The 57,671-nt window shown below is 45.1% G+C and carries 33 protein-coding genes; 22 read left to right on the plus strand and 11 right to left on the minus strand.

Going from position 1 to position 57,671, the window contains the following annotated elements; all coding sequences use genetic code 11:
• Positions 1 to 1,504 (plus strand): MBG domain-containing protein (locus ED312_RS09330; RefSeq protein ID WP_148044264.1); only part of this gene is annotated, 1,504 nt, incomplete at its 5' end.
• A 104-nt stretch (positions 1,505 to 1,608) separates the two neighbouring features.
• Positions 1,609 to 2,475 (plus strand): outer membrane beta-barrel protein, encoded by an 867-nt coding sequence (locus tag ED312_RS09335; RefSeq protein ID WP_123215741.1) that lies wholly within the window; start codon positions 1,609 to 1,611, stop codon positions 2,473 to 2,475.
• A 133-nt stretch (positions 2,476 to 2,608) separates the two neighbouring features.
• On the opposite strand, the gene porY is transcribed toward ED312_RS09335, so the two are convergent.
• The 7 genes from porY to ED312_RS09370 all read right to left on the minus strand — a co-directional run bounded on the left by porY (position 2,609) and on the right by ED312_RS09370 (position 11,947).
• Positions 2,609 to 3,880, minus strand: coding sequence for a PorY family sensor histidine kinase (gene porY / locus ED312_RS09340; RefSeq protein ID WP_123215742.1), 1,272 nt, complete (start codon positions 3,878 to 3,880; stop codon positions 2,609 to 2,611).
• Between the two features lie 3 nt (positions 3,881 to 3,883).
• Complete coding sequence (locus ED312_RS09345) at positions 3,884 to 4,555, minus strand: response regulator transcription factor (RefSeq protein WP_123215743.1); 672 nt, start codon at positions 4,553 to 4,555, stop codon at positions 3,884 to 3,886.
• A gap of 249 nt (positions 4,556 to 4,804) precedes the next feature.
• Positions 4,805 to 6,253 carry a TolC family protein gene (locus ED312_RS09350; RefSeq protein ID WP_123215744.1) on the minus strand — a complete coding sequence of 483 codons (1,449 nt, stop codon included), beginning with the start codon at positions 6,251 to 6,253 and terminating at the stop codon, positions 4,805 to 4,807.
• Positions 6,243 to 9,485 (minus strand): efflux RND transporter permease subunit, encoded by a 3,243-nt coding sequence (locus ED312_RS09355; RefSeq protein ID WP_123215745.1) that lies wholly within the window; start codon positions 9,483 to 9,485, stop codon positions 6,243 to 6,245. Before ED312_RS09355 ends, ED312_RS09350 begins: the two co-directional genes overlap by 11 nt.
• Before the next feature lie 24 nt (positions 9,486 to 9,509).
• On the minus strand, positions 9,510 to 10,592 hold the full coding sequence (locus ED312_RS09360) for an efflux RND transporter periplasmic adaptor subunit (protein WP_123215815.1): 1,083 nt from the start codon (positions 10,590 to 10,592) through the stop codon (positions 9,510 to 9,512).
• A gap of 182 nt (positions 10,593 to 10,774) precedes the next feature.
• Positions 10,775 to 11,206, minus strand: a complete 432-nt coding sequence (locus tag ED312_RS09365) for a hypothetical protein (RefSeq protein ID WP_148044265.1) — start codon at positions 11,204 to 11,206, stop codon at positions 10,775 to 10,777.
• Between the two features lie 387 nt (positions 11,207 to 11,593).
• Positions 11,594 to 11,947: a hypothetical protein gene (locus tag ED312_RS09370; RefSeq protein ID WP_240643072.1), complete on the minus strand. Its 354-nt coding sequence runs from the start codon at positions 11,945 to 11,947 to the stop codon at positions 11,594 to 11,596.
• A 309-nt stretch (positions 11,948 to 12,256) separates the two neighbouring features.
• Here ED312_RS09370 and ED312_RS09375 point away from each other — a divergent pair, with 309 nt between their 5' ends.
• From ED312_RS09375 to ED312_RS09385, 3 genes are all read left to right on the plus strand, one after another.
• Positions 12,257 to 13,915 carry a YeiH family protein gene (locus ED312_RS09375; protein WP_123215747.1) on the plus strand — a complete coding sequence of 553 codons (1,659 nt, stop codon included), beginning with the start codon at positions 12,257 to 12,259 and terminating at the stop codon, positions 13,913 to 13,915.
• Positions 13,915 to 14,148: a hypothetical protein gene (locus ED312_RS09380; protein WP_123215748.1), complete on the plus strand. Its 234-nt coding sequence runs from the start codon at positions 13,915 to 13,917 to the stop codon at positions 14,146 to 14,148. The genes ED312_RS09375 and ED312_RS09380 overlap by 1 nt, the downstream gene beginning before the upstream one ends.
• 279 nt (positions 14,149 to 14,427) lie before the next feature.
• Positions 14,428 to 15,855: a phytoene desaturase family protein gene (locus ED312_RS09385; RefSeq protein WP_123215749.1), complete on the plus strand. Its 1,428-nt coding sequence runs from the start codon at positions 14,428 to 14,430 to the stop codon at positions 15,853 to 15,855.
• Positions 15,856 to 15,939: 84 nt separating this feature from the next.
• Here the strand turns inward: ED312_RS09385 and ED312_RS09390 are convergent, their stop codons facing one another.
• On the minus strand, positions 15,940 to 20,046 hold the full coding sequence (locus ED312_RS09390; protein ID WP_123215817.1) for a hybrid sensor histidine kinase/response regulator transcription factor: 4,107 nt from the start codon (positions 20,044 to 20,046) through the stop codon (positions 15,940 to 15,942).
• A 756-nt stretch (positions 20,047 to 20,802) separates the two neighbouring features.
• Here ED312_RS09390 and ED312_RS09395 point away from each other — a divergent pair.
• The 5 genes from ED312_RS09395 to ED312_RS09415 all read left to right on the plus strand — a co-directional run bounded on the left by ED312_RS09395 (position 20,803) and on the right by ED312_RS09415 (position 30,792).
• Positions 20,803 to 22,428 (plus strand): glycoside hydrolase family 43 protein, encoded by a 1,626-nt coding sequence (locus ED312_RS09395; RefSeq protein ID WP_206363238.1) that lies wholly within the window; start codon positions 20,803 to 20,805, stop codon positions 22,426 to 22,428.
• A gap of 222 nt (positions 22,429 to 22,650) precedes the next feature.
• The gene (locus tag ED312_RS09400) at positions 22,651 to 25,746 is read left to right on the plus strand and encodes a SusC/RagA family TonB-linked outer membrane protein (RefSeq protein ID WP_123215751.1); all 3,096 of its coding nucleotides are present in this window, start codon (positions 22,651 to 22,653) and stop codon (positions 25,744 to 25,746) included.
• Positions 25,747 to 25,766: 20 nt separating this feature from the next.
• The gene (locus ED312_RS09405; RefSeq protein WP_123215752.1) at positions 25,767 to 27,701 is read left to right on the plus strand and encodes a RagB/SusD family nutrient uptake outer membrane protein; all 1,935 of its coding nucleotides are present in this window, start codon (positions 25,767 to 25,769) and stop codon (positions 27,699 to 27,701) included.
• A gap of 253 nt (positions 27,702 to 27,954) precedes the next feature.
• On the plus strand, positions 27,955 to 29,097 hold the full coding sequence (locus ED312_RS09410; RefSeq protein WP_123215753.1) for an endo-1,4-beta-xylanase: 1,143 nt from the start codon (positions 27,955 to 27,957) through the stop codon (positions 29,095 to 29,097).
• A gap of 123 nt (positions 29,098 to 29,220) precedes the next feature.
• Entirely contained in the window at positions 29,221 to 30,792 is a 1,572-nt protein-coding gene (locus ED312_RS09415) for a glycoside hydrolase family 43 protein (RefSeq protein WP_123215754.1), read from the plus strand.
• 109 nt (positions 30,793 to 30,901) lie between these two features.
• Here the strand turns inward: ED312_RS09415 and ED312_RS09420 are convergent, their stop codons facing one another.
• The gene (locus tag ED312_RS09420; protein ID WP_123215755.1) at positions 30,902 to 33,067 is read right to left on the minus strand and encodes an alpha-glucuronidase family glycosyl hydrolase; all 2,166 of its coding nucleotides are present in this window, start codon (positions 33,065 to 33,067) and stop codon (positions 30,902 to 30,904) included.
• A 573-nt stretch (positions 33,068 to 33,640) separates the two neighbouring features.
• Between ED312_RS09420 and cls the strand changes: the two genes are divergently transcribed.
• Together cls and ED312_RS09430 are read left to right on the plus strand one after the other, a co-directional pair.
• A complete protein-coding gene (gene cls / locus ED312_RS09425) occupies positions 33,641 to 35,059 on the plus strand; it encodes a cardiolipin synthase (protein ID WP_123215756.1) in 1,419 nt (472 codons plus the stop codon).
• Positions 35,060 to 35,341: 282 nt separating this feature from the next.
• Complete coding sequence (locus ED312_RS09430; RefSeq protein WP_123215757.1) at positions 35,342 to 36,214, plus strand: sugar phosphate isomerase/epimerase family protein; 873 nt, start codon at positions 35,342 to 35,344, stop codon at positions 36,212 to 36,214.
• A 93-nt stretch (positions 36,215 to 36,307) separates the two neighbouring features.
• On the opposite strand, the gene ED312_RS09435 is transcribed toward ED312_RS09430, so the two are convergent.
• The gene (locus tag ED312_RS09435) at positions 36,308 to 40,408 is read right to left on the minus strand and encodes a hybrid sensor histidine kinase/response regulator transcription factor (RefSeq protein ID WP_123215758.1); all 4,101 of its coding nucleotides are present in this window, start codon (positions 40,406 to 40,408) and stop codon (positions 36,308 to 36,310) included.
• Positions 40,409 to 40,628: 220 nt separating this feature from the next.
• Between ED312_RS09435 and ED312_RS09440 the strand changes: the two genes are divergently transcribed.
• From ED312_RS09440 to ED312_RS09465, 6 genes are all read left to right on the plus strand, one after another.
• Positions 40,629 to 43,787 (plus strand): SusC/RagA family TonB-linked outer membrane protein, encoded by a 3,159-nt coding sequence (locus tag ED312_RS09440; protein ID WP_123215759.1) that lies wholly within the window; start codon positions 40,629 to 40,631, stop codon positions 43,785 to 43,787.
• A gap of 10 nt (positions 43,788 to 43,797) precedes the next feature.
• A complete protein-coding gene (locus tag ED312_RS09445; protein ID WP_123215760.1) occupies positions 43,798 to 45,633 on the plus strand; it encodes a RagB/SusD family nutrient uptake outer membrane protein in 1,836 nt (611 codons plus the stop codon).
• A gap of 107 nt (positions 45,634 to 45,740) precedes the next feature.
• Complete coding sequence (locus ED312_RS09450) at positions 45,741 to 46,427, plus strand: DUF3823 domain-containing protein (RefSeq protein ID WP_123215761.1); 687 nt, start codon at positions 45,741 to 45,743, stop codon at positions 46,425 to 46,427.
• A 125-nt stretch (positions 46,428 to 46,552) separates the two neighbouring features.
• Positions 46,553 to 48,130 carry a glycoside hydrolase gene (locus tag ED312_RS09455; protein ID WP_123215762.1) on the plus strand — a complete coding sequence of 526 codons (1,578 nt, stop codon included), beginning with the start codon at positions 46,553 to 46,555 and terminating at the stop codon, positions 48,128 to 48,130.
• A 58-nt stretch (positions 48,131 to 48,188) separates the two neighbouring features.
• Positions 48,189 to 51,380, plus strand: a complete 3,192-nt coding sequence (locus ED312_RS09460) for a glycoside hydrolase family 2 TIM barrel-domain containing protein (protein WP_123215763.1) — start codon at positions 48,189 to 48,191, stop codon at positions 51,378 to 51,380.
• Positions 51,381 to 51,482: 102 nt separating this feature from the next.
• A complete protein-coding gene (locus ED312_RS09465; RefSeq protein ID WP_123215764.1) occupies positions 51,483 to 53,645 on the plus strand; it encodes a family 43 glycosylhydrolase in 2,163 nt (720 codons plus the stop codon).
• Positions 53,646 to 53,871: 226 nt separating this feature from the next.
• Here the strand turns inward: ED312_RS09465 and ED312_RS09470 are convergent, their stop codons facing one another.
• On the minus strand, positions 53,872 to 55,002 hold the full coding sequence (locus tag ED312_RS09470) for a LytTR family transcriptional regulator (RefSeq protein WP_123215765.1): 1,131 nt from the start codon (positions 55,000 to 55,002) through the stop codon (positions 53,872 to 53,874).
• A gap of 204 nt (positions 55,003 to 55,206) precedes the next feature.
• On the opposite strand from ED312_RS09470, the gene ED312_RS09475 reads away from it, so the two are divergent.
• The 4 genes from ED312_RS09475 (at position 55,207) to ED312_RS09490 (ending at position 57,631) form a co-directional block, all read left to right on the plus strand.
• On the plus strand, positions 55,207 to 56,076 hold the full coding sequence (locus ED312_RS09475) for a hypothetical protein (protein ID WP_123215766.1): 870 nt from the start codon (positions 55,207 to 55,209) through the stop codon (positions 56,074 to 56,076).
• Between the two features lie 194 nt (positions 56,077 to 56,270).
• On the plus strand, positions 56,271 to 56,621 hold the full coding sequence (locus ED312_RS09480) for a hypothetical protein (protein WP_123215767.1): 351 nt from the start codon (positions 56,271 to 56,273) through the stop codon (positions 56,619 to 56,621).
• A 12-nt stretch (positions 56,622 to 56,633) separates the two neighbouring features.
• The gene (locus ED312_RS09485) at positions 56,634 to 57,065 is read left to right on the plus strand and encodes an OB-fold protein (protein WP_123215768.1); all 432 of its coding nucleotides are present in this window, start codon (positions 56,634 to 56,636) and stop codon (positions 57,063 to 57,065) included.
• Between the two features lie 17 nt (positions 57,066 to 57,082).
• Positions 57,083 to 57,631 (plus strand): YceI family protein, encoded by a 549-nt coding sequence (locus ED312_RS09490; RefSeq protein WP_123215769.1) that lies wholly within the window; start codon positions 57,083 to 57,085, stop codon positions 57,629 to 57,631.
• Positions 57,632 to 57,671: the final 40 nt, after the last annotated feature.

Consider the following 57,671-nt stretch of genomic DNA (forward strand, 5'->3'; position numbering starts at 1 on the left):
ACTGACTGCCGATCTGGAAATAACACCTCTTGCCATTACGGTAACAGCTGACGATAAAGAAAAAGTTTACGGGGCAACCGACCCGGAACTGACATATACTTATACGCCGGAACTGGTAACCGGTGACAGCTTCAGCGGAACATTGGTACGCGAGGCGGGAGAAGAAGCAGGAACGTATACCATAAACCTGGGGACGTTGGCCCTGAATGCCAATTATATGCTGACTTTTGTAAGTGCAACACTGAAGATCAGCAAGGCTCCTGTAAACAATATTACCTTCCACGATGCGGTTTTTGTATACGATGGTACCCTGCACCAACTGGCCATTACAGGCACCTTGCCCGAAGGCGCGTCCGTCAGCTATGAAAATAACGGCCGTACCGATGCGGGAATGCAGGAAGTTACGGCTACCGTTACCGGAGCGAACTACGAGACCCTGGTACTGACCGCCGTACTTACTGTAGAAAAAGCCTCCCAGGTAATCGACTTTGCCCCGATTGCGGACAAGGACCTGGAGAACGACCCGGATTTTCAACTGGAGGCTACGGCAAGTTCCGGCCTGCCGGTGAGTTATACCTATACTTACCTGTCTGCCGACCCTCCTGCCGTGATAAGTCCGGACGGAATGGTAAGCCTGTTGAGTTCCGGGGAAGTGGAGATTACCGCACATCAGGAAGGCAATACTAATTATTTGCCGGCAGATGCCGTGACCAGGATATTACACATTAACAGTTCCAACGCATTCGTAAGCACGCTGGAAATTAACGGTACGGTTTATGACAACCCCGGCCAGGAGACATATTACATTATGGATTGTGATAATTTTGCTCCACAGGCCGAAGTACAAATACATACGGCCGATCCTAATGCAACCGTAGACCCCGGCCCGACCTTTGTAATAGATACTCCCGAAGCGGGCCTTTATCGCCGGGAAGTAACCGTGACTTCGCAAAACGGGGAACAGACCCGGACATACCTGGTTACGGTAGAGCGCAGGTTTAACTTTGATGATATCGTAGAACAGAAGTTCAACAATGTCCTTTTGGTCAATAACAACCCGGCAACTAACGGGGGCTATAAATTTGTGAAATTTGAGTGGTTTAAAAACGGGAAATCCATAGGTACCGGGCAATACTATTCTGCCGGGAACAATAAAGAGGACCTGCTGGACCCGACAGCCCGCTATAGCGTGCGTATGACTACGGATACAGGCGATGTATTGACCACATGCGGAGGAGAGATTATGCTGGAAGCCTCCCTGGATATGAAGGCTTATCCCAACCCGGTCCTTTCCGGTGAACTTTTGCATATTCTGGCAGATTTACCGGAAGAAGAGCTTTCCCACCTTACTATCAACGTATATAACCAGAACGGAAGGGAAGTACTGCGCACAACGGGGAGGGAGAAAGAAACGGCCGTTTCCCTTCCCCGTATACCGGGAGTTTATCTGGTAAGCTGCCGGACAAACCAAAGAAAAAAGACCTTTAAGATTATCGTAAAATAGTATGACCTCGTGGAGACGCCCGGAAAAAGATATTTAAGAAATATCAGGTGTTAACCGGCACGCAATTCCGGGGCGTCTCTTTATAAACAATAACAAACGTTGCAATGAAAAATACTACAGTTTTTATACATTCGGCAATTGTGGTTCTGACCATGGCTTTTGCCATTATGCCATGTACGGCTCAAAATAATAATGAACTATCTGTTTATATCTCCGGTCCGTTCCAGTCCCTGAGATCCGATGCCGGGGAAGGAGGAGAATACCAATCCCGTAACGGGGGAAGTTTTGGTATAGGCTATGGCTATGCATTTAATGAGAACTGGAGCCTGTTGGTAAATGCGGAACTACAACTATATCGTTCGGCATGGCGTTATGAGCGTTTTGGAGACGCCTATGAAACCACGGACATGGAAGGAGACGATTTTGAATTCCGGTATACGTTTTCCGGATATAAAGAAAAACAAAAGGCTTATTTTGTGGAAGTCCCGCTGATGCTGCAATATACCAGCCGGGGAATGTACACGCAGTTTTATGCCGCTGCAGGAGTTGGTGTGGGTTTTGTTGTTGATGCAAGCTATTCTTCGGACTACGGGCATTTGAGCACCAGCGGCTATTATCCGCAGTGGGATGCAGAATTGCATGCCCCGGAATTTATGGGGTTTGGTGATTACGGCAGCGGGCACATAGCTTCCCGCGACCTGGAACTTAAAAACTCCTATACGTTAAAGCTGGAAACGGGGATCAGGCAAATACTCAATGACAGCAATGCCATGTACCTGGGTATATACCTGAATTACGGGCTTAATGACCTGGCCGAAGGAGAAACGGCCCCATCCGTACTGACCTATCAACCGGACAACCCGTCGGATTTTGATATCAGCTCGCTCACTACTTCTTCCAATACATCGTCCGGGGATAAACTACGGGCCATAGGTTTCGGGCTAAAGCTTCGGTATGCGTTTTCCTGGTAAGACAAATGAGCAGTCTTTCATATGAAGAAACCGGGGCATATTTTCACCGGCTATGCAAAAAACTGCACAGCACACCCGGGAATACGCCGTAAAGCCTGCTGGCAAAACGGGGAGTGAAACTTGCTTCATTGGATCATTGTTTCCGAAGCACAAAACAATGCCTTTCCTCAAAACGATAGTCAATGGAAAGGGCAGGGTAGAGGCGGATAATGGATTTGACGATGGCCAGGCCCAATCCTGTAGAATTCTCGCTTTGCTCGTCTTTATAAAAACGCTCAAAGATCTGTTCCGGGTTCAGGGAGGTCTTTCCGGAATTGGAAATGACAATCTCTCTTTCCGAAATGTGAATGTCCAGTATACCGCCCGCAGCGTTGTGTACGATGGCATTCTTCAGCAGGTTGTTGATGAGAACAGTGGCCAGGTCCCGGTTCATCTCCGCAATAAAATCCCCTTTTTCATCTATGGTAATCACCGTCTTTTTGTACTTGCTCAAAACTTCCAGGTCCGTCAGCGATTGATGTACGAGTTCGTTGAGAATAATACTTTCGGAGGGCCGGAACTGCCTGTTTTCTATCCTCGATAGCATGAGCAAAGAACGGTTTAACCTTTTAAGACGCTGTAGGGTGCGGTTTACTTCGTCTATCTGCACCAGGTTCTGCTCCGAAAGGCCGTCCCTGCCCATTAACAGTTCCAGTTTGTTGATGGCAATGGCCAGGGGAGTCTGCAATTCGTGGGAAGCATTTTCTATAAACTGCTTCTGCTGGGTGTAAACAGCTTCATTCCTCGCGACCATCGCAGATATTTCGCCGTACAATTCATCGAACTCCCTTACATTGGCTGCTACGGGTTCCAGGCTTGTGCGCCCGCCTATTTTATAATTTCTCAATTGTTCCATAAGGCGGTAAAAAGGCATCCAGGCCTTTCTGAGGATAAAGTGATTGATGAGGATAATACTTACCACCAGGGCTATATACAGTACTACCAGGGCCGTGAGAAGGTCTTCCAGAAGTTCATCCTCTTCTACCGTGGAAGTATAGATTTCCAGTTGATATTCCTGCCCTCCGGAGGAAAAAATGGTTTGTAATACCCTTACCGGTTCGTCATCGTCATCGTAGGGCATATACATTTTGGAATTGTAAATATGCGACTTCCGGGAGTAATCGCCGGGGGGGAGCGGGGTTATTTTAAAGCGGGCAATGTCGTATTCGCGGGTCCGGAGTATTTCAGGATTTCCCTCGGCTTCGCGCATAATGCGCAGCCTGCTGTCTTTCAGCCCGTCATCTATATTATCATATACTTCCTCAATGATATACATATAGAACAACGCGGCCCAGAGCGCAATAATGCCCAGGATGGCAATGACCAGGTAGCGCAGCGTATAATTCTTAAGGGAGCGTTTCTGCATGGTTTATATAATTTTATACCCGACGCCGTATACTGCCTGTATATCGGCATCGGCACCGGCATTGTTCAGCTTTTTCCGGAGGTTTTTTATTTGGGAATACACAAAATCCAGGCTGTCTGCCTGGTCCGTATGATCTCCCCAGACATACTCGGCAATAGAAGTTTTGGTAATAAGCCGCTGCGGATTGGTAACGAAATAATAGAGCAGGTCGAACTCCTTCCGGTTGAGTACCAGCTCGTATTTATCTACCTGTACCGTCCTGTTTTCCGGGTCTATGGTAATATTGCGCCAGCCGATGTGTTGTTCCCCGTTCTGGTTTCTCCTCCGGATGGCCGATTTTACCCGGGCATTTAACTCGGCCAGGTGAAAAGGTTTGGCCAGGTAATCATCGGCCCCCAGTTCCAGTCCCAGGACCTTATCGTCTACGGCATCTTTTGCCGAGATAATGATAACGGCTTCCTGTTTTTTCAGTTTTTTGATCTCCGAGAGCAATTCCAGCCCGCTTCCGCCGGGGAGCATAATATCAAGTAATATACAGTCATAGGCAAAAGAAATGATCTTGTCAAGCGCACTACGGAAGTCGGTCGCGGTCTCTACAAGGTAGGTCTCCTTTTCGAGGGATTCTTTCATGACCTTTATGAGGTCGTGCTCGTCTTCTACAATGAGGATCTTCATAATGCTAAATTACTTAAATTATATGGGTAAAAGTATAGTGTAAATTAGGAATGATTTGGGAATAGCACCTGTTTATCAACTACCCTTTATAAGCAAAAGCCTTCGGGATGGCAGTTCCGAAGGCTTCTGAAAATAGGGCCGGTCTCATTGGGGCTTGCAGCAAATTATAATAACTCAAGACGAGTTCAATAACATTACCCCATCCCGTCCGGTCCCCACAGCTAAAAATAGTGGGTACGTTATTTACTCCTAGTCCCAGCCTCCACCAAGCGCACGGTACATATTCACCATGGCGTTCATTTGCTGCATTTTGGTCTCTACCAGTTCAAATCTCGATTCCAGGGCATCCCTTTGGGTCAGCAGGACTTCCATATAATCGGCCCTTGCAGACCTGAAAAGGATATTGGAAATATCTATAGACTTGATAAGAGCATCTACCTCTTTGGATTTCAGATCGTAGCTTTTTTCCAGGTTGCTGATCCTGGCCAGCTGGTTAGCTACTTCTATATAAGCATTGAGGATAGTACGTTCATAATTATAGACGGCCTGTATCTGCCTGGCATTGGCGCTGTAATAGGTAGCCTTGATCTCGTTCCTGTTAATCAGGGGAGCCGTAAGATCTCCGGCTACGCTATAGAGCAGGGACTCCGGGGTACGGAGCAGGTATTTGGGGTTAAAGGCCTGGTAGCCTATACCTGCCGAGATACCCAGGGAGGGATAAAACCGGGCTTTGGCAACCTTTACATCCAGTTTGGAGGCCATGAGTTCCAGTTCGGCCTGTTTGATATCCGGCCGGTTTTCCAGCAGTTGCGATGGTAACCCCGAATGTACCTGTTCGGGTATGAGGTCACTAAACGCTTCGGAATCCCTTTCTATAGGCTGGGGGTACCGGCCCACGAGAAAATTGATCCTGTTTTCCGTTTCGGTGATCTTTTGCTGTATATCAAATTGCAGGCTCCTGGTATGCAGTACCTCTGCTTCGAATTTACGTACTGCCAGTTCATTGACCCGTGCCGCTTCTTTTTGAAGCCTTACGATCTTGAGTGCATTGGTCTGAATATCGATATTCTGTTTAACGATATCCAGCTGGTTGTCCAGGGCCAGTAACTCGTAATAGGAGTTGGCAATTTCCGCGATGAGATTGGTGATCACGAAATTTTTACCTTCCATCGTAGAGAGGTACCTGCTTACTGCAGCTTTTTTGGCATTGTGCAGCTTTCCCCAGATATCTACCTCCCATGAAGCATAAGCCCCCACCAGGTAATCCTGTAAAGGTTCCGGCATTTCCCTTCCGGGTTTGATATCGGTAGTGGCTTCACTGGCGCCAAGGCTTGTGTACCTGGCTTTCTTGTCAACTGCGGCTCCTCCTTTGAGACCGATGAAAGGCAGGTATTCCCCTTTTCGGGCCCTTACCTCGTTTCTGGCTATTTCCAGTTCCTGAAGTGTGATGTTCAGTTCCTGGTTGTTTTGCAGGGCCTCGCTGATAAGGGTATCGAGATGAGGGTCAATAAAATACTCCTTCCATTTTATCCGAGCCGAATTTAAACTGTCTCCTGATTGATCTGCATACCGGGCCGGGACCGTCGTATCTTCCTGCACGGTTTCTAAAGAGGGGGCACAGGAGTAAAGTGTAGCCAATGCAAAAATCCCAACCAGAGACGCTTTGCCATAGTGTACTATATTTGTCTTATTCATCATCTGATCTTTTCATTAATTTTGTCAAGAGCTTGTTCATTTTGCGGATCTTGTCCTGTAATTTGCTTTTTCCTTCACTTATACGCATAAGTTCTTCAGAAACAGGCTCCGTATCTTCGTCCCGGATAAGTTGCTTTCCGTCGGATAACTTCGCAAAAATGTAGTATAACCCCGGAATTACCAGCACCCCGAGCGTAGTACCGAGAAGCATTCCTCCCATGGCAGAACCACCTATGGTCTTATTCCCTATGGCCCCTGCTCCCGTTGCAATGACCAGTGGGATCAGACCGGCGATAAATGCAAATGAGGTCATCAAAATAGGCCTGAACCTTACCCGGGCGCCTTCAATGGCTGCTTCGGTAATGGAGGCTCCTTGCGCCCGTTTCTGAACGGCAAATTCTACGATCAGTACGGCATTCTTTCCTAAAAGACCGACCAGCATAATAATACCTATCTGTGCATATACGTCATTGGCAAGCCCCATCATTTTTAATAATAAGAAAGAACCGAAAATACCTATGGGCAGTGAAAGGATAACGGCAAGAGGTAACATGAGACTTTCATACTGGGCAGCCAAAACCAGATATACAAAAACAAGTACAATGGCGAAAATGTAGATAGATTCGCTTCCGCGGGATGCTTCGTCATAGGAAAGGCCTTCCCATGCAATGTCATATCCCCGGGGCAATGTTTGTGAGGCAACCTCATTTATGGCACTTATGGCATCTCCGGAAGTGTACCCGGCTGCCGGAAGCCCTCTTATGGCTGCCGAATTATAAAGGTTATACCGGGTAATTTCATTAGGGCCCAACCTCTTTTCCATGGTCATAAAAGCCGAATAAGGCACCATTTCCCCTTCCTCGTTTTTAACATAGAATTTTTCCAGGTCCGAAGGCATTCTCCTGTATTCCGGGGCTGCCTGGGTATACACCTTAAAGAACCTGCCATATTTAATGAATCCCTGCTCGTAGGTACTACCGATAAGGATATTCAGGTTTTCCATGGCTTTTCCGATAGAAACGCCTTTCTGCATGGCTGCTTTGTTATTGATCTTTAGCTCATACTGCGGATAATTAGCAGCAAAAAAGGTAAAGAGTCCTGTTATTTCCTTACGTTTTCTCAAGGCGTCCATAAAATTGTCATTCACTTTTTCGAACTCCTGAAAATCCGTACTGTTTGTTTTATCCAACAGGCGCAGGGAGAAACCTCCTGAAGAACCAAATCCGGGAACGGCAGGGGGTTCGAAGTATTCTATGATAGCCCCGAGGTCCTGAGTTTCTTCTTCCAGTTCTTCCATGATCTCATGGACACTGTGATGGCGCTCTGACCAGGGTTTCAGGTTAATGAGACAGGTACCTGCATTAGAACCCCGTCCTTCGGTCATGATTTCATATCCGGCCAGGGAAGAAACAGATTCCACACCATCCATTTCTTCACATATTTTTTGCAGTTTCCTGGCAACCTCGTTGGTACGTTCCAATGTAGACCCGGGGGGTGTCTGTATAATAGCATAGATCATTCCCTGGTCTTCATTCGGAATAAAACCTGCCGGTAATACCTGGTTTGTCAGAAAGATACCGGCGCAAAAGGCTATTAATATACCAAAGGTCATTACCCTCCGGTTCACAATTAATTTCAGGATGCCTACATATTTTCCCGTCAGCGTATCGAATTTGCGGTTAAACCAGTCTATAAACCGGTCTACAGGCGATTTTTTCCTGGTTTTTCCGTGGTTGTTTTTCAATAACATGGCACATAATACCGGGGTAAGTGTCAGCGCAACAATCGCGGATAGTATAATGGAACCGGCCATAGTGATAGAGAATTGCCGGTAAAATACTCCGACAGGCCCGGTCATAAACGAAATCGGAATAAACACAGACACCATAACCAGCGTAATGGCCAGAATGGCTCCGCCTATTTCTCCCAATACGGCATAAGATGCCTTGTAAGGCGAGAGGTGTTCCTTTTCCATTTTCTCGTGAACAGCCTCTACGACCACAATGGCATCATCCACTACGATACCAATGGCCAATACAAGTGCAAAGAGCGTGATGAGGTTTATGGAAAGCCCGAACAACTGCATAATAAAGAACGTACCTATTAGGGATACGGGCACGGCAATGATGGGGATTATGGTAGAACGCCAGTCTCCCAAAAACAGGAAAACCACAATAGCCACCAATATAAAGGCATCCCGGAGCGTATGCAATACCTGTTCAATGGAAGCGTCGAGAAAGTTGGAGACGTCATAACCTATTTTGTAATCTATTCCAGGAGGAAAATCTTCTTCGAGTTCTTTAAGTTTTTCCTTAACCGCATCGATAACGTCACTACCGTTACTTCCGAAGGTCTGTTTCAGCACAATAGAGGCCGACGGGTTACCGTCCAGGTTGGAATAAATGTCAAAAAATTCACTCCCCAGTTCTACATCGGCTACATCCCTGAGTTTTAATATCTCTCCGTTTTCTTTGGCCCGGATGATGATATTCTTATAATCTTCGGGTTCGTTGTACCTTCCCTGGTATACCAATACATATTCCAGTGACTGGGTTTTCTTACCGGAACTTCTTCCCAGTCGCCCCGGACGTGCAATTATGCTCTGCTCATCCATGGCTTCCAGGACCTCTTCGGCGGAAACTTTATAGGCCCTCATACGATCGGGTTTCAGCCAGACCCGCATTGCGTATTTCCGGCTACCGAGTATTTTTGCACTGGCGATACCGTTTATACGTTGTATTTCCGGGATAATTTTTGTGTATGCATAGTTGTAAAGAAATTTTTCATCGCTGTTTTTTTCTTTACTGTATAAATTCACATACATAAGCATACTGGGCTGCACGGGAGTGATGATAACCCCTTCCCGTTGTACGAGCTCCGGCAGCAATGGCATTACCTGGTCGACCCGGGTCTTAACCCGGACTACGGCCTGGTTGGGATCAGTACCCGGTTCGAAAATAATACGCAGGGTACCTTCACCCGCACTGGTAGCATCCGAAGCTATATAGCGCATGCCCTGGACACCGTTTATGGATGTTTCCAAAGGAATGAGCGTGGATTTTACCAATACATCTGCGCTGGCCCCTGGATATGCTATGAAAATATTGACGGTGGTAGGGGCAATTTGCGGAAACTGCGATATAGGCAGTTGTTTGATGGCCAGTAAACCGACAAAAACTATGATTACCGATATGACAATAGCCAGTACGGGTCTCTTTATAAATTTAGCAAACATTTTACGCTGTTTTATAGGTTTGAATTACTCTGCATACATGTCCAGGTTCGCTATCACTTCTTTCGGTTTTTCAACTTCATAAGCGATCTTTTCACCGTCCTTCACCATCCGGATGCCCTCGAGTAATATTTTGTCGTTTACGGACAACCCTCCATCTACAATGAATAAATGCGGTAATTCTGCTTTTATGGAAATCTCCCTTTGCCTGACACGGCCATCTTTATCGATGACAAAAACAAATTTTTTACTCAGAACCTCAAAGGTTGCTTTTTGGGGTATGATCAATACATCCTTTAAGGGGACTTCCATAAGAATGCTCCCGGTTTCACCATGTCTTAAAAGTCTCTTGGGATTGGGGAAAGTGGCCCGGAAAGGGATATTCCCGGTTTCGTTGTCAAAGTCGGCCTCTATGGTTTCTACTACTCCCGGTTGTTCGAAAAGCCGGTTGTTTGCCATCAGGAGGTTAACCGCCGTCTGGTTATCTTCTTCGGCTTTCGACATATAATCCAGGTATTCGGCTTCGGTAACATTATAATACACCCATACTTTACTGTTGTCAGACAATTCGGTGAGTAGCTCTCCTTCTTCGAGGTAACTGCCCAGCCTTACGTGGAAGCGGTCGATAATCCCGTCAAAAGGAGCCCGGATTTCGGTAAACTGCAGATGCACTCTCGAAAGTTCCATTTCGGCTTTAGCTTTGTTCAGCCTTGCTTTGGCCATGGCCAGCTCATTGGGGGCTACTACGTCGCTGTCTGCCAGCTTCTTGGTGTTCTGGTATTCGATTTCCGCAAATTCGGCCTCAGCCTCGGCTTTTTGCAGTTCGGCCTGATAAAGGTTGGGCATAATGCGAAACAGCAATTGTCCCTTTTTAACAAATTGTCCTTCGTCTACATAAATGTTTTGCAGATAGCCCCTTTCCTGGGCTCTCAGTTCTATGTGTTGTATGGAATGTACCTGCGCCACATAGTCTTTGGTAATCAGGGTGTCCTTCCTTATAGGAGTTGTGGCAAGATATTTCGTACCCTCTCCTTTTTTTTCTTTTTCAGTGTTGCAACTTGTGTGGCAAAGCAGGGCACACAAGCCAGTAAGCATGAGAATTTTCCTCATCATAACTTTAATTTTTAATAATGCGGTTTGGTAGAAGATTTTAGTAATATGTATGGCAATGGCACGGGAGAATACGTGGTTCCTTACGGCAAAAAATTGCTGCAGAATATTTCCGTACCAAAAAAAATACAAAGGGAGTGCAGGAGAAAACCTTTATTCAGGCATGCCTGCTGAAAGATAAATCATATCCGGAATACGCGGAAACGGATATATAGAGGTGTTAATGATAAAAAAAGGAAAAATTGCTTGGAGAAAAATAAGCGTTTTCTGGCGTGGTAGAGGAAATTGCCAAAAATAAGAGCATAAAAAAGAGCAGTAATATTTGTATTGCTGCTCCCCGGATGTTTTTTAAATGAGATTAACTCGTTGTATTCTTCTTCGATATTTCTTTCTTCGGTTTCGTGGCCTCGTTGTTCCCTGTCGAGGGAAGCAGAGCGGATAACGAAGTCCGGCTTGTCCTGTATGGCATCAAAACCGGCAAACTCGTAACTCTCCATGTCGGAGACCGAGGCTATGCATGAAGCAATATCCCGATCTATATGAGCGTGAAGCAGATTATATCCGCTCAAAAGAAAAACGCTCAACGATATAAAAAACCGAATTACTAATTTCATATCGGCGTCAAAACTAAAGAAAGTTAATTAGCCAGACAAGAGGTTCTTCGTTAAATAATGTTAGATTTTCGTAAAGCTTATTTTAAAAAGGGATTTTTTGAATTTATTGGAGTTTTTTCTTCCAATTTTCCGATGTTTTTAAGGGAAGAAACGTGCTTTTCCTTATTATTATGCATGTTACCCCCTGAAAAAGAGGGGCGATAGGGTAATTTACGTAAGTTTTATGGATATAAACTTGTAAAAGAGAAGTCATGCTTTTACGGACTAAGGAAATTTACGGTAAAAATGTCCACTGTTTTATGGGGCCATATTAAAAGTAAAGAGACCACAATGGTTATTGCAGTCTCTTTACTAAAAATACTTTTTTAATTGAAGAATGTTATTCCATTATTTCTGGATCCATTCTCCGTTTTCGTTAGCATAAAGAACAGTGGATTCTTCACCGATGGTGACTTCCAGTTTGTATTCTTTAGCTTCGTTTACAGATGCTTTGTCTATAGTAGCTCCGGCATAATCTCTCTCTAAAGCCTCTGTAATTGCAGCAGGAACTTCATCTGCAGAAATTTCTGTAAATTCTTCCTGGTTAACTGTGATTACCAGGTTCTCGTTAGCATCTATGGTAGTTGCTGCCTGGGTAGCAAATCCTCCTAAAACTAATGCTGCTGCTAAAAATAAATTTTTCATGATTTTATGTTTTTTGTTAAACTTATATACTTGTGATGAGTATATTGAAATTTTCATGCCATATCATTAGGGTTTATGTAATAGATTGTTTTTCAGTGGTTTTTGAATATTTGGAATTATTGAGATCGTGTGTAATTCCACATATGGAGATATTATTTGTATAAAAAATATACACTTTTGTATTTATATTGCTTTGATATACAAATTTATTAATGTCCGTCGATAATAGTAATTACGGTTTTTCGGATAAGCCCGATGGCAACAGGAAGGGAGAGCACCTATCTATTTTCCCATAGGTGTAGGGCATATAGGTGATTTTTATTAATTTGCCGGTTTGTTGACTTAACCGATCATACTATAATTTACATGGGACGCGCTTTGAAAAATGAAGATACCTGGGCCATAATCATAGGCTTTTTTCTAATACTCACCGGACTTGTCGTCTTTTTTATAAGTCCCTACTCCGGAATAAAGCAGGAGAATAAGTTGCTTCTGGAAGAATTAAAGCAGGAATCATTTCCTTATAAAACGGTGAAATGGTACCAGGTTTCGGAAAGAAAATCCGCTTTATCATCATCAGGTACACCGGCAGGCGACATTATACATAAACTGTTGCGAAGCCCTGTCAAATGGGAGTATAATCCTGTAAAATCGTTGTATAAAGAGCAGGCCCTTGATAAAACTGCAATCGCGAGAGCAGAGAATAAGCTTTCCGGGCTGGAAGAAGAAGCTCTTACCCTTCATCGTCAGTTTATTCGTCAGGGAGCGTCCGGTTCTCAAGCCGCACATGATGCCGGTGAGGCCGCGGCAACATGGTATGAAGCCGGTAAAGCGCTAGATAAAATACGAAAAAACAGTTCGTCTTATAATTTATTGTGGACATTGCCTTTATTAGCTTTGATATTGGGGCTTTTGTTTTCCGTGGGAGGATATTATATGGGATATGGTTTCCGATCGTTTTTCACAGGTTTTCTCGGAGTTTTTGCCCTGGCTTTGATTTCCTTTATTTTAGGCAAACAGGCGGAGGTGAGCTCTATGGGGTTCGGGTATCCTATATGGGGAATTGTTCTGGGCATGCTTATTTCCAATACGGTGGGAACGCCATCGTGGTTACTTCCCGCGGTTAAAACGGAATTTTATATTAAAACGGGACTGGTATTGCTCGGAGCGGAAATTCTTTTTGGCAAAATACTTTCCATTGGCCTTCCGGGTATATTTGTCGCCTGGGTGGTTACCCCGGTGGTACTGGTGCTTACATACTGGTTTGGACAGAAAGTATTGAAGATTGCCAGTAAATCTCTTAACATAACCATTAGTGCGGATATGTCAGTCTGCGGCGTATCCGCTGCTATTGCCACGGCAGCGGCATCTAAGGCCAGTAAAGAAGAACTTACCCTTGCCGTAGGTCTTTCCATGGTGTTTACTTCTGTAATGATGGTGCTTTTACCGGCCTTTATCAATATGACAGGAATGCCCGAAGTACTTGGCGGTGCCTGGATAGGAGGTACTATAGACGCTACAGGCGCGGTGGTAGCGGCGGGGGCATTTCTGGGAGAAACTGCTTTGCAGGTGGCGGCCACCATAAAGATGATCCAGAATATGCTTATCGGATTGATCGCTTTTTTCGTAGCATATTATTTTGCACTCAAAACCAAAGATACCCCAGGGACGAAAGTGACGGCTAATGAGCTTTGGTTGCGTTTCCCGAAATTTATTCTCGGTTTCGTAGGTGCATCCGTGCTTATTTCCCTTCTGTATTACTGGAGCGGTACAACCCTTGGAGAAGCACTCATAGACCGTGGCCTTATACGGGGATTCACCAAGAACATCAGGGGATGGTTGTTTTGTCTGGCCTTTGTCAGTATTGGTCTTTCTGTTAATTTTAAGGAACTGAAATCCCATTTTAGCGGGGGAAAACCCCTGATCCTTTATGCTTGTGGCCAGCTTTTTAACCTGTTGCTTACCCTGGGAATGGCATATCTCATGTTTTATATCATATTTCCGGAAATCACAGCAAACCTGTAATGAAGAATAAAATAGTAAAACTGATTGCTGTCGTTATTGCTATTCTGCTCGTGCAGTTGGCCCTGCTCTGTGTCCACCGTAACCTGCCCGGTTATGAAAGGTTCCGGGATTGTGCGGAAAAGACAGATGTGGATATGAACGCATTGTTCTATTCCGAGGAGAAACACACCAGTGATGCGGCACGCTGCCTGCGGGATAAAGTCAGAAAAATGGAAGAGGTAAACGCACCTTGAAATTCAAAAAAGCTTTCCTGTGTTTTTTAATTTTGGAGTGGTGAATCGATGGGATATACAGGTGGAAATATTTTGGTGAGTACACTGAAAATTTATTTTGCCACGAATTCACGAATAATTTATAAAGAATTCCCTTATTATCCGTGAACCAGGGCTAAAGTCTTTCCATTAATCTCAGGTTTTACGACGCCTTTGCCCCGGAGAAAACATAAACAAAATAATTTTCGGATATTCGTATATGTAAGGGATGTAAAAGATAAAAGGTAACTGCCGGATAAAATGCAAACGGAATACGACGCCATAGTGGTAGGATCGGGACCTAATGGTCTTGCTGCCGCAATAAAACTTCAGTCCGAAGGCCTGGAGGTTTTGCTCGTGGAAGGAAAAGATACGGTAGGAGGGGGAATGCGGACGATGGAACTGACCCTGCCCGGCTTTCTGCACGATGTCTGTTCTGCTGTTCATCCCATTGCCATTGCCTCTCCTTATTTGTCCGGGCTTCCGCTTCACGAACATGGTCTGGAATACATTCTGCCTGAAGTGGATTGCGCACATCCTTTTGACGATGGTTCGGCTGCCCACCTGGAACGTTCGGTGGAGCGGACGGCACGCTCATTAGGTGCCGACAAAGAGGTATACCTGGATCTGTACGGACCGTTTAAGAAAAACTGGAAGAAAATAGCCCCGGATGTGCTGGGACCACTGTCCATACCTTCACATCCGGCGGAAATGCTGAAATTCGGATTGAAAGCCCTGCAACCGGCTACGAGGTTTGCAAACCGTTTTACGACAGAGAAGGGCAGGGGACTATGGGCCGGTATGGCAGCCCATTCCCTGCAACCTTTGACCAACTGGGCTACTTCGGCCATAGGGCTCGTACTTTGCGTGTCCGGACATACGGGAGGCTGGCCCATAGCAAAGGGAGGCTCTCAGAGCATTGCCACCGCCCTTGCCTCTTATTTTTCTTCTTTGGGCGGAACCATCCGGACCGGGTTGCATGTGGAGTCGTTAGAACAGTTACCATCTGCCCGTGCGGTTCTTCTGGATGTTACTCCCCGCCAGTTGCTGGAGATTGCCGGGCATAAATTTTCTTCGGTCTACAAATGGCAGCTCAGGCGTTATCGTTACGGGATGGGGGTATTTAAAATCGACTGGTCCCTCGATGGTCCCATACCTTTTACGGCAGAAGTTTGCAGGAAGGCAGGTACGGTACACCTGGGGAATACGATGGAAGAAATAGTGTATTCCGAAAAAGAGGCGGAGAAGGGGAGGTTAGCAGATAAACCTTTCGTACTGCTGGCTCAGCAAAGTTTGTTCGACACCACCAGGGCGCCGAAAGGAAAACATACGGCATGGGCCTACTGCCATGTACCTCATGGTTCCGCAGAAGACCGTACTGCCATTATTGAAGAGCAGGTAGAGCGTTTTGCGCCGGGGTTCAAAGACCTTATCCTCGCCCGGAATACCATGAATACCGGGGCTATGCAGGCGTACAACCCTAATTACATAGGAGGAGATATTAACGGAGGGATTATTGATATCCGTCAGCTTTTTACCCGTCCGGCGCTCAGGAAATCTCCATACCGCACTTCCGCAAAAGGCCTGTACCTCTGTTCTTCTTCCACACCACCCGGAGGAGGGGTCCATGGAATGTGCGGATATCATGCTGCCATGAGGGTATTGAAAGATATGGGGTTCCAACGGTAACCCTGCTCCGTTACAATAAAAACGCAAAACTTCACCTCCGGAAGATATGCATGAAACGAAGTAATCATTTCGGTCCCGGACCACCTATTTAACTGCAGCTTCCAGTTCTTTCTCCCTGTACACCGTGGGGGTTACGCCGTAAAATTCCTTAAAACCGGAAGAGAATTTGGATACATTAGAAAAACCTGTGGCATACGCTACTTCCGTTATACTCAGGTTTTTCGAAATCAAAAGTTCCCCGGCCTGTTTCAGACGTATGTTCCGGATAAAATCACGGGGGGACTGGTTGGTGAGTTCTTTTAATTTCCGGAACAGGTGAACGCGGCTGATACCGATTTCCGATGCCATCATTTCCACCTGGAGTTCCGGGTTACTAATGTTATCGTTAATAAGCCGGGTCACTTTTTGTAATAGTTTTTCGTCCGCCGATTTAATATCAATTTTGCAGGAGGAGTCTTCTTTGACCTGATTTCCGCTGTATATGTTTTTGAGCAATTCCCTGTTTTTAATAAGGTTACGGACCGTCTTTTTAAGGATATCCATATTAAAGGGTTTGGAGAGATAAGCATCGGCCCCGGTTGCCAATCCTTCAATATTATCATTTACCGTGGTTTTTGCAGTGAGCAGTATTACCGGTATGTGGTTGATATTGACATTTTGCTTGATCCTTTTACAAAGTGTAATCCCGTCTATTTCGGGCATTTTAACATCACTGATAATGAGGTCCGGATTTTTTTGCAGGATACGGACAATGGCCTGTTTGCCGTTACAACATTCCGCAACATGGTATAAAGGGGCCAGTTCCTTATGAAGGTAATTGCGGATATCCTCGTCGTCATCTACGATGAGGACATTGTATTTGGTTTTGGACTGTACATGCCTGTCTTCGGTATCCGGATAAAAATTAGTGATGTAGGGTTCTCTTTTAGGCTCGTACTCCTGTGACAAGACGTTCTGTTGTGAGGAAGGCCCCATTCCGAAATGATGTGCTCCGAGTGGGATATCTATGATAAAAGAAGCCCCTTCGGAATCCGTGTTGTTTTCTGCCCGGATGGTACCGTGATGAAGGCCCACGATGGAGCGGGTAAAATGAAGCCCTATCCCTGTTCCCTCCGTAGGTTTATCTGTATTCGGATTCTGGTAAAAACGGTTAAAGATACGTTCTGTTTCCGCCGGTTTGATTCCTCTTCCGTTGTCTTTTACGGTTATCCTGGCATAGTCTTCACCGTTGCTGTATTTAACAGTTTCCAGTGCCAGCAGGATAGTACCGTTGTCCGGGGTAAATTTAAAGGCATTGGAGAGCACATTCTGAATCACCTTGTCAAAATATGCAGGGTCTGCGTACATGTATAACGAAGGCGTGCTATGACGGAATTCGAAATGGATGTTCTTGGTTTGTATCTGGTCTTCAAAAATGGTACATACTTTATGAATAAAGCCGATGATCTCTGTTTTTTGAAATTGCAGGGTTATTTGTCCTTTATCTATTTTCCTGACATCTATCAGCTGGTTGATAAGGTGGAGGATACGTTCGGAATTCCGCTGTATGAGTTTGTAGCTTCGTTGCCGTTCCGGATCGTTATCTGAGCGGATAAGTTTATTCAGTGGATTGATAATTAGTGAAATAGGTGTTTTTATTTCATGCGAAATATTAATAAAAAACTGTAGTTTGGCTTCGTTTATCTGATTGTTATATTGCTGCTTCCGGATTTTTTGCCTGGTTTTATACCGCTGATGGATCTGGTGGTAGATCAGCACACCCATTAGTATGATAAGCACCACATAGCATATTTTTGCTGTTACTGAAGCATACCACGGCGGAGAAATGATTATAGTGATCGTTTCGGGTGTGGAAAAGGTCTTGTTTTCCCTGGCTTTTACCCGGAACGTATAAGTTCCGGGGACGAGGTCGTTAAAGGTAATATTATTGCCCACCTGTCTCAGGCTTACCCAATCGTTCCTATTCAGCGAATAGTAATAGGTGATCTTTTCGGGAGAAGTAAAATTGGCAGTGGCGAATTCAATGCTGAACGTGTTGTCGTGATGGGCAAGGCGTACGGTATCGGATTCCGTGATATTTTTATCGATAATATCGTGGTCCCCTGATTTCATTCCCTTTTTTACTTCCTTGTTCTGGACGTAAAAAGCCGTAATTTTTACATCGGGTGTTTTTCCGCCATCTTTAATGGAGTCCGGATCAAAAAGGGTTACCCCATTGGTCCCGCCGAAAATAATTTCTCCGGAACTATCGGAATAGACCGCTCCTTTGCTGAATTCATTTCCCTGAAGGCCATCATTAATGTAATAATTGATAAAATGCTGTTTTTGGGTATTCAGTTTGGATATGCCGTAATGCGTACTTATCCATAGGTCACCTTTTTTATCTCCTTTGACAGCACAGATAAAGTCGCTGGACAAGCCATCGGCATTAGTGAATTTTTTCAGGTAGCCGGGCTTCGGGGACTTGCGGTACAGACCTTCGGAAGTACCTATCCAAAGGTTTTTTTGAGTGTCTTTATAAAGCGTATAAATAATATTTTTGCTGAGTGTATGGTTGGTATGTTCGCCCGTGGTAAAGGACATGGTGTTGAGGTCGAGGAAACTCAGCCCGTCATAGGTGCCGATATATAACCGGTTGTCGTCCGTATAGAGCAAACAGTTTATCCACTTATTGTGCAGCCGGTCGTCCGTATTGCTACCGGACCCTCGGCAATGCCTGGTGACTTTGCCGGTTTGCAGGTTAAGGGAAAACAATCCTGCACCCATAGAACCTATCCAAAGATTTTTGTCATTGTCTTCCGTTATGGCATAAATGCTCTCTACTTTGTGCAGCTGATCGTCGACAATCTGGTCTACGTAATCAAATTTCCCAGTTTTACGGTCTACTTTTGCCATGCCTTTCAGATAGGAACCTATCCATAAATTATGCTCCGAATCTTCGAAAACCGACATAATGGTAGCAGGAGCGTTCGGAGGGGCAAAATGCGCCACCTGTCTGCCATCCGCAGATACACCGTAAAGCCCGTCCCCATCCGTCCCTACCCACAATATTCCCTGATGATCTTTGAATACCGACATGACACAATTGGAACCAATAGCATTATTTTGAGCGGATTGATAACCTATATATTTAAAATTATTGGAGGAGGAGGGGATCAGCATCACTCCTTTCTGATAAATGCCCAGCCAAAGATTTCCCGACAGGTCTCTTGTTATGGAGTGTACCTTTGCCCTGGAGAAGTCAAATTTATTTACCCCGGGGTTGAGGTCGCTTATCTGCCGGTTCCGGGTATTAAACAATTTAATGCCTTCCCCGTCAGTACCCACGAGAATCTCATTTTCCCTGCTTACATAAAGAGTTTTTACCGGTAGCCGGCTGTGTCCCTGTTGTGCTACGTGACGGAAGGTTTTGTGTGCTTTATCATATTTAAAAAGTCCTTCATTGAGGTTGCCGGCATAAATATCTCCGTTTCTGGCCTGGCAAATGCTGGAGATATTTCCTTCCCCCGTATGGGCAGTAAAGAAATTGTCCGGTTCTTTTTTATCGGGGGAAATCAGGAAAAGTCCCTGGTCATGGGTTAATATCCATAGATTTTCGGAATCATCTTCAAAAAGTTTATTAATGTAGTCCGAAGGGATTAACGGGTCCAGGCGGACACCGCTGTATCTATTGTTTTCCTTTTTCAGCAGAAAGATCCCGAAACCGGAAGTACCAATCAGAATATCCCCGTTCTTCCGTTCTGTAATAGATGTTATATGCGGTTGCAACCTCGTTTTATCCCTGTTGTATATGGGGATCTCCGTAAAGGATTGTGTATCGTGGTCATACATTTGCAGTCCGTTGAAAAAACCGAATAGCAGGTGGTTTTCACTGTCTTCGAAAATCACGCGGACATAATTGTTTAAAATAGAGGAAGTATCCTTTTCATCATGTTTTATTTTTCTGAATTTAGCCCCGTCATAACGGTTTAGCCCGTCTTCAGTGGCTATCCAGATAAAACCCTTGGAATCCGGATACACCTGGTTAATAAGGCTGCTCGAAAGCTCGGCATCCGTAGAGTATAACTTCCCCGATTGGGCCCATGCCACCGGTATAAAAAACAAGAAACTTACAGCTCCGAACAAAACCGGACCGGTAAGAGGGGAAGCGATTAATGATTTGAAATACCTGAATGCAATGTTCTTTATCATGACGGTTACTCTGAAATTAAACGAAAACACGGTATTGATATTGGGATTTCTGCACGTCCCCCGAAACGATAGTGTTATAAAAAAATACATCCGTTTCCGGTTCTGTGAACCTCGCTCTGAACACTATAAAATATATTGCTTATATACCATATAGTTTTAATGACTACAATGTATTGTTATTTTTTTATATTCTCAATATTTATGATAAAAAAATATTAACAACTATCGTCTTGTTTATTTTTTTTAAATGATTAGAAGAGGATTTACCATTTCAGGACCGGTTTGCGGTAAAAGTATTGACGCCGTATACTTTACCGGGTGATGTCCCGATAAGAATGGAAGGTCAGGCAGAACAGCGGAATATGATATTATTTCTTAAATGGCTATTTGAGTAGGTATTTGGTATAAAAAAAGGTTTAATAATGATGTTTTTGCATTGCGTGTAAGTTAATTACTATTAAATTAATAGTATGATGTTCATATTGTAACCTACCGGAAAGAAATTGTAACCTGGCGAATATACTTATTGTGCCCGAAGAAATAATTTTATGACCGATGAAATAATAAAGTGAACCGGTAGAGGCAGAACAGCTTTTTACGGGAATCATACCGGAAACTTTCATCCTTCATATAATTATTAAATATATCAGAAAACCAACCATGCCGAAATTTGCGATCTGTCCGTTTTTGTTTAAAAGTATATTTTTCGCGGTTCTGTTTGTACAATTAACCGGCTGCAGACAGAAAGAGGAACAATTGCATCTCCGAACAGCTTACTTTGACTATTTTCACTATAACGGCGAAGACGATTTTTATAAAGAGAACCCTTTACCCGATGCGGAATCCTTCTATAATCCCATTCTTCTGGGATGGTATTCCGATCCCAGTATTTGCAGGAACGGGGATGATTATTTTTTAGTCACAAGTACCTTTTCCTATTTCCCCGGGGTCCCCGTTTTTCACAGTACTGACCTGGTAAACTGGAAACAGATCGGGAATATACTGAACCGCCCTTCCCAGTTGGAACTTGACGGGCAACGGACCAGTCAGGGGATTTTTGCCCCCGCCATTAGTTACAATCCGCATAATGAAATCTATTATATGATAACCACCAACATTGGCGGAGGTAATTTTTTCGTAAAGACCAAAGATCCTTTCGGCGAATGGTCCGACCCGGTATGGCTTCCGGACGTTCACGGTATTGACCCTTCTTTCTTTTTTGACGATGACGGAAAAGCATATATAGTGAATAATGATGAACCGGACGGTGGCTCCACCTATGAAGGCCACCGTGCTATCCGTATCGTGGAATTTGACGTAGAAAATGAAAAAACAACAGGTGCCAGTAAAATGCTTGTCAACGGAGGGGTGGATCTAAAAGAAAAGCCGATCTGGATAGAAGGGCCACATATGTATAAGATCAATGGCAAATACTTTTTAATGTGTGCCGAAGGAGGGACTTCCGTGAATCACCGGGAGGTAATATTTTCTTCGGAAACTGTGATGGGACCTTACAAACCCTGGGACAAAAATCCCATCCTTACCCAGAAGCACCTCGATCCGGAAAGGCCCCTGCCCGTAACCTGTGCCGGTCATGCCGATCTCATCCAAAAACAGGATGGCGAATGGTGGGCCGTATTCCTGGCATGCCGTCCCATAGAAAACGAATTTGAAAATCTGGGAAGGGAGACGTTTTTAATGCCGGTAAAATGGAGTGATGACGGGTTTCCCTACATGACACGGGGAAATGAGACCGTGCCTCGTATACTCAAAATGGAAGGGGTGAGTAGAAAGGATAACGTAACCTTTGGTAATTTTTCCGTAGAGGAAGAGTTCGATAACGAACAATTGGCACCGCAATGGATGACCCTACGGGGGCCTGCAGACAGCTTATATTCCTTACGGGAGAAACCGGGCTGCCTTGCCCTTAAATGTACGGATGTGAATACCACCGAATTAAAAGAACCGGCTTTTGTAACCAGAAGATTACAGCACCACAGGTTCACATGCGAAACCGCATTGCTCTTTGCCCCGGAAACAGAGAATGAGCAGGCCGGATTATTATTGTTTAAGGATGAAAAACATCAATACGGATTGCTGGTGAGGAAAAAGGGAGAGGGAATGGAAATATCCGTTCAGAAGATCAGTCCGGAAGGAACAGAAACACTCGGTAACCGGGACCTTCCGGAAAATAATACTTCTAAGCCCGTTGAGCTGAAAATAATTTCATCAGGTAAATATTTCGAATTTTTCTGCAAACAGGGAAATAATGAATGGAACAAAGTGGCAGACCAGGTTCCCGCAAGGCATTTGTCTACAGCTAATTCCTATGGCTTTACAGGTACCACGGTGGGGATGTATGCCGGTTCCGGAAAATTTTAGAACATAGTGAATGGTTCCGTAATGGGAATTGTGAGACCATTCCGCGCCCCAATATCTTTTCGAATGCACCGATTCATGCTAAGTATGGTATAAGAAGTTTAACCAATCAAAAATTAAGAACCGGGACTGCAATACAGGAATGTCTTTCACGGCATGAGGCTTTTTGACAGTTGTCTTCCGTGAGTGTTCCCGGTTTTTAATAAATCTTTAAAATCAAATTTTATGCAAAGTGTAATTCTACGACCTTTTTTGCAAAGGAGGTATTCCTGGTTTTTCCGGATTGCCTGTTCCCTTACATTCTTGTTCCTCCTTATGGGCAGTGCCAATGCACAACAAACCGTAACCGGGACAACCCTGGACGAATCGGGGACAGCGCTTCCCGGAGTGAGCGTCCGGGTAAAAGGGACCAATACCGGGACAGTGAGTGATTTTGATGGTAATTACTCCATTGGGGTACCCGATGAAAATGCCGTGCTCGTATTTTCCTATATCGGGTTTAAAACAATGGAAGTAACTGTGGGCGGGCAATCCGTCATGAATGTTACGATGGAAGAAGATTTACAGCAACTCGATGAAGTGGTTGTTGTCGGATACGGAACCCAGCGGAAAGAAGCCGTAACCGGGTCGGTTGTTTCCGTAAGCGGAGATATAATGCGTGAAGTGGCAACGCCCAATATCACGCAGTCATTGCAGGGGCGTATGCCGGGGGTAGAGATATCGCAAACATCATCCCAGCCCGGGGCCACCATGCAAATACGTATACGCGGTACGCGCTCGCTCACGGCCAGTAACGATCCGCTGGTGGTGCTGAACGGTATTCCGTTTACCGGGTCTATTGCAGACATTAACCCAGCGGACATTAAAAGTATTGACATACTGAAGGATGCTTCGGCTACGGCCATTTACGGTTCCAGGGGAGCAAACGGTGTAGTCCTGGTAACAACCAACCAGGGGTACAGAGGGGAAGAAGCCAAAATAAGTTACAGCGGTTATTTTGGAACGCGGTCTGTTTTTGCCAGGTATCCCATGATGAACGGCCCGGAGTTCGTAGCACTCCGAGAGGCTGCCGGCTTGTATGGGAACGGTCCCGATGAATTTAACGATGTAAATACGGATTGGCAGGACCTGTTTTACAGGACAGGTATATTAACCAGTCATGATATTACAGTTACCGGAGGGGGTGAAAAAGGCAGTTTTAACTTTGGTGTGGGGTACCTTAAGGACGAGGGTGTGATCCCCACACAGCAATATGAACGTATTTCACTGCGTACGACCATTGACCAGCAGATCGGGGAGCACCTCCGTGTGGGTTTGAGTTCGAACAATAACTATAATGTCAGCGAGGGTAACCAGATCGGTGTCGGGGGGCCGTTGGGCATGTCGCCCATTATTGACCCCTACAATGAAGACGGTACTTTGAAACGGACCGTAAGTTCAGCCCTTGATGATTCCTGGGTATATACCCGGGGAGTGATCGAAGGGCTGGGAGACCGGTGGTTGAGTGAGACCAGGGGATTTGCCACATATAATTCCCTGTATGGCGAAATAAGTATCCCTTGGGTCGAAGGCCTGAAATACCGTATGAACGTGGGACTGGACTATCGCCAGTCAAACGGTGGGGCCTTCCAGGGACGGGGTGTAAACAGTGTCAACGAGGAGACCCCTTCTACGGCTTCCGTCAGTAATTCCCATACCTTTCACTGGTTGGTTGAACACCTGTTGACGTACGACCGCACCTTTGCGGACAAACATAATATAAACGTAACGGCTTTATATTCTGCCGAACAGAACAAATACACCAGGTCGCGTATGGCCGCAAGAGATATCCCTGCCGAACAATTCCAGTTCTATAACCTGGGGCATGCCGACGGGGAGATTACCATAAACCCGGCCGACCAGGTCTACGAACTTTGGGGATTGATGTCGTGGATGGGCCGTGTTATGTATTCGTATGATGACCGCTACATGCTGTCGGCTACCGTGCGTTCCGACGGTTCTTCCAGGCTGGCACCGGGGCACAAATGGCATACTTACCCTGCGGTTTCGGCCGGGTGGAACATAAAGAAAGAATCGTTTATGGATAACGTTTCCTTTGTGGACATGCTAAAACTGCGCGTTGGTTACGGGCAAACCTCCAACCAGGCTATTTCTCCTTATGCTACACTCGGGCGTTTGGACACCAGACCCTACAATTTCGGTAACGATGATTATGCTACGGGATTCTTTGTATCCGCATTGCCGAATGCCAATCTGGGATGGGAATATTCCGAGACCTGGAATTACGGGCTTGATTTTTCCTTATTGGGCAATCGCCTGTCCGGTACCATAGAGTATTACGTGACAAATACAAAAGACCTTCTTCTCGGAGTTGGTCTGCCTCCTACCTCGGGAGTGGGCAGTTATACGGCCAATATAGGTGAGACTCAGAACAAAGGACTGGAACTTTCGCTCAACGGACTGATCCTCGACACTCCCGGCGGCTGGACATGGGAGGCCGGGATCAATATATACGGTAACCGGAACAAACTGGTGTCACTCGCTTCCGGGACGGACAGGGACGAAGGAAACTGGTGGTTTGTAGGGCATCCCATTGATGTGATCTATGATTATGAATATACAGGGCTCTGGCAGGAAGACGATCCCTACCTCGATATCCTGGAACCCGGAGGAAATGTGGGGATGATCAAGGTAAAATATGCCGGTGACTATAATGAGGATGGTTCACCTACGAGAGAAATCGGTCCCGAAGACCGGCAGATCATCAACCTGCAACCGGATTTCCAGGGAGGTTTCAACAGCCGTGTTGCCTATAAGAATTTCGATCTTACTACGGTAGGAGCCTTCAGAAGCGGAGGGACACTCATAAGTACGCTCCATACAGCTTCCGGATATCTTAATATGTTGAGCGGAAGGAGGAATAACGTAAAAGTGGACTACTGGACTCCTGAGAACACCGATGCCAAATATCCTGCTCCGGGGGGAATTATGAGTGGTGACAATCCCAAATACGGAAATACCCTGGGATATTTCGATGCCTCTTACCTCAAGATACGAACCATAACCCTGGGGTATAACTTCGATCAAAACGACTGGCTGAAAAAAGCCGGTATCGGAAACCTGAGACTCTATGCCACGGTGCAGAATCCCTTTGTTGTGTTTTCGCCTTTTCATAAGGAAACCGGGATGGACCCCGAAACCAATTCCTATGCCGACGAAAATGCGGCAGTGACAGGAACATACCCGAGCCGTTTGCTTACCATAGGGACCAATGCACCGGCAACACGCAATTATATGATAGGGCTAAATGTAACATTCTGAAAAACAAACAAACTAAACACATGAAAAGGATACATATAAAAACATTCGCAGGAGCGGTCTTGATGGCATTGTTCCTGACATCGTGCTCTGATATTCTGGATGAAGAGCCGCGAAGTATTTATGAACCCAGTTTTTTTGCTACCGAAGCAGGGGTCCGCGGCGGATTGACGTCTATGTACGCACACCTGCGTTACATATACGGGCAGGCCTATTATTACAATACCTGCCTTACCGGGACCGATGAAGTAACCTATGCTCAGAGTGCGGACCAGAATTTTCAGGTCATGGACCTCAGTGGAGTAGGAGGGAGCATAACTTCCACAACCAGCCGGGCCGATGTATTATGGGGGGCAGCATATTCCAACATCAATACGGCCTGTGGTATTATCGAAAACGCTGCCGAAGTGGGAATTTCGGATGACCTGATCGCAGAGGCCAGGTTTTTCCGGGCGTTTGATTATTTTATGCTGGTACAGACATTCGGAGGTGTGTCTCTGGACCTTGGGGCAGGTGAACTGACATTTAACACCAACCCTTCGAGAACTTCTGAACGTAATACCGTACCCGAAGTCTATACCAGGGCCATATTCCCGGACCTTCTTACAGCTGTTAACGACCTGCCGGATGCCGGTCGGGTCACCGGGGGCGCAACCAAAACACTGGCACGCCTTTACCTGGCCAAAGCTTATCTGACTTATGGATGGTGGCTGGAAAACCCCAACAATATCCCGACGTATCCGGAAACTCCCCGGACCGATCCGGACGGGCATGATGCACAGTGGTATTTTCAGCAGGCATATGATGTGGCTTTAGAAGCCATTAACAATCCGGGCCCATTTGGTTTGCAGGAAACTTTTTATGACGTAAACCTGGCCCCGAATGACCGTAATAATGAGATCCTGTTGTATGCGGACCATACCGAAACGAGTGAGTTCTATAACGGTGGAAGTCTTACTTATGGCAGTGGCGGTGCGCCCGATAACTTTGCGGGCTGGATGATGACCTGGAACTATACGGTGATCAGCAGCAGTTCATCCAGCTCCGGCTGGGAGCCCGTAAGTTCTGTTCAAAGAGAGGCGGTACAGGCCCTTGGTCGTCCGTGGACCCGTATGTGTCCCACCATCGGAGCCATTACCAATACCTTTGACGACAAAGAAAACGACTCCCGTTATGACGGTACGTTTACTACCGTATATCGCGGCAACTGGGATAAGGCCGGCATTAGCGGTTCTCTCTATAATGCCAATTCCATGGAAGTCAATCCCGGGGATGCGATCCTCACTTTTCTGGATGAAGAACCGGCAGAAAGCATAGATTATGTTACCCCGGTGAGCCAGGGTGCTAACGTAGGGGCAGGAGTGTTGCCGGGGAGATCCGATTTTGTCATATCGCCCGAAGGGATCAGCAGAATAGTATATCCCGGGCTCTGGAAACTCGGTCCGTACCGTACGGACAACGGTAATGGTTTGGGACAGCCCAATGCCGGGAGTACGCGTCCTTTTAATATTGCCAAATTTTCGGAACTGTATTTTATTGCTGCCGAAGCAGCCGTAAAAGGAGCATCGGGCGGACAAAGCGCATATGACCTTATTAATGTTATCCGCGAACGTGCGGGGAAATGGCGCTGGGACAATAACGGGAATACGGAAAAAGTGGAAGATAACGGCGCGGCAATGGTCGCTGCTACTCCCACGAATATAGATATTAACTATATTCTGGCAGAACGTTCGCGGGAATATTACGGTGAAGGCTATCGCTGGTACGATCTTATACGCACGCAAAAATGGGAAGAACTGGCGGGGACCTACGAAATTGGCGGCAGTAATTACGGGGACCATACCCCGCAAACCATTACGCGAAACATACAGCCATACCACTATTTGCGACCCATTCCGCAGGGACAACTCGATGCCATGGAAGGAGACAAGAGTAACTATCAAAACCCCGGATATTAAAATATCCTGTACGGTGCTGCAATGAATTTCAGGGAAGTCCCCTCGATTCGCAGCGCAAAACAGGGAACCCCTGCTGAATTTGGCTATGGAGTTTGTTTATGAAACAGGGACTGCTTTTATGGAAGTCCCTGTTTCTTGGCATATATCCATAAAAACTGGCTGTACAGATTAAAGGAATATCAGAAGAATGCCATGTGAAAGAAAGTTTGTCCAAAAGTATGGCAGGTGCAAAAAACAAAATACTACATAAGATATGAAAAGAAAAAGATGGACGGTGAGCTTCCTCTGTATTTGCGGCCTTATCATAGGAGTAACGGCACATAAAAAGGCAGATCACACAAGGAAGAGTGTACTGAAGGATGCCTATGCCGGTAAATTTTATATAGGTACGGCACTTAACGAAAGCCAGATTGAAGGAAAAAATGAAAAAGAGGTAGCTCTGGTCAAAGAACAATTCAATGCTATTGTTGCGGAGAATTGCATGAAAAGCGAAAGGATTCATCCTGAAGAAAATACTTATGATTTTACACTGCCTGATAAATTTGTAGCATTCGGAGAGCAAAACGGAATGCAGATCAACGGGCATACCCTTATCTGGCATTCACAGGCACCTGAATGGTTCTTTGAAGATGGCGACGGAAATACGGTGAGCAGGGAAGTACTGATACAACGGATGAAAGAGCATATTCATACTGTGGTAGGACGTTATAAAGGGCGGGTAAAAACCTGGGATGTGGTAAATGAAGCCGTGCTGGATAACGGGAATTTACGGAAGAGTAAATTCTATGAGATTATAGGAGAAGATTACCTGAAACTGGCTTTTGAATTTGCCCGTGAAGCCGACCCGGAGGCAAAACTGTATTATAACGATTATTCTACGGCCCTTCCGGAAAAGCGGAAAGGCATCGTAAGAATGGTCAGAAAACTGCAGGAACAGGGAGTATCCATAGACGGTATCGGTATGCAGGGACATGTAGATATCAACACCCCGGCAATAGAAGAATTTGAAAAAAGCATCCTGGCATTTTCCGAACTGGGCGTAAAGGTGATGATTACGGAATTTGATATGACTGTTCTACCCTCGCCCTGGGAAAAAACCGGCGCTGAAGTATCTGCGAAATTTGAGTACAGTAAAGAGATGGACCCTTATAAAGAAGGGTTACCCCATAATATAGTCCGGACTTTTGACAGCCGTTGTGCAGCGTTCTTCAAGCTTTTTTTGAAACATGAAGATAAAATTTCGCGTGTCACATTTTGGGGAGTAAACGACGGGAATTCATGGCGCAATAACTGGCCGGTACCCGGAAGAACAGATTATCCGCTACTGTTTGACCGCAATAATCAGCCTAAATCAGCTATAGACTCCATTCTGGCAGTGGTTTACAACAACAGGTAATCATTATGATAAAATTACTATTTTACACCATGTTTGCCGGAATAGCATTTTTCAACCACAGTAATCCGGAAAAGGAGAGAAGTATTAGAACAAGAAATAAGCAAAAACCTAAATCTGGTCAATATGTATTATCGCTATGCAAGTATTATTCTGGGAATTATTATTTTGTATGGTCACAATCTGCGGGCACAAACCCGTTCCGCATGTAATCCCGTAATATATGCCGATGTTCCCGACATGTCCATGCTACGGGTGGGGAATGCCTACTACATGAGCAGTACCACCATGCATATGAATCCGGGGGTGCCCGTTATGAAGTCCGAAGACTTGTCAAACTGGGAGATCGTAAACTATGCCTATGAGATACTGGACCCGGACAACAAAGCTCTTAATCTGGCTGATGGTAAAAGCACATACGGTAAAGGATCCTGGGCCAGTTGTTTGCGTTATCACAACGAAACTTATTACGTGAGTACCTTTGCAAAGACGACCAATAAAACCTATATATACAGAACCAAAGATATAGAAAACGGTCCGTGGAAAGTTTCAGCTTTCGGACCTGCTTACCACGATCATACTCTTTTTTTTGATGATGACGGGAAAATCTATATGATATGGGGAGGGGGAGAATTACGGATGGCAGAACTTAAAGAAGATCTCTCCGGAATAAAAGGAGGAACCGAGCGGGTACTTATCGAAAATGCCAGTGCCCCGGCGGGAGAGGATATAGGACTTCCGGCGGAAGGGTCCCAACTGTTTAAGGTTAATGGTAAATACTATCTTTTTAATATAACATGGCCCCGGAACGGTATGCGGACCGTTCTTGTACATCGTGCCGATAAGATTACCGGGCCTTATGAAGGCAAAGTGGTTCTTCAGGACAAAGGAGTAGCACAGGGAGGACTTATTGATACCCCGGAGGGAAAGTGGTATGCTTACCTGTTTCGCGATTATGGCGCTGTTGGTCGTATTCCCTACCTGGTACCCGTTACGTGGGGGAACGGATGGCCCATTCTGGGTGTGGAAGGAAAAGTACCCGATACGCTGGATCTTCCGGCGGGTAATGGTCTTATACCGGGTATTGTTGCCTCCGACGATTTTAGCAGGGAAGAAGGTGAAGTAAAGTTACCACTGGTCTGGCAATGGAACCATAACCCTGATCCCTCGCACTGGTCTCTTGATGAGAGAAAAGGTTTTCTGCGGATAACTACCGGAAGAGTGGATCGGTCAGTCCTGTCTGCCAGAAATTCGCTTACACAACGTACCATAGGTCCGGAGTGTTCGGGAACAATAGGGCTGGACGTATCCGGAATGAAGGAGGGAGATTTTGCAGGGCTGGCACTTTTGCAGGAAAAATACGCTATGGTTGGTGTAAAATATGCCAACGGCCATAAAACAATTACTATGGTAAATGCAGAGTCCGGGGAACCGGTGGAGGTAAAAAGCATTCCGTTAGGGCAGGAGGTAATTCACCTGAAGGCAGAGTGCGATTTCAGGGACCGGAAAGATGTGGCCAGGTTCTTCTACAGCCAGGACGGAAAACAGTGGTACCCGATAGGGAATGAACTGCATATGAAATATACCCTCTCCCATTTTATGGGATACCGTTTTGCTTTATTTAACTATGCCACCCGTAATCCCGGTGGTTATGCAGATTTTGATTATTTCGATATTACCGATAACATACACAGATAACTTCCGGTTCCGTCCTTGTTAAAAGAACGGAGATATTGAACATGACAGCAACTTTCCCGGCCGGGGTATTTTTCATTCCTCCTGGAATAGCTTGATTTTTAAGCCGTTTTCAATGCCATTTCGGACTAATACCCGGCGCATAAGGGAATTTGAGGGACTGATAATATTCCAGGGAATGGGAAGGGGTTTCCATTTCTTTCGGGAAAGCCTTCTTTGAATGTGTTTGGAAATACAGCATACAGGCATTGCGCCACCAGACGGCTTCTTCAAGCTGGATATCCAGCAACATACTTATCTCACCGAATTGCTGTTTGTTAACATACGGTTCCATTTTTTTCCAGGTGTTTTTTGCCTTTCGCACCTGATTTACACCTTCCTGGTATTTTATTCCCAGACCGTCCCATAACGTTCTTCCGTTATGCAGTTTATAATCCCACGGAAGATGATGAAACCAGAGCAGGAATTCTTCCGGACAGGTCTCAACATCATTAAATATGCGGGCAACTTCCTTAGTGTATTGTGAAGTGGCATTACTTCCCGTAGGTGTCCGGTCAAAACCGATACCGTTTTCATCCGCTTTGTGATAATATACGGGGTTCCATTCCGGTCGGGAGAGATTATTTACCCAGGGGCCGGGGCCATAATGGTGCCCAGTATCCATAATGTGATGTAATCCCAAAGGAGTCATATAGTTCACTACGGCCCGATGCGATTGCAAAAGCATTTTCTTTACGGGTGTCACAAAATTTTCATCGTTGGAAAAAGTGAGCCGTAGCCATTCATCCGCAATCTTTTCTGCCGGGATGTAAGGGTCCCAGGCAAGGCGGCCAAAGCCGTACCAGTTGGCCTGTCCGAAAGGGTGCCCGGTCCAGTTGATATCACTGCCAATGTTAGCTACCCCGGCAATACCACTGATCTTCTTATTGTCGAGGGTGCCGTCTATGACTTTGGCTACATACGATCCTTTACCGTGACTGTAGGTATCTGCCTGTAATACCTCTTCGTACAGTTTGGGTAAAAAGACCATGTGCGTACTGAAACCGAGGTATTCCTGGGTGATCTGGAATTCCATCATCAGAGGGGTTCGGGGCATGGCCGCGAACATGGGATGAAAAGGTTCCCGGGGCTGAAAATCAATAGCACCGTTCTTAACCTGTATTAGTACATTGTCCCTGAATTTTCCGTCCAGGGAAACAAATTCGCTGTAAGCCTGTTTTGCCCGGTCAGTAGTATCGTGTTCCGAATAGACAAAAGCACGCCACATGACAATTCCGTTATGGGGAGCCAGGGCATCAGCCATCATATTGGCCCCATCCACATGGGACCTACCGTAATTTTGCGGTCCCGGCTGGCCTTCGGAATTGGCCTTTACCAGGAATCCGCCGAAATCCGGGATTTCCTTGTAAATTTCACTGATTTTCTCTTTCCACCATTGCCGTACTTCCGGGTTAAGCGGATCGGCAGTTTCAAGTCCCCCGATCTCTATTGGTGCGGAAAACCTTGCGGTGAGATAAACCTTTATCCCGTAAGGACGGAATACATCGGCCAGGGCAGCCACTTTCTCTATATATGCAGGGGTAAGCACCAGTGCACTGGCATTGACATTGGTAAGTACGGTGCCGTTAATACCGACGGAAGCATTGGCGCGGGCGTAATCTTTATAACGGGGGTCTATATAACCCGGCAGGCGATGCCATTTCCATATGGAAGCACCGGCATAACCACGTTCTACGGTCCTGTCGAGGTTGTCCCAGTGATTCAGAACGCGGATGTCTGTTTTCGGTACCTCCAGTATCCGGATGTTTCCCAGGGATAGTTGTTGCTGCAAATGTCTGAGAAAGTGAAAGGTCCCGTAGAGAATACCAATATCGTTGTGCGCGGTAATTACAATATTTTTTCCCGAAGAACGGATCAGGTAACCGTCTTTGGTAATTGCCGGAATATCCTTTTCTAGTTTCCGCCGGATCTCCCGGGAGAGATTTTCCGTTTTACGGACAATCAGCGAATATTCTTTGGGCTGGCCGGGGACAAAAGGAGGGGACATCCCCAGCAGACCCTTTAGGGCCAGGGTCAGTTCCTCTTTGACGATATTCAGCGTTTCCTCGCCGCTTTCCATATAAATGCCCTGAATATGCCTGGTATATTCCGACAGTACTTCCGGGTTTTCGATTTTCCGATAGTTAAGCCAAAGGTTATAACCACTATCGGTCTGAGATAAGACGGAAAAAAAGGACAGGAAAAAAACGGATAACTGAGTTTTCTTTAAAAGTGACATTTGATGCTGTTTAAGCAACCAACACGAGGTTACAGGTTATAGGTTGATTTTATTTCCCGGTGTAAATTAAATAAAAAACCAATGTTTTGAAAGTTCTGGAGCAACCGATTGCGTTAATTGTTGATAAATTATTGTCTTTATGACTATAATATTGTATTCAATGATGTTTATCTATTCAAAAAACAGGAGGATAATGAGGACGTGCCAGGATAATTTTTATTCCATGGAAGGTTGTATAAAACATCTTTTTAAATAATTTTTTGGATTTTCCGATGGGGTATCTCACGAGTTTGAAACGGGATTATTGACTCCCTTTTGTGTAGGATTCAAATAAAAGGTATTCCGGAAAATCAAAAAAGAAGATAGGTAAAATAATAGTATAATAAAGGAGATTATTAGCCAAGCAGACTTGAGGAACAAGAATAGGATAATACAGGAGCAACAGGAAAGATATAACGGTGAAATCAGGACGAATGAAAAAGAATTGCTAAATTGGTAATCCGAATTAAGGACAAATCCCGGAAGGTCCGGGATACCCGTATTCCGGAATGTTATTGCTAAGTCCTCTGACAGATGACCACCATCCTTTTTATCTTTTACATTCTTATAACGCTGGCCTCCCTGGTAACTCTTATCCTGTATGGTACCAGGCCATCGAAGTCCTTCAGCTGGTTGCTTGTTATTATCATGCTTCCTTACATCGGTGTTTTACTGTATGTACTTTTTGGCATTAATCGCAGAAAGATAAAATTCTTTAAGCTCAAGAAAATAGACGAAATGAGAGCCTATAATTTGTTCCATGCCAACGGGAGTGATTCTTCCGTACAATTTCCTTCCGGGAAAATCCGAAAAATATCGGAAGTGATAAAAGGGAGCGCAGGTTCTTTTGCAGTAAACGGAAATGCCGTGGCCATTCTGGATAACGGGGTTAAGACATTTGAAGCTATTTTCAGTGCATTGGAAAAAGCAGAAAAGTTTATTCACATACAGTTTTATATTTTCGAAGACGGAGAATTACTGGAAAAGGTTTTCTGGCTATTCGAAAGAAAGATAAAAGAAGGAGTGGAGGTGCGGGTCATTTACGATGCCGTAGGTAGTTTTTCCCTGAGTAGAAAACATATTAAGCGTTTCCGCAAAATAGGAGTGAAAATATATTCCACTATGCCCTTGCGGTTTGGGAGCATACTTTTTACCATTAACTACAGGAATCACAGGAAAATTATAGTCATTGACGGGAAGACCGGGTTTACCGGCGGTGTTAACATTTCGGACAAATATATCAAACCGGCCGGGTATTTGGGAATATGGGACGATATGCATGTTCGTATCCAGGGACCTGCGGTAGAAAACCTGCATCGTGTTTTTGTAAAGGATTATTATTTTGCAAGTAGCGGAGAAGATCTCTGGCAACCTGAGTATTTTCCGAAAAACGGGGAAGAGGGAAAAGTTCCGGTACAGATAGTGGCAGGAGGCCCTGATTCCGATTTTTCTTCCGTAATGCACCAATATGCTACAATGATAAACCAGGCGGAAAGATCTGTCTGCATCGCAAACCCGTATTTTATTCCCAATACTACCATACTGGAAAACCTGAAGATGGCTGCATTGGGAGGAATAGAGGTAAAACTGCTTGTGCCTAAAAAATCAGATACTTCCCTGGTAAAATACAGTATGCATTCTTATTTCGAAGAATTACTTCATGCCGGAGTGAAGATCTATGAACATCCTGTTAAGTTTTTACACAGTAAAATAATCATTGTAGACAACGAAATAGCTTCTGTAGGTTCGGGTAATTTTGACAATCGTAGTTACGACCAGAATTTTGAGGTCAATGCCCTCATTTTCGATAAAGAAATTGCCGTGGATCTCAGAGAAGATTTTGAAAGGGATTGCTCCGAAGCAAAAAAACTGGAACTTGAAGAATTCCGGAAAAGGCCTTTACTGAATAAGATACTGGAAGGTATTGCCAGGATATTCAGTCCGCTTTTATAGCCGAAACTTCAGCACATATTTTTCAGCTTAATTATTGAAATGAAGTATGATATTTATAAAAAATCCGGGGAAAATTTTAAAAAAATCAGCTACTGAAAAAAGCTTCCCGAATAGCGTACTTAATCGTTTTCGTGCTTCCGGAAGCGGTGTCAATTCTGTAAAGAAATAAGAGATACACTTGTTTTTAGTCTGTATAAAGCTCCAAAAAATTGTATATTGGTATGCTTGAGTCCGCAAATGCGGGTTCGAATAAGAATTTTTCAACTTCAATATAATTGTCCAATGAAAAGACGAGATTTCGTGAAAAACACCGGGCTCCTTACCTTCGGGGCCTTTGCGATGGGGCATACCGACATGGTAGCTAATGTTTTTAAAAATAAAACCATAGACCCGTTCGGGGTACAGTTATACAGTGTAAGGGATGTATTGCCCGAAGATCCGAAAGGAGTGATGACCAAACTGGCCGGTATGGGATACAAGCAATTTGAGAGTTACGCCGGTTCCGAAGGTTTCCTGTGGGGATTGTCACCTAAGGAAATGAAGGCTTTCCTGGCTGATATCGGTGTGGATATGGTGAGTACACATTTTAACTATATGGGAGTAGCGGATAAGCCGGACGAATTGAAGAAAAATATTGAAATGGCAGAAGGTGCCGGTCTCAAATATCTGTTATCCCCGTACATCGGTGCACAGAAAAGCTGGGACGACTGGAAAAGAATTGCCGAAAATCTGAATAAAACAGGAGAAGAGGTGAGCAAAGCAGGATTGAAATTCGGTTACCACAACCACGACTATTCTTTTAAACCCCTGGAAGGAAAGCTGCCCCAGGAATACCTTCTGGAAAATACCGATCCCGATCATGTGATGTTCGAACTGGACCTTTGCTGGATAGACGTAGCAGGAGTAGACACCGCAACACACCTGAAGAAATACGGGGACCGGTACGAGCTGTGCCATATCAAGGATTATAATATGAAGGGCGGAAAACCCGCTCAGTGCGATTTGGGTAAAGGAAGTGTGAATATCCGGAAGACCATGAAAAGCGCACTGGAAAGCAATATCAAATATTTCTTAGTAGAGCAGGAGCAATACCCGGTATCTTCGTTGGAAAGCCTGGAGAAAGACGCGGTATATATGAAGGCTTTGAAAGTATAACCGCAATAAACCGGAAACATAAGATAAGATATAAAGGCTTCCCGTACAGGAGGCCTTTGTAAATAATTCCCGTAAAGTTAAACGGGAGGGCAATCAGGATTCCGTATGTCCTGATCTGAACTTTAAAGGGGTTGTACCATATTTCTCTTTAAAGATCTTCCGGAAATACTTTATACTGTTGAACCCTACTTCATAAGAAGCCTCACTGACCGAATAATGCTCGTTCCGGATGAGGTCGGCTGCTTTTTTCAATTTAACATCACGGACAAATTCGTTTATATTCTGGCCTGTAAGCGCCTTGATCTTCCGGTACAGGGAAGTCCTGCTCATTCCTATTTCTTTAATTAATAAAGCTGTGTTAACTTTGTCATTTCCCGATTGGCTCAGTATGAGCGCTTCCACCTCCTGCAGGAATTTCTTTTCTTTTTTCAGGATTGTCGAATGGCCTTCAATGGCAATCTCATTTTCCGTCTGCCGGGCATTGTTTAAAAAATAATGCTGCAATTTTACCCTGTTTTCCAGGAGGTTCTTAATCCGGGTATTCAGTATTTTGGGATTGAACGGTTTGGTTATATAAGCATCTGCACCTTTTTCAAATCCGGTATTCATACTCTCATCATTGCTTTTGGCGGTAAGGAGTATAATGGGGATGTGGCTGGTTGCTGTTTTATTTTTCAGTGTGGAACACAGGTCGATACCGTCTTTAAAAGGCATCATAACATCGGCAATGATCAGGTTCGGGATGTACTGTATGGCTTTGGCCATTCCTTCCTTACCGTCCGAAGCATGTATCAGGTCAAATTCCGACTTCAGGATGGTGTCCAGGAGTTTCAGAATTTCAGGGTTATCATCAATCAGTAAAATAACGTCCCTGTTTTTTGAAGTGGTAATGATCTTTTCTCCATCTTTATCAATTCGAAGAATTTCTGCCTCCGTAACAGATGGCTCGGGCACAGAGTATTCTATGTCTGTCGTGTGGAATAAATGGTCTTCATATTCGACATTCGCGGGTAAGCACAGCGTAAATTCCGTGATCTCATCCTTTTTACTTTCCACCGCTATATGTCCATGGTGAAGCTCTGCAAATCTTTTGGAAAGTGCCAGCCCGATCCCTGTCCCGCTTTTCTTAATACTGTTTCCGGACTTGTAATACCAGTTAAATATCTGGTCGATCTCCTGCTCATCTATTCCCGGTCCCGTGTTTTTCACCTTTATCTTAAGGAAGTTACCTTCATAAAAAAGGTCCACATTTACGGTTCCTTTCCATTTGCAGTATTTTATGGCATTGGACAGTAAATTATTGAAGATCACTTCTATTTTTTCAATGTCACATTTTAAACGGTTTTGTTGTCCTGTTATGGAAACCCGGAGATTTATCTTTTTATCTTTTGCCAGGGGCCTGTAATTTTCCACCCATTTATTAACCCTTTTCCCGATATTGTACTGACCTATGGTGAGCTGGCTTAAGCCCTCTTCGGTCTTTCTGAATTCCAGAAGCCTGTTAATGGAATTGTATAGTATTTTCGTATTCCGTTTTATAAGAAACAGGTTTTCCACCAATTCTTTTTGCTTTACTTTCTCCAGTAAATGATCTACTGGGGCAGAGATCAGGGTAAGCGGGGTTTTCAGTTCATGGGAGAAACCGGTGAAAAACCGCAGCCGCTCTTCATTGAGATCGTGTTCCAACTGGCGCTGTCTTTTCTCAAAGACCAATGAATTTCTGAGGTTCAAGCGTTCCGTATAGTATTTGATGCTGATCCAGGCGATCAGGCCGATAAACACGGTATATAGAAGGTATGCCGGCACTGTTTTCCAAAACGGGGGGATAATGGTAATGAACAGGCTTTTTACCGCTGTGTCATTACCGGGAGAATTGATCTTAATCTGAAGTTCATAGCTTCCGGGGGCGACATCCGTAAAGTTGGCCGTCCCCTGAGTATCAATCCAGAAATCGTTGTAATTTTCCAGTTTATACGAATAGGTAATGTTTTTGGCAACCGGGTACTTTAGGGCGACAAAATCGACAGAAAACGTATTCTGATCATGTCTTAAAGTGATTTTATCCTCAAAGGCGAGGGATTGTTCCAGGACTTTCTGCTTTTTGTCGTTTACATTTATCTTTTTGTTCAGTACCCTTAACTCCTGGAAAACCAGGGGGAAATCCGGGTGAGGCCTGGAAAAACCGGAAGGGTCGAAATAATTGATGCCGTTATTTCCGCCTACATAAATTATACCTTCGGGAGATTTGGTGATCGCCCCTATATTAAATCCGCCCTCGCGGATATTATCCAGGCCGGAGATATTCAGGATTTCATGTGTGCGCAGGTCGTATCTGTTCAGCCCGTTGAATGTGGAAAGCCAGACATAATTTTCATTTTCTGCTACTATGCCTGTTACGGAATTATTGCTCAACCCGTCCTTTTCGGTAATATTGGTTACGGAGCGCGATTCCGGGTCAAGTATTACCAGTCCGCCGTACCTTGTGCCTGCCAGTATTTTTCTTTCGTTGACAGGTAGAATGCAGAAAAATATATTACTCGGCATATTTTGCGTGTCATTCGAATAAAAAGATTCGAATGTATTTGTCTCCGGAGCATATTTAATGATTCCCGATCCGAATGTGGCCAGCCATAAATTTCCTGCCATGTCCTCACCGATATCACGGATATCTATTTTACCCAGTATATTCACAAAGCGGAATGTGTCCCCGGTATCATCATATCTGTAGAGCCCGCCCCGGTTGGTGCCGGCCCAGATGGCTTTATCGCGCCCTTCATAAATAACCCGGACATCACTACCGTCTTCCGGTTTACCCTGCAGATAATGTGTAAATCTTTTTTCTCCCGGTATCATACGGTTGATTCCTCCCCTGTAAGTGCCTGCCCAGACCCTGTCCTGGCTGTCCTGCAGTATGGAAAGGACATAATTATTGCTCAGGCTGGTATCATCGTTTTCATCGTGCCTGAAATGGGAATACTTCCCTGATTTGGGATCAAACAGGTCCAGTCCACCCCCGTCGGTGCCAATCCAGATCCTGCCGCTTGCTGTTTTTTCCAGTGCCCCGATACGATTGTGACTAATCGTAGCCGCTCGGGTTTCGTTATGTTGAATGACATTGATAAGTTCGCCTTCCGGGTCTACATAGTTCAATCCCGTAGGTGTTCCTATCCACATTTTCCGTTCTGCATCCATGAGTATGGAAGATACTGTTCTGTTATAAACACTGGACCCGTCATTGGAAGGCAGAAACCACCAGTTTTTTAAGGACCCCTCCGCGCGAAGAAGGGCAGGAATATCTATAATGTTCAACCCTCCGTTCCGGGTACCGATCCACATCCGGGCGTTATGGTCTTCTTCAAAGCACAGTACATCATCGTCACTTAAGCCCTTGTCACTGAAGGTGGCCTTTGCCAAACGGAGGGAATCCCCCTTCGCGGTAATTATCCCTATACCCTTGCGGGTACCTATCCAGAGGTTATTGCGGCTGTCGGTATAAAGACTGTTGATGGCAGACGATGGCAAAAAACTACTTTTACCACTTATAATACCGGTGACCGATCCTTTCTTATAATTGATCTTGTTGAGGCCATTGTCAAAAGTCCCGACCCAGAGTACGGAATCACCTTGTATGGCCATAGAAGAAATTTCATTGGATGAGAGTTTTCTATTTACAGAACTTCCCTTTTCAATAAAATGATAGGCGGAATCAAGCATTTGCACGCCTCCGCGATAGGTGCCGGCAAAAATCTGTTTATTTCCCGTCACGGCCAGGCTGCTGATACTGTTGTTCAAGAGCCCTTTCTTATCATCAATCAGCTCCAGCCGGTCGTACCGTATATTGTAGATATTAAGCCCCGCATCTGTGCCTATGAGGATTTCATTCCCGTTTTTTAGCACCAGGGACTGAACATAATTATTGGCTATACCCGCATTTTTGTTCTTTACATCTTTTTTGAATGTTTTGAAGCCGGTTCCGTCAAAACGGTTTAATCCGTCATCTGTGCCGATCCACAAAAAGCCAAGGGAATCCTGGACGATGTCATTAATGACATTATTGGAGAGCCCGGATTTGACATTTATTAAATGAAAGTGTAAATCTTTTGAGATTTCATTTTCTATCCGGACCCGCTGGGCGAATAAAACGTTCCAAAACAGTATAAATATGATCGTTATTTGAAGTTTACATATTCTCATCGTCGTCCCGCTGTTTTAATTAAAATGTAAAAATAACATTTATAAAACATGTTATATCGCAAATACGGACAATTTCTACCCTATAATTTGACAATCAGTGCCCGGTTTTATTAACACAAAATTAAGAACATTGTAATGCTGTTAAGGAACCGGGAGCATTCTCCGCTTTCCCTGAGCAGGTTAACCAACTTGTAAATTATTTAACCAAAACCACTAACGTATGTATCGAAAATTACGGAGATTAGGAAAATTGAAATGGCTTTGCACTGTATTTTTTCTAGTCATTACTTCCGTTCTTACCGCACAGGAAACGGTAATAAGAGGACGGGTTTCAGATGAGGAAGGTTCTCCTCTTCCGGGAGCATCTGTAGTCGAAAAAGGAACTACCAACGGGACTATGACCAATATAGACGGAGAATTTGATCTGAAAGTCAAACATGCCGAAAATGCTGTTCTGTTATTTTCATTTATAGGATTTAAGAAGCAGGAGGTTCCTGTAAACAATAACATTTTTATAGACGTAACACTGCAATCGGACCTGGAATCACTTGATGAGGTTGTGGTGGTAGGTTACGGTACAAAGAAAAAAGAAGAAGTAACAGGCGCCGTAAGCAGTATTAAGTCCGATGATCTGGTACGGTCTTCTTCGACTACCACGGCAGGGGCACTGGCGGGAAAAGTACAAGGAGTATCGGTAAGGGCAAAGGATGCCCGGCCCGGCAGAGGTGCTGCCATTGAAGTCAGGAACATGGGAAACCCACTCTTTGTAATTGACGGTATTCCGTATGGAGGGCAAACCGGCGGCGACTGGGTACAATCGTCAAATGTTTCCGGAAATGATGTCTTTAATTCCCTTAACCTGGAAGATATAGAAAGCATTACTATTCTGAAAGATGCTTCGGCAGCTATATACGGAATGCGGGCTGCCAGCGGGGTAGTCCTTGTAACCACCAAAAAAGGAAAGAAAAATGAAGATGTCAGGATCAATATAAACGGGTATTACGGCTGGCAGAACCTAACAAGATTCCCGAAACTCGCCAACGCCGCTCAATATACGAGAGGATTGGTGGAAGCCGCCCAGAATGCAGGTTTGGACCCTTCGACGGTGTATACACCCGAGGAATTGGCAAAATGGCAGGCAGGGACCGAACCCGGCTATCAGGGATATGATTACTATGATCTGGTAATGCGGAAAAATATTCCGCAATATCATATCAATGCCAATGTTACGGGAGGATCGGAAAAAACGAATTATTACCTTTCTGTCGGTAATACCAGTCAGGAAGCCTTGATGAAGGATTTTTCTTATGAAAGGACCAACATTCAGGCTAACCTGGAGTCCAAGGTAACCAGTCATTTAAGTATAGGTACCCAGATAAGCGGAAGAGAGGAAAAAACACGGGATGTCGGTCTTCCCGGCGGAGACGGGTATTTTGCCGCCATTCTCGGAATGTTCAGCAACATACCCACCGTAGGCCCGTATGCAAATGACAATCCGAATTATATCAATCATACCCGGGACTATTCGAGAAACCCGGCGTTGTTCGACAGGGACGTTGCCGGTTATAAAGATAATCTCGGCCGCAATCTCAATATCAACCTGTACGCTAACTATGAGTTTGATTTTGGCCTGAAAGCTAAAGGGACCGTTTCTTATAACTATACCAACAATAAATTCGACGGGTTTCAGTATACCTATGATGTATATAGCTATAACGAAGCAGCGGATACTTATGACCGGACCGGGGGAGCAGATGGCGGATGGAGATACCAGACAGAGCGGGAGGTGGTTGCCAGGTTTGCTCAATTTCAACTGGACTATTCCAAAACCTTCGGTGATCATTCCCTTTCTGTTACCGCAGCTTATGAACGATCCGATTATGAAAAAGATTTCCTGCAGCTGGGAACCAATCCTTCCAACAATTATCTTCCCCTACTGGAGTTCGATAAGCTGAATTCGTTTGCAGATGCCTGGGATTACGAAGCAAGGGCCGGTTACATCGGGCGAATAAACTACAGTTATAAAAGTAAATACCTGCTTGAATTATTAGGCCGCTACGATGGTTCTTATCTGTACCCGCCGGGACATCGCTGGGGTTTCTTTCCCGGGGTATCTCTGGGCTGGCGTGTTTCCGAAGAGCCGTTTTTCAAAGGTTTGCGGAATGTCGTGGATAATTTAAAAATAAGGGCTTCGATGGGACAAACCGGAAAAGAAGAAGGCGTAAGCATGTTCGGTTACCTCGGGGGCTATACCTGGAATAACGGAAATGCCGTACTGGACGGGAGCTTTACCACCGGTATACGACCGAGAGGGTTACCTGTAACCAACCTCTCATGGGTAAAGAACACCACCTCCAATATTGGTGTTGATGTGTCCATGTTCGATAACAAACTGACCATGACAGCCGATGTTTTCAGAATAAAGAGGACAGGAGTCCCCGCTGCGCGTTACGATGTGTTATTACCGAGCGAGGTAGGCTATTCCCTGCCTAATGAAAATCTCAATGAAAACGGCTATTACGGGAGCGAAGGAATCATCACCTACAGAAATTCTATCGGGGAACTCAATTACAATGTAAGCGGGAACTTTACATATTCACGCTATAAAAATTTAAAGAGCTACAAGCCCCGTTTCGGAAACTCCTGGGATGAGTATCGCAGTTCCGCGGAAGACCGGTGGGGTGGTATCTGGTGGGGATATCAGGTAGTAGGCCGTTTTCAGAGTGAAGAGGAGATCAGAAACCATCCTATTGATATAGACGGACAAAATAACAGGACACTTCTTCCGGGGGATTTTATCTATAAAGATGTTAACGGAGACGGTATTATTAACGGTATGGACGAACGGCCTATCGGCTATCCTACAGGCTGGGCACCGATGGTCTCTTTTGGTGGAAATATAGGACTGGACTGGAAAGGAATTGATCTGAACATCGATTTTGCCGGTGGTGCTATGCAATCCTGGTTCCAGGATTACGAGCTTCGAAATCCGTATCACGGTGGGGGAAATTCTCCCGCTTATTTATTGGAAGACCGCTGGCACCGTGCCGATCCCTACGACCCGGATAGTGAATGGATCCCCGGACGCTATCCCGCCATCCGGCAGGGACATTCCGGCCCGAATGCGAGGAACAGCGACTTCTGGCTGACCAACGTCCGGTTTTTAAGAATAAGAAATCTCGAGATCGGGTATACTTTCCCGAAAGTAATTGCGGAAAAAATTAATGCGGAAAAAGCACGCATATATGTAAGCGGGTCCAACCTGGTGTCCTTCGACAATGTTAAGAAATACGGGATTGATCCGGAAATCGAAGCAAGAGCTGCCGTGGTCTATCCGCAGCAGAGAACAGTATTGGTAGGTTTTAACTTTTCATTTTAAATCGAAGACAATGAGACATTTATTCATATTATCCCTTATAATTTCATTATTCTTTGTAAGCTGTAATAATGACAATTGGCTGGAAAGGGACCCGAAAAACATCATTACGGATGAACAGCTTTGGAATGACCCCGAACTCATCAGGTCACTCCTGGCTAATTACTACGACCGGTTACCCGCCATGCACGGCGTTTTCAATACCGGTGGTATGAGTGAAATCGATGACGCCATGTGGTCCGGTCATTTCGACGGAAACTGGCGCAATGACTTCCAGTATGGAGATGATTACGGGAGGTACTGGGATTATGGACTGATACGCGACATTAACCTGGCTCTTGACAATATAGACCAGTACAGTGTTGAGCTGGATGAAGGCGAGAAAAATCTTTACAGGGGCGAATTGCGTTTTATCCGTGCTTTTGTTTATTTCGAACTGGTAAAGCGTATGGGCGGGGTTCCCCTCGTTACCGAACAATTGATCTATGATTTTAGCGGCGATCCTTCATCGTTACAGGTGCCCCGTGCAAAAGAACATGAAATATACGATTTCATTTACGCGGAGTTAGAAGAGATTAAAACAGATCTGGAACCTAACAATGCCAGTCAGACCCGGGCCAATACTTTTACCGCCCTTGCCCTGGAAAGCAGGGCCATGTTATATGCAGCTTCCCTGGCAAAATACAATAACCAGATGGCATCACCAATTACTTTACCCGGGGGTGAAGTAGGGATACCGGCCGACAAGGCTGGAGATTATTATCAGAAATCGCTTTTGGCCTCCCGGGGGATAATTAACAGTGGTAACTACGGACTATATAACGAAAACCCCGACAAAGGGGCTAATTTCTATGAAATGCTGGTGAACAAGGGGAACAGGGAAATCATTTTTGCCAAGGATTTCGAACTCAGTCTTAAAGTCCATCGGTTTGCCTATGACAATATCGTAAGAAGCCTGACCGAAGACAATGAAGGTTCCTCCATGCTGACACCTTCCCTGAACCTTGTAGAAAGTTTTGATTATCTGGATGGGACGAATGGGAGTTTAAATTATAAGGACAGCAATCAGGAATACGTTCCTTATGAAAACATAAACGATATTTTTGAAAATAAAGATGCCCGTCTGTACGGAACGGTGGTCTATCCCGGAACCAATTTTAAAAGTACCCCGGTAAGTGTGCAGGCAGGGATTGCCCTGTGGGAAAACGGAAAATATGAATTCCGCGCAGCTCCCAACCTGGGGGACCGGTATGAAGATGGCAATTTATGGACCGGTTTTGACGGTCCGCAGGACAATGCCCAGTTTGTCAGCAACACCGGTTTTTATATGCGCAAGTTTGTTAGCGAAGCGGCCGGGGCAAGTACCCGGGGAGTTTCCGCACAAAACTGGTGGCCCTGGTTCCGGATGGGAGAAATATACCTGAATGCCGCCGAAGCCGCTTTTGAAACAGGACAACAGGGTGAAGCTTTGGATTATATCAATACACTGCGTGAACGCGCAGGTTTCCCGGAAAACAGTATCAGCAATCTAACGATGGAGATGATCCGGAAGGAACGCAGGGTAGAACTTGCTTTTGAAGATCACCGGTTTTTCGACCTGAAAAGATGGAGGATGGCTCACGAGGTTTGGAACGGCAGTGATGATAGCGAAGATGCCGTGGTTTACGGGTTGTATCCCTACCGGATTGTGCGTCCGGGCCATGCGGACAACAACAAGTACATCTTCAATAAAATAAGGCCCACACGATTCAGAAGAGCGAGGTTTTTTCGTTTTGCCAACTACTATGCGTCCATAGACCCGAATGTTCTTAACAATAATCCGAAATTGGTAAGAAACCCTTTCCATTAACGGAGTTGACCGGGGAACGGGGATGTCTGGTAATGACAGATATATTCGTTCCTCCTCATATTCCGAATGTTAAAAATGAAACCGACAGTCTTTAAAAATACGAACACATGAATGCAATTAACAAAAATATAACCCGGCTGGTACTGGCTTTGTGCCTTATAACATTAGTAGCGGGTTGTGATTATGACAATTTTGAAGAACCCGCCGCTGTCCTTGAAGGGAACGTTGTATATGAAGGGCAGCCCGTAGGTGTCCGTACCAACGGCCCCCAGCTGGAATTATGGCAGGATGGATATGCCCTGGATAAAAATATTCCGGTATATATTGCCCAGGACGGCAGTTATTCGGTATCCTTGTTTAACGGGGAATATAAGATGGTGGTCAAAGAAGGAGGCCCTTGGGTCCCCGAACTGAACGACACCATTGTTATCCGGGTTAACGGCAGAACTGAATTTGATGTTCCCGTAACACCTTATTTTACAGTCAACAATGAGAGTTTTCAGGTAAATGGCAATTCCGTAACGGTCAATTTTACCATTGAGAAGATCGTTGAAACCACCAATCTTCAATCGGTAAATATTTATTTTGGTACCGCTGTTCTTACCGATCAGAACAAAAATGAATATGTAGCAAATGTAGATATCGGGAGTATTACAACAGGACAACCGACCACGGTCAGCATTGATATTCCAGAGCACCTTCAAGGGGCCGGGTATTTGTTTGCGCGCATTGGGGTAAGATCAACGCAGGCCAATGAATTTTACTATTCACATGTTGAAAAAATAGAATTATAGAGATCAGGGCGAAGAGATTATGGTCTCTATAATTCGTTTTTTTTAATTGCTTTAATAATCATAAAATTGAATGTTTTGTAAATACATAAAAACATCTGACTGTTTGCCCTCTGTAATCTTAAACCATGAAAATAAATAATTGCCGGCTTTTATTTATAGCTATACAGTTTACCATTAGTTTTTGTTTCATCTCATGCAGGAATAAACCTGGCACAGACGCGGCTCCGATCTCCGAAATACAGACCGGGGTATTGCAGTTCGAAATTGATCCGGGCACGACCTACCAGATCATTGATAATTTTGGGGCCTCGGATGCCTGGTCTTGTCAGTTTGTCGGGCAGTGGCCTTTAGCAAAAAAAGAAAAGATCGCCGACCTGCTTTTTAGCAAACAAATGGACCCGAACGGGAACCCTGAAGGTATCGGCCTGTCATTATGGAGGTTTAATCTCGGAGCCGGAAGTGCACGGCAGGGTATGGCCAGCGGTATAAAAGATGAATGGCGAAGAACAGGGTCCTTTTTGCGAGAAGATGGTACATATGACTGGAACAGGCAAAAAGGACAGGTGTGGTTTGCCCGTGCTGCCAAAGAGCGCGACGTGGAAAATTTCCTGATATTTTCCAACAGCCCGCCGGTCAGCCTGACCAGGAATGGCAAAGCCTATGCCGATAACGGGAATCGTTCGAACCTTTCCCCGGAGAATTATAATGAATTTGCGCGTTATTTGGCCCGGGCCACCGAGGGACTCGGAAACATGGGATTGACCGTGGATGTTATCAGCCCTGTTAATGAACCTCAGTGGGATTGGGACGAGGGAGGACAGGAAGGTACGTCTTTCCGGAATAACGAGATAGCTGCAATCACCAGGCTATTGGATAAAGAACTGGAAAAAAGGGGGCTGAATACAAAGATCGACATTGCCGAAGCAGGTCAGATCAATTATTTATACGAAACCGCGGGTAAAGCACAAAGAGGAGCCCAGATAGAAGCCTTTTTCCGGAAAAGTTCGGAAAATTATGTAGGAGACCTGTCGCATCTGGGCCGGGTAATATCCGGGCACAGTTATTTTACCACTTCACCCCGTTCCGAATTGGTCCGGCAAAGAGAAGAACTTGCCAAAACCTTGAAAAAATATCCCGGTCTTAAATATTGGATGTCGGAATATTGTATTTTAGGAGATAATAACAACGAGATAAAAGGTAATGACAGAGATCTTGGCATAGGCCCGGCACTTTATCTCGCCAGGGTAATACATCACGATCTCGTTGTGGCGAATGCCTCTGCCTGGCATTGGTGGTTGGCGGTCTCTCCTTATGATTACAAAGACGGGTTGATATATATAGACAAAAATAAGGCCGACGGAAATATCTGCGAAAGCAAAATGCTTTGGGCTTTGGGAAATTACAGCCGGTTTATCAGGCCGGGATTTCAACGTGTCAAAGTAATGAAAACCAGTGCCGGAAATACAGGTGATCTGCTGGTATCGGGATACAGGGATGTTGAAAATAAAGAATTAATTCTGGTGGCAATAAATTCAGGACAGGAGGATGTAAAAGTGAATTTTATCCCGACAGAGAAGTTTCCGGGCCCCGTCCGGTCCTATGTGACCTCGGCAGGGAAAAACCTGGAACATGCAGACATCCGGAAAGGAAAGGAGCTGGTGATTCCGGGAAGTTCAATAGTTACCCTTGTATATAACAATTAAAAAAGGATCAATTAATAAATCTATTTATCTTAACAGACTAAACCTATCCTGTGCTATGATGAAAAAGACCGTTTTGCCCTTTCTCTTTTCTTTGCTTTTCACAATAATGTACGCCCAGAAGCGCAACGAATGGGAAGATCCCACTGTAATTGACCGTAACAAAATTGAAGGGCGTAGTGATTTTGTGTTATATGAGTCGGCTTCGGAAGCTTTAAAGAAAGATCCGGCCTCATCCCGTTTTTACAAAAGCCTTAACGGCACCTGGAAATTCCATATTGTAAAATATCCGGGCCAGCGTCCGAAGGATTTTTATAAAGTAGGTCTGGACGACAAGGACTGGAATGATATTCCGGTACCTTCCAACTGGGAATTAGAAGGATTTGATATTCCCATTTATACCAATATTACCTATCCGTTCCCGAAAAATCCACCCTATATCGGTTACCCGGCCCAACCCTCTAATAAAGAATTGTCGTCTGCCGGGTCCGTCAGCCTGAATTCGGCAGACAGAAAAGACAGTGAGGAAACATATAACCCCGTCGGCTCCTATAGGCGCACATTTACAATTCCTGACGATTGGAAAGGCAGGGAGATCATCCTGAGGTTCGGTTCGGTTTCCGGCTATGCGAGGATATTTGTCAACGGCAAAGAGGCCGGAATGACCAAGGTTTCCAAAACCCCGGCAGAATTTGATATCACCCCTTTGATAAAAGAGGGGGAAAACCTGCTGGCCGTCCAGGTTTTTCGCTGGCATGACGGCAGTTATCTCGAAGACCAGGATTTCTGGCGTTTAAGCGGTATCGAACGCGATGTTTACCTGCAGGCCATGCCAAAAACCACAATCTGGGATTACTTTCTGACCAGCGGGCTCACCCGTAATTATACCGACGGAAATTTCAGTGCAAATGTAAAACTGAAAGAATTCGGAAAAAGCAATATTAAGAAAGCCAGGGTGAAGGTAGCCCTCTACGATCCGAAGGGAAAAGAAATTTATGCAGAAACCAAAGGGGTCGGTGGGCTCACCGGGGAAATACACTTTCAAAAAATAATTCCGGACGTTGAAAGATGGAGTGGGGAAGACCCACAACTGTATTCATATACCATAAGCCTTTTAGACCAGGACAATAAAGAAGTAGCCGCATTAGCGGGAAAGACCGGGTTCAGGGAAGTGGAAATTAAGGATGCCCGGTTGATGGTCAACGGAAAGCCCATTACCGTAAAGGGGGTAAACCTGCACGAACACCACGGAATAAAAGGCCATGTGCCCGACCGGGAAATGATGCGTAAGGATATGGAAGTGATGAAGCAGAATAACATCAACGCCATCCGGATGAGCCACTATCCGCACGATACGTATATCTATGATCTGGCAGACGAATATGGGATGTATATCGTTGACGAAGCCAATATCGAGACCCATGGTATGGGCGCCGAGTGGCAGGGGAATTTCGATAAATCCAGGCATCCGGCCTATCTGGAAGAATGGGCGCCGGCACATATGGACCGCATGCAGCGTATGGTGGAATTTCACAAAAACCACCCGTCCGTTATTATCTGGTCGCTCGGTAACGAAAGCGGGAACGGCCCGGTCTTCTACGATGGTTACGACTGGATAAAAAAGCGCGATACCACTCGGATGGTGCAGTTTGAACAAGCCGGTGAAAACCGCAATACCGATATCGTTTGCCCTATGTACCCCTCCATAAGCCATATGAAAGCATATGCAGAGGACAGCACCAAAGAACGGCCGTTTATCATGTGCGAATATGCGCATGCCATGGGAAACAGCACCGGAAATTTTCAGGAATATTGGGACATCATTGACAGCAGCCCCCACATGCAAGGCGGCTTTATCTGGGATTGGGTGGACCAGGGACTGAAAGCAGAGACGGTAGATGGAAGAGAGTTTTGGGCCTATGGAGGTGATCTCGGAGGGGAAAACCTGCAAAACGACGAGAATTTTAATGCCAACGGGCTGGTAACTGCCGACCGGAAACCACATCCCGGGTTGATGGAAGTAAAGAAAGTATACCAGAATATCCGGTTTACTCTGGAAGGCAATACCATAGGTGTAAAAAATGGGTTCGATTTTACCAACCTGGATAATTTTGATTTCCGATGGAAACTGATGGCGGACGGGGAAGTAGTAAAAACCGGGACCTTTACCATAGAGGCAGCCCCCAATACCACCAAAACCGTAAATGTTGATCTTCCGGAGCCGGAGGACAAAGAATATTTCCTGCAGGTATTTGCCTATACCAGAATGGCAGACAGGATGGTCCCTGCCGGGCATGAAATAGCCAGGGAGCAGTTTAAAGTGGGACAGGGTTCTTTCTTTGACCATCCCGGCGATAATACCGCAGGTACACTCCTGGTAAAACACCAGGGAGACCTTCTTCACTTTACCGCCGGCCGGATAGAAGGAACTTTCAATACGGGGACCGGAACCTTCGAAAGTTATCGTGTAACCGGCAGTCCGCAAGGCCTCGTATCGGTATTTCCGCAACCCTGTTTCTGGCGGGCTCCTACCGATAATGATTTTGGGAACGGGATGCCGGAACAACTGAAAGCCTGGAAAATGGCAACATACCAATCAGAAGTAGTTAAGGTGGAAGCCGGGGAAAAAACGGACAAGGGACAGCCCATTGTTGTTACATACCAACTGGCCGGAGTGGAAGTACCTTATACAGTAAACTATCTGTTGAAAAACAACGGCGATATTAAAGTAACCGCCAGAATAAATACCAACAAAGAACTTCCCGAGCTCCCGCGTTTCGGGATGCGTATGGTCCTTCCCGGAGCTTATGATACATTGGAATATTACGGTAGAGGCCCCTGGGAAAATTACGCGGACCGGAATACGGCTTCTTTCCTCGGAATATATGAAGATAAAGTAGCAAACCAGTTTACCTGGGAATATATCCGTCCGCAGGAGTGCGGGTATAAGACCGACGTCCGCTGGTTACGGTTGAAAAACAAAGCCGGTGACGGAATTCAGATTACCGGGGAACAGCCTTTGGGGTTCAGTGCGCTGAATATAGCCACGGAAGACCTGGACCCGGGAGAGCGGAAATCCCAGCGCCACCCTACCGATCTTAAAGTGCATGACAAGGTATTCCTGCATGTAGATTATAGACAGCGCGGCGTGGGCGGCGATGACAGTTGGGGGAGACACCCGCATAAATCATATCGCCTGGAAGGCAATTCCTATAGCTATTCATATACTGTGAGTTTATTGAAAGGATTGTAACGGATAGTATACCCACCGAAAAAAGCAATGGGTACGTATTAATATATTTTTTAATCGTATATTTAACACTTATAACCGTTAAAAACCAAAATCAAATTGATTATGAATAAGACTTTGCGCTCCTGTACGAAGTTTCTCCTGTCTGTCGTTCTTCTTTTGAACCTTGTTTCCTGCCAGACGAATAAAGAGGCCGGGGGGTATTCGGCTTACCTGTTTACATACTTTACCGGGAACGGCCAGGGAGAAGAAGCCATCCGCTATGCCATAAGCAAAGACGGCTATAACTATTATGCCCTCAACAATGACGAACCTATCGTGGCGTCCGGAGAAATAAGCACTACAGGTGGCGTACGCGATCCGCATATCCTTCGCAAGGAAGATAACAGTGGTTTTTATATGGTGGTTACGGATTTACTGACCAAAAACGGCTGGAGCAATACGGCTATGGTCTTGATGAAGTCCGGCGATCTTATTGACTGGTCCGGTACCGTAATTGACATTCCGCAGACCTATCCGGAATTTTCGGAGGTCCACCGGGTATGGGCACCCCAGACCATCTATGATGAGGCGAGGGGGAAATATATGGTATATTTTTCCATGCTGGAACCGGATAGCTATGACAAGATCTATTATGCATATGTCAACGACGATTTTACTGCGTTGGAAGAAGCCCCCAAACAATTGTTTTTCAACCCGACCGAAAAAGCGTGTATTGACGGGGACATAGTTAAAAAAGATGGAAAATTCTACCTGTTCTACAAGACTGAAGGAGATACGGATAAAGGAATAAAAGTGGCGGTTTCCGATGCGCTGACCTCCGGGTACAAGCCGGAACCGGGCAATGTGGACCGGACGGATAAACCGGTGGAAGGTTCAGGAGTATTTAAACTGATAGGTACCGATACCTATATACTGATGTATGATGTCTATACCAGCGGGGAGTACCAGTTTACCAAAAGTACTGATCTCAAAGAATTCGAGGTTGTCGATGAGCAGGTATCCATGAATTTCCATCCCCGGCATGGTACCGTTATCCCGATAACACAGGCAGAACTGGAACGTTTGCTCCGGAAATTCCCGTCACGTGATATCTCCCCGGTGCTGACCGCTTCCAACCCGGCCATCAAAACAAACAATATAGTAATAGACAGTAAAGAGAAAAGCATTTACCTGCCGGTAAAGGGCGGACATGACCTGTCCGCATTCGACCCTAGTTTCGTAACACTTCCCGGTACGGAAATACAGCCCGGTGGTGCCCGGGATTTCACCGAAGGAAATGTGGATTACCAATTGACATTTGGCGGCACCACCGAAGTTTATAAAGTTGTTGCAGAGACAGCTAATAACCCGGTAGTAGAAGGCTACTATGCCGATCCCGAGATCATATATTCCGAAAAAGAAGGAAAGTTTTACCTCTATCCCACCAGTGACGGGTTTAACAACTGGTCCGGGACCTATTTTAAGACATTCTCTTCCGAAGACCTGGTAAACTGGAAAGACGAAGGCACGATTCTGGACCTTCGGGAAGACGTTCCCTGGACCGGTCGCAATGCCTGGGCCCCTGCGATGATAGAGAAAAAAACGGACGGGGCTTACAAATACTATTACTATTATACCGCAGCACAACAGATTGGTGTTGCCGTAAACGATGAACCTTTCGGGACGTTTAAGGATAAGGGGGAAGCTTTGATCTCGGAATTTCCGCAGGGCATAAAGAACGGCCAGAATATAGACCCGGATGTTTTCGAAGATCCGCAAACCGGGAAAAGTTACCTGTACTGGGGGAATGGTTTCATGGCTGTTACCGAATTGAATGAAGACATGATGTCCGTCAAAAAAGGGACCACGAAAGTCATAACGCCCGATGAAACATTCCGTGAAGGGACAGAAGTGTTTTTCCGGGATGGCAAATATTATTTTCTGTGGTCCGAAGACGACACTCGCAGCCCGGATTACAAGGTAAGATATGCAATGGCCGACAGCCCGGTGGGGCCGTTGGAGATACCCCGAAACAACATTGTTATTCGGAAAGACGAAAAAAACAGGATACTCGCTACCGGGCATAACTCCGTGATACAGGTTCCAGGAAAAGACGAGTGGTATATTATTTACCATCGTTTCACCAGGCCCGGCGGGGAACGGATGGGAAGGGCGGCAGGTTTTCACCGTGAAGTATGTATAGACAGCCTGACGTTTGATGATAAGGGTTATATCAAAGAAGTCATACCAAGCCTGAAGGGAATTTCCGGTGTGGAAACGGATTAACAGGGCCATAGCACATATGAACAGGTCCTGCGATGCAGGGAAAGACCGGCACAGGCATCAACTTTAATAGGATGGACGTCAACTTTTGTATGGGGGATGCCAACTTTTGTACAGGGGATACTAACTTTAGCTACGGGTATCCTGCTATGACGAACTGTTTGAAGTTAGAAACCATTCATCCAGCATTATCAGGATGTCACGCCCGGGTTTATGATCAATCATCCTTTTATCCCCTTAACCACTGCTTGAATTCCGAAGCCTTGTTTTTACTTATGATGATGTCGATAGGCGACCTGGGGCTGACCTCTATTTTCAATTGGTTGTTCCCGTATTTGTAGATTTTATCAATGCTGTTGATCGAGAGGATGAAACGGCGGTTTGCCCGGAAAAACAGCGAACTGTCCAGGTCGGAGTAAACTTCTTCCAGGCTGTTGTTACTGTGAAAGATCCTGCCGTCCCTGCAACAAATATGGGTAACGGTATTCTCCATGTATATAAAGGCGATGTTCTCCGGCTCTATAGAAACGATCTCATCTTTCACATAAGTCAATAACCTTTTTTTGACAAAATTGTTTTCCTGGCTTTCTTCCGGATCATTTTTACCTGTGTTTTCCTTATCCTCCATTTTCTGTTTGTACAGGATGAGGTCGTGGTTCAGCCGGGAAAGGGTGACGATCTCCCTGGATAGCCCTTCGTTCTTTATTTCCAGTCCTTTTTCGTATCGCCTGCTGATAAGGCGTACCATAAACAGGGACATCAATACGATCAGCATGCCCGAAACGGCATAGGCAACGATAAAATTGCTCTTCAACCGCTGCATTCGCCCTTTAATATGGTCTATGTTGGCATGGGCAGCGACGATCCAATCCGTATTTTTCACCGGGTAGAGGTAAATGATCTCCGAACCCCTTCCTTCATCCGAAAATTCACGGATACCTCCCGTTTCCTTTTTTTGTTTCAGGAGGTTGTACAGGTCGTAAGGGTCCGGCTCCGTATATACGGCCGGCTGTACGAAAGACTCTTCCGGCAATATCTGCTGCCCTATCTTTTCCGGGTTGGGATGACAGATCTCCACTCCCGACCAGTTGAACATGCATACAAAACCCGATTCCATACTCGTATTTTCCAGGCTCCTTTGCAGGTTGTCGATCACCTGCTCCTTAGACAGGCCGTTCTCCAGCTGGAACTGTACGAGGGAGGAAACTTCACTTGCCTCCCGTTTGCTCGATTCGATCTGCGTCTGCAAAAAGTGATTGGTAGATATCTCCAGCAGGTAGTTCATACTAAAATAACCTACGATAAAGGTTACGATAGCAAGGCCTAAAAAAGTAAAGAAATAGACTTGGTCTTTTTTCATACAAAGGGTAGTATTTTACGACGTGCAAAATACGGATTTTAAGAAAAACTTAACAAATTAAACAGGAAGATTATTTCCCCAGGTACATTTAACCGCGTTTTTTCCTTTTTATACACCATTTTTTCCCTCTCGTTAAAGTTTATTATGTGTAATGATTTTGATTTCAGTTAATTTGGTGTGTTAAAACTAAAATAAATTTAAGCCATGAAAAAACTCTTCTTTTTACTGACAGCTGCTGTTTTTACCCTTTATTCCTGTAGTAGCGATGATGATTCTTCTTCTACGCCGGATCCGGACCCCACAGGGAACAGCATTCAACTGACAGAAAATTCCGAACACGGAATGATCCTTACCGATAATGAAGGAATGACCCTGTATTTCTTTTCCGATGATTCCGGTGAGGTGTCTACCTGTACAGAAGGGTGCCTGAGCGTCTGGCCCGTATTCTATGCCGGAGACATTACCGTGGACGAAGGACTGGATGCTGATGACTTTGCAACCATAACACGGGGTGACGGAGAAAAACAGACCACCTACAAAGGATGGCCGTTATACTATTTTGCGAACGATAGTGAGGCCGGGGATGTTAACGGAGACGGGGTAGGCGATATATGGTACGTTGCCAAACCCGATTATTCGCTGATGTACGTCCACGCCCAATTGGTAGGGCATGACGGCAAAAACTACATTGTGGATGCTGAGGGAAATTATGTAGAAGGAGTAGGCGATACCTTCTATATTACCGATCCGGAGGGAAATACCCTGTATGCGTTTATAAATGATACGAAGGACAATAATAATTTTACAAACGAGGATTTCTCCAATGATGCCGTATGGCCTGTTTTTCATTTAGACCTGGACAGGCTCCCCAGTATACTGAACGCGGATGATTTTAACACCATCAGCGTCCACGGAGAGCGCGATCAATTGACGTATAAAGGCTGGCCCATGTATTATTTTGGACAGGATGAAGCCAAGGGCGATAACAAGGGGATCAGCTTCCCGAACCCCGGGGTATGGCCCATAGTGAACACCGGATCTGCCGAAGCCCCGGAAGCTAGTAACAAGGGATAACGTAAATAATTCTAAAAAAGAGAGAACTAAAAAGTCCCGAACTTCTGTTAAAACCACAAAGCAGGCACAAAGAAACTAAAAAGTTAAATATATCGTAATCAAACGCTTATTCCTTTGTGAGTTTTGTGTATTCTTTGCTGACTTTGTGGTTAAAAATCTTTTTAGTTCCCTCTTCCATCTTATTTTAATGATCCATGATACCAGAAATTATAAAAAAAACCTGTATTCCGGCCCTTTTTCTGCTTATAGCGGTTATGACCTCCTGCGAGTATAATGTGGAGGAGGAAGATATGGTGGAACCTTTATGCGATCCTGATATCTCATTCGCTGCCACAATAAGGCCTATAATTGACAATAGCTGCATACAATGCCATAACGGTTCGGGGCATCCGCTGGATTTCCGCAATTTTACCGTGGTAAAGAACAATGCCGAAAAGATTAAGGAGCTCACCCAGGCGAGGATCATGCCGTTGCAGGGATCGTTGACTTCGGAAGAGATTGCCCTCATAGCGTGCTGGGTGGACAACGGGGCCCCGGACAATTAAAACTGAAAGTCTATGAATAGCATAAAACGTTCTGTCTATATCTCGGGCATAATCATAGCTGCCGGCATTTTGATAGGGGCCGTGATCTTTATGAAGCAGTATAACAAACCCCATACCGATGTGCATAGTGCTGATCCGGACTATACCCTTACGGCAACATCCCTGTTAGAGGTATTTAAAACCGATGAAACAAGTGCCAACAGCCTGTACCTGGACAAGATATTACAGGTAGAAGGCGTAATAAAAGATATCAGCGCGGTCGATGGTAACAGCATTATTACCCTCGGGGTGGAAAATTCCGGAGAGAGCATTATATGCAACATGTATCCCACCGAAAACAAAAAGGTCCTTGGTTTGCATAAGGGACAAAAGATAACGGTAAAAGGAATATGCACCGGCTTTTTGCTGGATGTTATCCTGGTCAGGGCAGTAATCAGCAGTTGAAAATAATAACAAGCAAAATGTATAGCAGATTTATAGTACTACTGGTTTTTATAAGTTGTAACTCCTTACTGTTTTCCCAGGAAAAATATCTTACCAGGCAGGGAGAAGTCTCTTTCTATTCCCATACCCCGGTAGAAGATATCAAGGCAGAGAACAAACAGGTATTGAGTATAGTGGACCTTGCTTCCGGCGAAGTTGCCATAAACATACTGATGAAATCATTCCTTTTCGAAAAGGCCCTCATGCAGGAACATTTCAATGAAAATTATGTGGAATCCGACAAGTTCCCCAAAGCCACTTTTACAGGAAAGATAAATAACCTCGCGGAAGTGCTTTCCGGAGACAATCATGTGGCCGAGGTAAGGGGGAGACTGACGATCCATGGCATTACAAAACCCGTGGAAATCGAAGCCAAGGCCAATATAGAGGGAGATAAAGTAATCCTGAAGGGAAAGTTCATGATCGCCGTTGCGGATTATGACATAAAAATACCCGCTATCGTCAGGAATAATATCGCCAGGGAAGTAGAGGTTTCCTTTAAGCTCGAACACCTGCCTTATAATTAATGAGTCAATGAGCAAATGTGCCAATTAGTGATATATTAAT

Source organism: Sinomicrobium pectinilyticum (genome assembly GCF_003725735.1).
Taxonomy (GTDB): Bacteria; Bacteroidota; Bacteroidia; order Flavobacteriales; family Flavobacteriaceae; genus Sinomicrobium; species Sinomicrobium pectinilyticum.

Excerpts from the sequence above, each read along its gene's own strand:
- ED312_RS09335 (WP_123215741.1), top strand. The coding sequence starts at position 1,609 with ATGAAAAATACTACAGTTTTTATACATTCGGCAATTGTGGTTCTGACC.
- porY (WP_123215742.1), bottom strand. The coding sequence starts at position 3,880 with ATGCAGAAACGCTCCCTTAAGAATTATACGCTGCGCTACCTGGTCATT.
- ED312_RS09345 (WP_123215743.1), bottom strand. The coding sequence starts at position 4,555 with ATGAAGATCCTCATTGTAGAAGACGAGCACGACCTCATAAAGGTCATG.
- ED312_RS09350 (WP_123215744.1), bottom strand. The coding sequence starts at position 6,253 with ATGATGAATAAGACAAATATAGTACACTATGGCAAAGCGTCTCTGGTT.
- ED312_RS09355 (WP_123215745.1), bottom strand. The coding sequence starts at position 9,485 with ATGTTTGCTAAATTTATAAAGAGACCCGTACTGGCTATTGTCATATCG.
- ED312_RS09360 (WP_123215815.1), bottom strand. The coding sequence starts at position 10,592 with ATGAGGAAAATTCTCATGCTTACTGGCTTGTGTGCCCTGCTTTGCCAC.
- ED312_RS09365 (WP_148044265.1), bottom strand. The coding sequence starts at position 11,206 with ATGAAATTAGTAATTCGGTTTTTTATATCGTTGAGCGTTTTTCTTTTG.
- ED312_RS09370 (WP_240643072.1), bottom strand. The coding sequence starts at position 11,947 with ATGAAAATTTCAATATACTCATCACAAGTATATAAGTTTAACAAAAAA.
- ED312_RS09375 (WP_123215747.1), top strand. The coding sequence starts at position 12,257 with ATGGGACGCGCTTTGAAAAATGAAGATACCTGGGCCATAATCATAGGC.
- ED312_RS09380 (WP_123215748.1), top strand. The coding sequence starts at position 13,915 with ATGAAGAATAAAATAGTAAAACTGATTGCTGTCGTTATTGCTATTCTG.
- ED312_RS09385 (WP_123215749.1), top strand. The coding sequence starts at position 14,428 with ATGCAAACGGAATACGACGCCATAGTGGTAGGATCGGGACCTAATGGT.
- ED312_RS09390 (WP_123215817.1), bottom strand. The coding sequence starts at position 20,046 with ATGATAAAGAACATTGCATTCAGGTATTTCAAATCATTAATCGCTTCC.
- ED312_RS09400 (WP_123215751.1), top strand. The coding sequence starts at position 22,651 with ATGCAAAGTGTAATTCTACGACCTTTTTTGCAAAGGAGGTATTCCTGG.
- ED312_RS09405 (WP_123215752.1), top strand. The coding sequence starts at position 25,767 with ATGAAAAGGATACATATAAAAACATTCGCAGGAGCGGTCTTGATGGCA.
- ED312_RS09410 (WP_123215753.1), top strand. The coding sequence starts at position 27,955 with ATGAAAAGAAAAAGATGGACGGTGAGCTTCCTCTGTATTTGCGGCCTT.
- ED312_RS09415 (WP_123215754.1), top strand. The coding sequence starts at position 29,221 with ATGTATTATCGCTATGCAAGTATTATTCTGGGAATTATTATTTTGTAT.
- ED312_RS09420 (WP_123215755.1), bottom strand. The coding sequence starts at position 33,067 with ATGTCACTTTTAAAGAAAACTCAGTTATCCGTTTTTTTCCTGTCCTTT.
- cls (WP_123215756.1), top strand. The coding sequence starts at position 33,641 with ATGACCACCATCCTTTTTATCTTTTACATTCTTATAACGCTGGCCTCC.
- ED312_RS09430 (WP_123215757.1), top strand. The coding sequence starts at position 35,342 with ATGAAAAGACGAGATTTCGTGAAAAACACCGGGCTCCTTACCTTCGGG.
- ED312_RS09435 (WP_123215758.1), bottom strand. The coding sequence starts at position 40,408 with ATGAGAATATGTAAACTTCAAATAACGATCATATTTATACTGTTTTGG.
- ED312_RS09440 (WP_123215759.1), top strand. The coding sequence starts at position 40,629 with ATGTATCGAAAATTACGGAGATTAGGAAAATTGAAATGGCTTTGCACT.
- ED312_RS09445 (WP_123215760.1), top strand. The coding sequence starts at position 43,798 with ATGAGACATTTATTCATATTATCCCTTATAATTTCATTATTCTTTGTA.
- ED312_RS09450 (WP_123215761.1), top strand. The coding sequence starts at position 45,741 with ATGAATGCAATTAACAAAAATATAACCCGGCTGGTACTGGCTTTGTGC.
- ED312_RS09455 (WP_123215762.1), top strand. The coding sequence starts at position 46,553 with ATGAAAATAAATAATTGCCGGCTTTTATTTATAGCTATACAGTTTACC.
- ED312_RS09460 (WP_123215763.1), top strand. The coding sequence starts at position 48,189 with ATGAAAAAGACCGTTTTGCCCTTTCTCTTTTCTTTGCTTTTCACAATA.
- ED312_RS09465 (WP_123215764.1), top strand. The coding sequence starts at position 51,483 with ATGAATAAGACTTTGCGCTCCTGTACGAAGTTTCTCCTGTCTGTCGTT.
- ED312_RS09470 (WP_123215765.1), bottom strand. The coding sequence starts at position 55,002 with ATGAAAAAAGACCAAGTCTATTTCTTTACTTTTTTAGGCCTTGCTATC.
- ED312_RS09475 (WP_123215766.1), top strand. The coding sequence starts at position 55,207 with ATGAAAAAACTCTTCTTTTTACTGACAGCTGCTGTTTTTACCCTTTAT.
- ED312_RS09480 (WP_123215767.1), top strand. The coding sequence starts at position 56,271 with ATGATACCAGAAATTATAAAAAAAACCTGTATTCCGGCCCTTTTTCTG.
- ED312_RS09485 (WP_123215768.1), top strand. The coding sequence starts at position 56,634 with ATGAATAGCATAAAACGTTCTGTCTATATCTCGGGCATAATCATAGCT.
- ED312_RS09490 (WP_123215769.1), top strand. The coding sequence starts at position 57,083 with ATGTATAGCAGATTTATAGTACTACTGGTTTTTATAAGTTGTAACTCC.